The following is a 40,793-nucleotide window of genomic DNA, read 5'->3' as shown; positions in this document are numbered from 1 at the left end:
CGGGGGCCCCGGGGCGCGCGGCCGCGCGCGGGGGGGCCGGGGGCCGGCGGCCCCCCCGCCCCCCCCCCCCCCCCGCGGCCCCACCAGGGGGGCCCCACCCCCCGCGCCGCCGAAGGCGGCGCAAATATACACAGCATTCATGTGCGCGCCCGACAAGATTTTCGCAGCCGTGCCAAATTCTCACTGAACAACGCTAGGGTGTCCGTCACGTGCGCGGTCATCGGTGACGGGTGCCGATGGTGAGCGCCTGCCCTCCGTCGCACGGTGGGATCGGAGCTGTTGATGCGCGACATCGTCGACGACCTGCTGCAGGTGTGGCGTTCCGGCCGGACCGGCGGGCTGGCCACCATCGTGCGCACCGGTGGTCAGGTGGATATCCCGGTGGGTACGGCGATCCTCGTGGACCCGGACGGGATGATCTACGGATCCATGGCGTCCACCGGTATCGAGGACACCGTGTACGAGGCGACCGTGCAGTCGGCACGGACCGGTCAGCGCGCATTACACCGCCTCACCGTGCCCGGTGCCGAATCGGCCGGCGAGGGCGGGATCATCGATGTGTTCACCGAACCGTTCTCCCGCGGCCATTTCCCGGAATTCCCGACCATCGCCACCGAAATAGCCGAGCATCGGCGGGTCACCGTTTTCACCGTCGTCTGGAATCCGGAGCCCGGAATGATCGGGCAGCATCTGATCACCGATAAACGGCACGCCACCGAACTGGTCTCGCTGCCGCAGTCCGATATTTTCGTGGCGTCGTTCGCGCCGCCGCCGCTGCTGGTGATCTTCGGCGCGAATACGACCACCGCCGCGTTGTCGGCGCAGGCCCAGCTGCTCGGCTACCGGGTGGCCATCTGTGATCCCCGGCCCGCTTTCGCCGTCCCCGAATCGTTTCCCGGCGCGGAGGTCGTCTGCGATTGGCCGCACCGGTATCTGAACGTGCTGGTCGGCGAGGGCGAGGTGGATTCGACCACCGGTATCGTGCTGGCCACCCACGACCCGCAGTTCGAGATCCCGCTGCTCACGGTGGCGCTGCGACTACCCGAGGTGGGTTATATCGGGGCGGTGGGCTCGGCTGTCGGCTGCGCCCGCCGTATCGACGATCTGCGCGCCAGCGGATTCGACGAGGCCTCGCTGGCGCGGCTGCACGCACCCGCGGGTATGGATATCGGTGCCGCGACCGCCACCGAAACCGCGCTCGCGGTCGCGGCGGAAATGGTGGCGGCCCGCAACGGCCGGCTCGGGCGGATCACCGTCGCCTTTCCCGCGGAGGCGGCGATCTGAATACGGCACACCCCCAGCGGGCCCGGCCCGGCCCGCAACGGAAATCGCCCCCGCACGCCGCCGGCCCGGATTTGCGGTGTGCCGACTCTCGTGGACAGTGGTTCTCGTGATCCTCACCGTAACAATGAATCCCGCCTACGATGTGACCTACCGGGTCGAGAATTTCGCCCGCGGCCGGACGCATCGGGTGCGCTCGGTGGAGCAGCGCCTGGGCGGTAAGGGCATCAATGTGGCCCGCGTACTCAACCAGCTGGGCCGCTACGCCCGGGCGACGGGATTCGCCGATCACGCCTTCGCCGCCGCCGCGGAAGCGGAGTTGCCGGTGGATTTCGTCCACGCGCTGCCGTGGGTCCGGCGCACCGTCGTGATCAGCGAATCGGATACCGGCACCGCGACCGCCTTGCGCGAACCCGGTGCGCGAGTGGCGAATCCGCATGCCTCCGAACAGCTCGAGGTGCGGGTTTCGGGGAACCTGGCGCATATCTCGGGGCTGGTGATCGCCGGCTCGCTCCCCGACGGTATCGATCCCGGCCTACCCGCCCGGATCGCCCAGTCCGCGCTCGAGGCGGGTGTGCCCACGGTCTGCGACCTGGACGGACCCGCACTCCGGATGGCCTCGCGGGTGCCGGGAGTGGTGTTGCTGCCGGGAATCACCGAATTCGAATCGCTCACCAAATCCAGTGCCGATACGCCGGCCGCGCTGCTGGCCACGGCCCGGCCGCTGGTCGATCGCGGGGTCGGGGCGGTGATCGTCACCCGAGGGTCGCTGGGCATGGTGGCCGTGACACCCGACGGCGCATGGAACGCCTACCTTCCCGAACCGCTCACCGGAAACCCCACGGGCGCGGGCGATCCCGTTTCCGCGGCCGTGATCAACGCGTTGTCGCGTACGGATTCCCCGGATTGGCCGGAGATCCTGACGGACGCGGTCGCGACCTCGGCCGCCTCGGTGGTCATCCCGATCGCGGGCGAGATCGACCGGCGGCTGCGCGGCCATCTCGCACCGACCGTAGTGGTCGAGGAATTGGATACGCCCGTATCGAATTCCGAATCGGCCTGAACCGCCTATTTCAGGACGTACGGCGAGACCGAACTGCGGTGTTCGCTGATATCGAGGGTTTTACCCAGCGGCGGGAAGGCACGCTGCGGGCAATTGGCCCGATCGCAGACCCGGCAGCCCGCGCCGATCGGTGTGGCGTTGACTTCCCGCAGGTCGATCCCGTCCGCGTACACCACCCGCGGGGCATGCCGGATCTCGCAACCCAATCCGATGGCGAAGGTTTTACTGGGCTGGCCGTAACGGGTCGCGCGGCGTTCGACGGTGCGGGCCACCCACAGGTATTTGCGGCCGTCCGGCATCTGCGCGATCTGCGTCATGATCTTGCCGGGGTAGGCGAAGGTCTCGTACACATTCCACAGCGGGCAGGTGCCACCGCTGGATGAGAAATGAAAACCGGTGGCGGACTGCCGTTTCGACATATTCCCGGCGCGATCCACCCGGACGAACGAGAACGGGACCCCGCGCAGTTCGGGACGCTGCAGGGTGGACAGCCGATGGCAGATCGTCTCGTAACTCTGCGCGAAGAACGCCGAGAGCCGTTCGATGTCGTAGCGAAAATCCTCGGCGACCTCGTGGAAATAGGTATAGGGCAGTACCGTCGCCGCCGCGAAATAGTTCGCCAGGCCCAGCAGCGCCAGCCGGCGCGCGTCCGGACCGGAGAAATTCCCTTCGTCGACGAGCTTCTCCAACAGCGGTCCGCATTCGAAATAGGCCAGTTCCGCCGCCAGTTTGAACAGCCGCTGCCCACCGGAGAGGTGTGGGGCGATTTCGAGGACCCGGTGTTCCGGGTCGTAGCGGTGCAGGACGCCTTCGCCCAGGTCGATCCGTTCCATGATCCGCACCCCGTGGCTGCGCAGCACCTTGGGGATTTCGCTGTGCGCGTCACCGCCGTGGAAGCGGATGCGGTTGGCCAGTTCCTCGGCGGCGGTATCGAGCGGGTGAATATAGTTCTGCCGCTGATAGAAGTAGTCCCGCACTTCTTCGTGCGGTTTGCTGATGGTGGCACTGCCCGCGCCGTCGGCGAATCGGTCCTCGGTCGCGGCGGCCAGTTGGGCACTGGTGTTGCGGTAGCGGTTGTGCATATTGACCAGGGCGCGGGCCATGCTCGGATGGGCGGACACCATTTCCGCGATCTCCCGGGCGTCGGCCTCGATACCGAGCTCCTGGTCCATCACCACTTCCTGGAGTTCGGCGATGAGCCGGGTATCGTCCTGCGGCGAGAAGAAGGTCGCCTCGACGCCGAACACCTCGCTGATCCGCAGCAGCACCGGTACGGTGAGCGGCCGGACATCGTGTTCGATCTGGTTGAGGTAGCTCGCCGATATCTCCAGTTGCTGAGCCAGCGCCACCTGGCTGAGCCCGCGTTCGGTCCGCAGTTGCCGGAGCCGGGCGCCGACATATGTCTTGGCCATATGTCCAGCTTAGAACTTATTCGCAAGCTGCCATAACGGGGTTAGCAAACAATGTCGAGGGCGGGCGGCCGGGGTCAGTCCGGCCAGTGTGGCGGGTCCAGCCGGGAGAGCACCCGCCCGACGTCGGTTTCGGACGGCAATTCATCGGTGACCTTCGTGATCATCACCCGGATATCGGTGCGGTCCACGGGATGCCCCGGCGAATCGAGCACCGCCGTCGCGATCTGCTCGACCTCTTCGTCGGTGAGCCGCCGCCGCAGCAGTGCGACCAGCGGAATGTAGTCCGACTCCGGCACACCGTCGGGGTATCCGCGGCGCAGCCAGTCGATCACGGCGGACAGCATGCGCGGCATCACGACAGGTCCCCGGGCAGCGGTGCCAGCGGCCAGCCCCCGGCGGCCAGATGCGAGGCGACCCGCGCGATATCCTCGCGGCCGGCCTTTTCCCTGGCCACCCGTTTCACTGCCGCCTCGATCTCGGCATGGGTGATCTCGGCCCGGTCGACACGATCACGCAACACCTCCTCGGCCACCAGCACGACCTCGGTCTCGGTCAGGTCCCGGTGCAGGACCGCGAACAGCGCCACGTAGTCGGTCCGGGGCACACCCTGCGGATAGCCCGCCCGTAGCCAGGCGATCACTCGCGCGAGCAGCCCCGCTCGCTGCGGCGGCATCCGGTCGGCGGCCATGTCAGGACTCCCCGAAGAGGTGGATACCGGCCCGGTCGGCGAGGAAACCCTTGGCGACGAACAGCACCCCGGTGACGACGACGGTGAGCACGATCAGCAGGCAGGCCACGGCACCGGCCAGCGCGACCGGATTGCGCCGGACGGTGCCGTCCGGGCCGGTCACCTCGGCCGCCGACCACCACCGCACTCCCAGCGCGAAGAGCATGGGCACCCCGGCGCCCAGGATCAGCGCGGCGAGCAGTACATCCCACAGGGCCCGCAGATGGGTCAGCAGTGTGGACATCAGGAGTCCTCCTCGGCAGTGGGCCGGGCTTTCGCCGGCGAGCCGGCAACGGGCTGTTGCGGCGAGCCGGCAACGGCTCGTTGCGACGGGTCCGCAACGGGCCGGTGCGGCGTGCCCGCGATGGGCTGTTGTGTCGAGGCGCCCGTCGGATCCTGCGGCACGCCGGGCGGCGACCCTGATGCGTCCGCCGCGATGCCCGCCGCGGGCGGCTCCGGATCGTTGACATTATGGCTGGACACCTTGTCGCGCAGCGACCGTCGGTAGATCAGCCCGGCCAGCACCACCAGCAGCGCGAAAACGATCAGGATCCCGGCGAGTCCGCCGATGAAGTACGCCAGCGCCCAGCAGACGGCGCCCACGATTCCCGCGGCCGGCAGGGTCAGCAGCCAGGCGACCGCCATCCGGCCCATCACCCCCCAGCGGACCTCCGCACCACGGCCGACCCCGGTGCCGAGGATCGCGCCGGTGACGGTCTGGGTGGTCGACAGTGGCAGCCCGAAATGCGCGGACGTCAGGATGATGGCCGCCGAGGCCGATTCGGCCGAGAACCCCTGCGGGGATTCGATCTCGACCAAACCCTTGCCCAGCGTCCGGATGATCCGCCAGCCGCCCAGGTAGGTCCCGGCGGCGATGGCCAGCGCGCAGGCGGCCATCACCCAGAACGGCATCGGGTCGTCCGGCGTGATCTCGCCGTACGCGACCAGTGCCAGAAAGATCACGCCCATGGTTTTCTGGGCGTCGTTGGTGCCGTGCGACAACGAGACCAGGGAGGCGGACCCGATCTGCCCCCAGCGGAAACCGGTGGTCACCTTGTCTTCTTCGGAAGAGCGGGTGATCCGGTACACCGACCAGGTCCCGATGGTCGTCACCACCCCGGCGATCATCGGTGCCAGCACCGCGGGTAGCACGATCTTGTAGAGCACGCCGCCTTGTTCGCCGCCCCAGATCACCCCGCTCCAGCCGAGCGCGGCCATGGTGGCGCCGATGAGTCCGCCGAAGAGCGCGTGGGAGGAACTGGACGGCAACCCGAACAGCCACGTCAGCAGGTTCCAGAGGATGCCGCCGACGAGCCCCGCGTAGACGATGACGAGCAGGTCGTGCCCGGAGACCTCGTCGAGCCGGATGATTCCCTCGGCCACGGTGGCGGCCACGGCGACCGACAGGAACGCGCCGACCAGGTTGAGCGAAGCGGAAAGACCCACGGCGACCTTGGGACGTAACGCCCCCGTGGCGATGGAGGTGGCCATGGCGTTGGCGGTGTCGTGGAAGCCGTTGGTGAAGTCGAAAGCCAGCGCGGTGACAATGACGACCAGCAGAATCAGCAGCTCAACTGTCACACCTGGCATTGTGCACGGCGCCCCGCACCGCATCGGGGACCGATACGGCAGCGTTGCCGAAGTGTTCCGCCGAACCCCTGGTACCGCCGGTGCGGGTAGCCGGATCGTGATGACTCACCACACCCGGGAGCCCCGATCACACGTCGGCGAGCCGGTGTTCGGGAACCGGGCCGGCCGTACGCGCGATCAGCCGGGCGAGCGTACCGAGGGCGACGGCCACCACGATCGATACGGCCATCGGGATTCCGGTACCCGGACCGCCGAGCCCGACGATCGGCGAAACGAGGGCACCCAGCGCGAATTGCAGCGCCCCCATCAGCGCCGAGGCGCTCCCCGCGGTGCGCCGGGCCCGGCCGATCGCCAGTGCGCTCGCGGTTCCCATCACCATCGGCGCGGAGATCACGGTGAGGAAGAGCACCGGCAGCACCGCCGCCGCGGGAGCGCCGGCCGCCAGCAGTGCCAAGAGGACGAGTCCGCCCGCCAGGGTGACGGTCTGCCCGGTCCGCAGAATCGGCTCAGGCCCGAACCTGCCCACGAGCCGGGAACTGACCGTCCCCACGGCCACCATCCCGGCGGCATTGACCGCGAAGACCAGCGTGTACATCCGGTTCGACATACCCAGCACATTCTCGACCACGAACGGCGAGGCCGAGATATACGACATCAGCGCGGCGAACCCGAAGGCGAACGCGAAGATGTACCCGAGGTACCCGCGATCGGCCGTCAGCCGCCCGATCGCGCGCAGCGTGCCGGCGAATCCGGCCGCCTGCCGATGCTCCGGCGGCAGCGATTCCGGGACCACCAGCACCGCGCCCAGGAACATCAGCGCGAAGATCACGCTCAGCGCCCAGAACTCGGCCTGCCAGCCGTAGGACACCAGAACGCCGCCGAGCAGCGGCGCGATCACCGGAGCGATCCCGCCGATCGCGGAGAACAGGGTGAACAGTTTCGCGGTGGCCGGGCCCTCGGTCCGGTCGGCGCCCACCGCACGCCCGATCACCAGGCCGGCGGACGCCGAGAGTCCCTGGACGAATCGCATCGCGATCAGCAACCAGATACTCGGGGCCAGCGCGCAGATCACCGTCACGACGACGGTGATCGCGGTGGCCAGGACGAGCGGTCTACGCCGGCCGTAGCGGTCCGACAGCGGGCCGATGAACAACTGCCCCACGGCCAGCCCGATCAGGAACGTGGTGAGCGTGAGCTGCACACTCGCCGCGTTGGTGCCCAGATCGCCGGCCAGATCGGTGAAGGCCGGCAGGTACATGTCGACGGCGAACGGCGCCGCGGCCGACAGCAGCGCCAGCACCACCAGCAGCAGTCCGGACACCCCGGGTCGGGCCGGGATCGGCATAGCGGCACACCTCCTCCAGATAGTTACTTATGGAAACATAAGTTACCTGGGTGGGTGTCACCGCCCGCACCGGCGTCAGAAAGCCTCCTCCGGCAGCGACATGATGTCGGTATCGAGCGATTCGATAACGGCTCTGGTCGACGCCAGGGTGGGCAGGACGTTCTTCGCGAAGAAACTCGCCACCCCGACCTTGCCCGTATAGAACGGCCGATCACGGTCCGCCGCGTCACCGGCCAGCGCGGCAGCGGCCACTTCCGCCTGCCGCAGCAGCAGCCAGCCGATCAGCAGATCACCGACGGCGAGCAGGAAGCGCACCGACCCCAGGCCCACCTTGTACAACTCCCGCGGCTCGGACTGGGCCGCCATCGCGTACCCGGTGAGCGCCGCCGCCATACCCTGCACATCACCGAGGGCGGTCCGCAGCAACGCCCGTTCGGCTTCCAGCCGGCCGCTGGGGGCATCGAGGAATTCGCTGATCTCGGTGAAGAGCCGCCCCGCCGCGACCCCCTCGTCCCGGAGGATCTTGCGGAAGAAGAAGTCCTGGGCCTGGATGGCGGTGGTGCCCTCGTACAGGGAGTCGATCTTGGCGTCGCGGATGTACTGCTCGATCGGGTAGTCCTGCAGATATCCGGAGCCGCCCAGGGTCTGCAGCGATTCGGTCAGGTACTGGTAGGCCCGTTCGGAACCCACACCCTTCACGATCGGCAGCAGGAAATCGTCCATCCGGTGTGCGGTCTCGGCGTCCGCACCCGTCACCAGTTCCGCGACGTCGGCATCCTGGTGCACGGCGGTGTACAGGTACACCGCGCGCAGCCCTTCGGCGTAGGCCTTCTGGGTGGCCAGGCTGCGGCGCACATCGGGATGGTGGGTGATGGTGACCCGCGGCGCTGCCTTGTCCGACATCTGGGTCAGGTCGGCACCCTGCACGCGCTGTTTCGCGTATTCGAGCGCGTTGAGGTAGCCGGTGGACAGAGTGCCACTGGACTTTACGCCCACCGTCATCCGCGCGTTCTCGATCACCTTGAACATCTGGGCGATCCCGTTGTGGGTATCACCGACCAGCCAGCCGATCGCGGGCTTGTCGCCGCCGAAGGTGAGTTCACAGGTCGGCGAGGATTTGAGGCCCATCTTGTGCTCGACATTGGTGACGTACACGCCGTTGCGCTCGCCGAGTTCCAACGTTTGCGGATCGAAGAGGTATTTCGGCACGTAGAACAGCGACAGCCCCTTGGTGCCGGGCCCCGCGCCCTCGGGCCGGGCGAGGACGAGATGGAAGACATTCTCGGCGGTTTCGCCCACATCGGCGCCGGAGATGAACCGCTTCACACCCTCGATATGCCAGGTTCCGTCGGGCTGTTCGATCGCCTTGGCCCGGCCGGCACCGACATCGGAGCCCGCGTCCGGCTCGGTGAGCACCATGGTGCCCTGCCAGTGCCGTTCGAAGCCCGCCGCCGCCCAGTGCTTCTGCTGCTCGTTACCGATCCCGTACAGCACCTGCGCCATCGCCGCACCCATATCGAAGAACACCGCCGCCGGGTTGGCACTGATGATCATCTCGCTCACCGCCCAGATGAGCGCGGCGGGCGCGGGCATACCGCCCATTTCCTCGGGTTTACCGAGCCGGTTCCAGCCCGCCTCACGGATGGCCATGATCGATCGGGTGAGCGGTTCACCGACGGCGATCGAATGCGTTTCCGGCCGGAATTCCACCGGCTCCCGGTCGGCCGCGGCAAAGGATTCCGCGACCGGGCCCTCCGCCAGCCGTTTCACCTCGGCCAGGATCTCGCGCGCGGTATCGGTATCGAGATCGCCGTAGGCGCCGGTGTCCAGAATTTTGCCGAGTTCGAACACCTCGAACAGGTTGAATTCGATATCACGCAGATTCGCCCGATAGTGGCCCACGGCCGCCCTCCTGGTCGATTCCCCGGCGGCCGGTCCGACCGCTGGTAACAGGCTTTTGGACATCGTACGAACGCAGCCTGCCGGACCGCGCGGCGGCTACGCAACCGTAGCCTGCGCACTCGCCACAGACCCCGTCGCACGCGACCCCGGGCCCCGGAATCAGCAGCCGGATTGCAGCGGCCAGCACTCCACGGCACCGGCGGAGGTCGGGGCGACGGTCGGCTCGATACTGCTGGTCGGCGCGGCCGGCTCGGCAGCGGGGCCGTCGGACAGCAGCGAACCGGCGATCGCGGCCAGCACCATGAGCATGCCGAGCACCGCGACCGACAGCACCGCCCAGCCGATGACATCGTGGGTGCGCCGGGTGTCCGGGCGACGCATGGCCTGCCATACCCGCGGCCGCTTCGGTGGTTCCGGCAGTTTGTCCTCGAACCCGGCGGCGATCAGCTCGCTCCGTTCGGGCGCCCAGCCGGTGAGTGCGCGGGTTGCGGCACAGACCCGTCCCAGCGTCCAGCGCGGCGGGCCCGGCGCGAAATTCTCCAGGAAGATACGCAGTTCGGTGGGCTCGGCGGTATTACCCACCACCACATCCAGGCCGGGTCGCAGGGTTTCGCGCGCGGGGCGCAGCACCGCGCCCCGCCGCGGGATCAGCGCGACCGCACCGCACAACTGGCCGGGGTCGTAGGAGGCGCGTTCGAAGGTGAGCTGCACCTCCCGTACCGCGCTTTCCAGCCGGCGCACCGGATCGGCGCCCAGGTCCAGTTCCAGATCGGCGACGGCGTCGCCGACCCGCCAGGGCCGCTCCAGGGAAACCGTCAGGATTCCGCTCTGCATACTGCGGAAGCCGATGACCTCGGTGACGAGTACGCCCTGCGGCGTCCAGATCACCGCGCCGATCCGCCGGGTCCCGCGCTGGGTGGCTATGCGCAGGTCCACGATAGCCAGCCCGGTCGAGGGCAGCTGCCGCAGGCATTCCACGAATTCCCGCTCGGTGGCGGACAGTTCCGCCCGATCGTCGACCTTCACCAGCATCGTGCTCTACCTCTGCCGTGTGTCGTTGCGCCCGCTGCCACTGTTCACCCCCGGAGTCGATCATCACCCACCGGCTCCTTTCGTACCATCCATATGGTCTGCGGCTCAGGTGAATCGGATTTCGGCGCGCGCATCCGGCAGCGGCGGTTACCCCGGCGGCTGCTCGACCCACTGCACGAGTTGATAGACGATGCCGTTGGGATCGGTTGTCTGGAAGTAACGTTCGCCCCATTCCTCGGTCTCGATCGGCGTGACGATCGGCGCGCCGGCCGCTTGCAGACGCGCGTATTCGGCATCGATATCGGTCACCACGAAGACGACCAGCAAACCCGTACCGGCCGCACCGGCGATCCGCGCGGGCTTGAAGGTGGGCAACCCGGTGCGCAGGTAGATGAGGTTCATCCCGGCATCGGGGTGCGCGAGGGATACGAAACCTTCGGCCGACATCTGCTCGGTGAAACCGAAGTGGGTGGATACGAAATCGGCCGAGGCAGCGGGGTCGGCGACATTCAGCGAGATGGCGGATTCGGTAGTACGCAACAGGCCTCCACGATCGGCTCCAACAACTTCGTACACCATACGTAGTTTCACCGGCGTAGCGCACCGTGATCTGCTTCACATTTTCGGCGGCGGGTGCGGCCCCTGCCCACGACCCCGGCCGAAGCGACAAACCGAGCGCCCCAGCCGCCTGTTGGCTAGCCTGCTGCCATGCCCGACGCCGTGCCGCACCGAGACACCACGATCGCTCTCGTCCTGGGAGGTGGTGGTCCCGTCGGAATAGCCTGGCTCGCGGGCCTGGCCCAGGGCTTACGGACCGCCGGTATCGACCTGGCCCGCGCCGACCGCATCATCGGCACGTCCGCCGGCGCCGTGGTGGGTACCGCGATCGCGGCCGGGTCCGACCTGTCCACCCTGCTCACTCCGCGTCCCACCGCGGCCGTGGCGCCGGCGCACGATTTCGGCCCGCTCCTGGAGATCGCCGCGTTGCTGCGCGCCGTCGACCAGGACCGCGCACTGGTGCTGCAACGGGTGGGCGAACTCGCTCTCGGCGCGAAAACCGGCGACCCGGCCACCCACCTCGAACGAATCGGTGCCCTGGTGGATTTCGCCGACTGGCCCGACCACGACCTGGTGGTCACCTCCATCGATATCGGTTCCGGCGCGCTGACCGCCTGGACCCGGGACGATCCGGCCACTCTCGTGCAGGCGCTGGCCGCCAGCACCTCGGTGCCGGGCGTGTTCCCGCCGATCGAAATCGGTGGCCGGCACTACATCGACGGCGGTGTGCGCTCGACCATCAACGCCGATCTCGCCGCCGGTTACGACGCGGTGGTGATCCTGGAACCGCTCGCGCACGTCTATCCCCGCACCCGGGCGGACCGCGAACTGTCCGCCGCGCGGCAGGTTTCGATCACCCCGGACGAAGCCGCCGTCGCCGCCTTCGGTCCCGACCTCTTCGCCGGGGCCGCACTCGGCCCCTCCTACGAATCGGGTCTGCGGCAGGCGGATGCGGCCGCCGGTGAACTGCGGGAGTTCTGGCCGGCGGGATAACCGGTTCGCCCCACCGGCCTCAGCGGGTCCGCGGACCGCGCGCGGCACGCAATCCGCCGCGCGGCGCCCCCGGCCGGCCGGCGGGTAGCGGCATATAGGGCAACTCGACCCCGATGCGCTGCGCGAATTCTTCGAGACCGAACGTGCCCTGGTCGATACTGAGGAGGTCCGCGGTGGTCGAACGCACCACCCGCTGCCGGTACAGGTATTCCGGCGCAAGGGTTTCGGCCTCGAGCAGGAGGGCCAGCGCACGGGAGGGGTTGCGGCGCTGCGCCCAGGCGCGGGCGGTATCCACGAGCAGCCGGGCACGATGGAAATCCGTGAGGCTCACCGGGTCGACCTTGGCCGCCAGCCGGATCGCGGTCCCGGCGTCCCCGAGTTCGACCGCGACGGCGACCTCGTGCAGTACTACGGCGCGCGGCCCGAACTCGACGCGATATTCCTCGCGATCCGCGCCGAGTGCGCTCGCCGCTTTACGGGCCCGCCCGAGCATCTCCAGTGCCCGTTCGGCGTCTTCGGTACGCGCGGCGATGATCGCCGACTGCAGGGTCAGCGCGCCGTAGACGATCAAGGCCCGCGGTTCGGGCTGATCCAGTAGCGCCTCCAGTGCCGCCCGCGCGCTGTCGGCGGCCTGCCGGGCGAGATCGAGTTGTTGCGCGCGCTGGAAAACGATCGTCCGCCGGAACACACACGCCGACAGAAGAACCGGGTCGGCACAGCGCTGCGCCGCGCCCGCGGCGCGCTCGCCGGCCGCCCAGGCGGCATCGAATTGGTCGAGCTCCGCCAGGGCGACCGACCACACCTGATAGATATCGGCCAGTAGCGCGGCGGCCCGCGCGGAACCCGCGGCGGCCCAGGCCAGTTCGGGCAGCACCGCGCGCAGCAGGGCATGCAGATCGGCGTAGCGGGCCTGCCGGGTACAGGTCCACGCGGACTCGGCCTGTTCGGCAAGCCGGTCCAGGTCCGGTTCGGGACGCGTATCGGTCACGGCAGCGGTCAGGGCGTGGTCGGTGGCCAGCAGCAGGCGCAGGGCACGCGCGTCGGCGGGGATCGGTTCGGCCTGCGCCGCGGGCGCGCTCGGCGCCAGCTCGGCGACCGGAATTTCGAGAACCTCCGCGATCCGCTCCAGCACATCGAGTGCCTTCACCGGACGGACCCCGCGTTCGACCTGCGATACCCACGCCTCGGAACGTTTGATCAACGGTGCGAAATCACGTTGGGACAATCCTTTGCGGGCGCGGTAATACGCAATCTTCCGCCCGATCCCGGATTCGTGATCTGTCATCTGTGGGACGCGCCTTTCGCCGCGACCGGATGCACCTCCGGCCCTCGGCCGATAGTAGAACCACAACCCCGCACTCGCACCGGTCGGCGGTATTCGGTTACGGAACCGAAAAGCGGTCGCGGCCGCGCGATGGGCAATGGAAGCCGCGGCAGCCTGATCCGATCGGCCCGGTAGCGCACGCGCTCCGGCCGGTCTAATATAAGTTTACACTTATCATAGGAGGTAGACATGACTTTGCCCAGTGATCCCACCGCCCTCGCGGGACTGGTGTCGCGGCAGGTTCGCACCGGCGAACGCCAGGGGATGCCGACCAAGATCGCTATTGCCGAGCGCACCTACGCCACCGATCCGGATGATCTGTGGAACGCGCTCACCGATGCCGGGCGGATACCGCGCTGGTTCCTGCCGATCAGCGGGGAACTGTCCGTCGGCGGCCGGTATCAGCTCGAAGGAAATGCGGGCGGTGTCGTCGAGGAATGCGAACCGCCGAAACGATTCGCCGTCACCTGGGAAATGGGCCCGATGATTTCCTGGCTCGAAGTCCGGCTCGATCCGGCGGCCGAGGGCACCACCCTGGAATTGGTGCACGAGGCACCGGTGGACCCGGATATGTGGAAGCAATTCGGTCCGGGCGCGGTGGGGGTCGGCTGGGATCTCGGGCTCATGGGCTTGGGCCTGCACCTGGACAGCGGCGCGGCGGTCGACCCGGCGGCCGCCCTGGAATTCCCGACCACCCCGGAAGGCATGATGTTCGTGCGCGCCGCGGCCACCGGCTGGGCGGAAGCGGCGATCGCCGACGGCGACGATCCGGCTCTCGCCCGCCCGGCAGCCGAGGCAACCCTCGCGTTCTACACCGTCATCCCCGAGGAGGGCACACAGTCCTGATGTCGCCCACCGCTCCGGCGAAAGTATTCGAGGCACTCGCCGATCCCGTCCGCCGCACCATCCTGCGCCTGGTCGCCGCCGGCGAACAGCCGGCCGGCGCCCTGGTGGCCGGGGTGCGGGCGCAGACGCCGATCTCCCAGCCCGCGGTCTCCCAGCATCTCAAGGTGCTGCGCGAGGCCGGGCTGGTGCGGGTGCGGTCGGTGGGGGTCCAGCGGATCTACACCCTCGACCCGGACGGTATCGGCATCGCCCGGGAATGGCTGACCGCGCTGCTGGATCCGATGGCGCAGTTCGCCCAGCCGCTGGACGCACTCGCCACCGAGGTCGCGCGCGGGAAACGCGAGCGGCGGCAGCGCCCGGATGGCCGGGAGACAACCCGCGACACCCGGCCCGCTTGAACCGCCCGGACCGGCGGGCGGCGCACCGCCGGCATGCCGGTCGAATCGCCGATTGATGTGGCCGGTCGCAGAACGGCCCCCAGGTAAGGCGACCGGCCACTTCACCTGGGGCGGCAGGGCGCGCCGGTTCCGATAGTCCTGGTATACAGCTGGGATGCGGCGGTGGATGGTCGGTTCGGCACTCGGGCTGGTAGCGGTGCTCCTGGTGGTGACCGGCGGCTATTTCCTGATGAATTCCCGCACCTACCAGCTCGCGGGCCGGTTGGTGGATCGAGTGGAAACCGGTGAGAAGGTCGTGGCGCTGACGCTGGACGACGGTCCGAGCGACCGCGCCGGCGAAGTCCTCGAGCTGCTCGCCGCCGCGGACATACCCGCGACCTTCTACCTCAACGGCCGTGATCTCGCCGCCCGCCCCGAACTCGGCCGCGCGATCGCCGAAGCCGGCCACGAGATCGGTAACCACACCTACAACCATCGCCGCATGGTGCTGGTCTCGCCCGCGACGGTGGCCGACGAGGTGGAACGCACCGATGCCGAGATCCGCCGCACCGGCTACCGGGGTGAGATCACCTTCCGGCCGCCGTACGGCAAGAAACTGTGGACCCTGCCGCACTATCTGGCCGACCACGACCGGACGACGATCACCTGGGATGTGGAACCGGAAGCGGGGAATACCTCGGCCGATGCGATCGTCGCCGCCACGGTCGAGCAGGTCCGGCCGGGATCGATCATCCTGTTGCACACCATGTTCGGCGGCGGGGCGGCCTCCCGCGAAGCCATCGGGCCCCTCGTCGCGACACTGCGCGCCGAGGGTTACCGCTTCGTCACGGTGTCCGAGCTGATCGGCCACGGCGAGACCGCACGGTCTTGATCGCGGCGAACGGAGCGCGCGGCGGGTAGGTTCGCAGACAGCCGTGCGCTCCCGAGGCCGCGGCAGCACAAGGTTTCCACCCGAGAGGGGCAGATTGATGGTTTCGGCGTCGCAACCCCGGATCGCCCCCGGCCGCCTGCGCGAGCTGGGACCGGTCAACTGGGCGGCCTGGCAGGTCCTCTCCCGCGCCTCCGGCACCGCGGACGCCCAGCTGTTCAGCACACTCGGCCGCACGGGCCGGTTGTTCCGCGGCTGGCTGCATTTCTCCGGCATGCTCATGCCCGCCGGCCGGTTACGCCGCCACGACAGCGAACTGGTGATCCTGCGTGTCGCCCACCTGCGTGACTGCGCCTACGAAACCGATCACCACATCCGCCTGGGCCGCCGCGCCGGGGTGACCCCGGAAATCCTGGACCGGATCCGCCGAGGCGCGGGCGCCGACGGCTGGACCGATAAATACCGCGCCCTGCTGACCGCGGTGGACCAACTGGTGCAGACCCGCGATATCGACGACGACACCTGGAACCATCTGGCCACCTACTACGACGACAAACGCCTGATCGAAATCGTCCTTCTGGTCAACCAATACGAGGGTTTGGCCGCCACCATCCACACCCTCCGCATCCGCCGCGACGAATTCTGACGGCTGCCGTTCCCGGCAACCCGGTCGGGTACGCAGCCGGGGCATAGACCTCCTGCGGAAGTCACGGTCACCGATGACCGGTTCGATCAATTCAGCGGCGCCGAGATTTCCGCCAGCCGAGTCAGCTCCGGCTCGGTGAGGCGCAAGTCCATTACGGCGCCGAGTTCGGTGGCCTGGTGAGGTTTGGAGGCGCCCGGGATGGCGACCACGGTGTCGCCGTAGTAGGTGATCAACCAGGCCAGTGCGATCTGCGCCGGTGTGACGCCGTACGCGGCGGCCAGTTTCCGGAGTTCGTCGATCAGTGGTGCGGTGCGGGCCATGGTGCGCTGGTTGAATCGGCCCAACGCCCTGCGGATGGGACGGACATCGCCCAGCAGATCCGGCGATTCGTGGAATTTGCCGGTGAGCAGCCCGGATTTCAGGGGTGAATAGGCGATCAGGGTGATCCCGAGCCGGCGGGCGGTTTCCAGTACTCCGTTGTCCTCGATCTTGCGGTGCAGCAAGCTGATCTGCACCTGATTGGCGACCAGCCGCAACCCCTGTTCCCGCAGAATCCCGTCGGCGCGTTCCATCTGGCGGGCGGAGAAATTGCTGACGCCGATATGCGCGATCTTGCCCGCTTGCTGGAGCCGAGCCATCGCCTCGACCTGCCGGGCCTGCGAGGAGAAACTGCCGAACGGCTGGTGTATTTGGTGCAATGTGATCGGGAAGCCCTGTAGAGCCGAAATTCTCGCGTCGATGGTGGCGGCGATATTCCCTGCGGTGCGGCCCAGCGGAGTCCATTTGGTGGCGATCGAGATTTCGGAGGGGCCGGTTCCGCTCGCCCGCAGCGCCGTGGTCAGCGCGCGTTCGGAATGTCCACCGCCGTACATCTCGGCCGTATCGAACCAGTTGATACCGCTGTCCAGCGCGGATTTCACCACGCTGCCGATCGTTGTGCCATCCAGTTCCGGGTAGAACTGGGCCCCCAGGCCGGGCCCCGCGAATTGCATACACCCCAGCCCGATCGGCGTGACCTCGATATTTGTGGATCCCAGAACTCGTTTCGTAGGCATGATCTTCTCCCATCTCATGGTGAGACATTAATGTCTCATGACGAGATTCCGCTGTCAACGAATGGGACCGAACTATATGCTCGGGCCATGACCGAACGTCCCGCTCTCCGCGATCACATCGAAGCCGCGATCCTCACCGCGGCCGCCGACGTGCTGGCCGTACGGGGCACCGCGAGCATGGCCGAAATCGCCGCGGCCGCCGGAATCGGCCGCGCGACCCTCTACCGCTACTTCCCCAATCGGGAAGCCCTGTTGAGCGGACTCACCGCGGCGGCAGCACGGGACCTGATCGCTCGTATCACCGACGCCGATCTCGACTCGGTCCCGGTACCCACCGCGCTCGCCCGCCTGACCCGCGGTTTCCTGACCGCCGGTAGCAAGTACGCCGCCCTGCTACAACCGGAAACGCAGCTTCCCGAGAAGGACGCCGACCTGAAACAGCGCCTGGGTGATCCGGTCCGCGGCGTTCTGGCCCGCGGCGCCGGCTCCGGCGCGCTGCGCACCGACCTGAGCGTCGACACGCTGTTCGAAATGTTCACCGGGCTACTGGAAAAAGCGCTGCTCATGGTGTTGCGCGGCGAGTCCGGAGTGGAGCAGGCCAGCGCCGCGGTACTCGCGATCTTTCTCGACGGCGCGCGTACATCCGGGAATCGCGACGCCCCCTAGCAGGATTCCTACCGGTCTCCCGGCCCTGGAACGTAAAAACCCGGCGCGGAAGTACCGCGCCGGGTCCCGCCGGGCCGAACCGCGGCGAAAACGATCAGAAGTTGATCATATGACCGGCCAGGCCGTGGATCGCCTCCTGCAACGCCTCGCTCAGCGTCGGGTGCGTATGCACATTGCGGGCCAGTTCGTTCACCGTGAGATCCCACTTCTGCGCCAGAGTGAGTTCCGGCAGCAGTTCGGAGACATCCGGGCCGATCAGATGCCCGCCGATGAGCTCCCCGTACTTGTTGTCCGAGATCAGCTTCACGAATCCGGTGGCATCGCCGAGGCCGTGCGCCTTGCCGTTGGCGGTGAACGGGAAGGTCGCGACCTTCACGTCGTAGCCCTCGTCGCGCGCCTGCTGTTCGGTGAGCCCGAAGCTGGCGACCTGCGGCTGGCAGAAGGTGGCCCGCGGCATCATCCGGTAATCGCCCAGCGTGAGGGTTTCCGCACCGCCGATGGTCTCGGCCGCGACCACACCCTGCGCCTCCGCGACATGCGCGAGCTGCAGTTTCGCGGTCACGTCACCGATGGCGTAGATATGCGGCACATTGGTGCGCATGTTGTCGTCGATGGCGATGGCACCGCGCTCGGTGAGTGCGACCCCGGTGTTCTCCAGCCCGTAGCCCTCGACGCGGGGCGCGAACCCGACGGCCTGCAGCACCTTGTCGACCGTGACCGTTTCCACGGAGCCGGACTTGTTGTCCTTGATCGCCACGGTGACCTTGGACCCGTCGTCGTCGATCGACTGCACGGCGGCGCCGGTGGTGATGGTGATCCCCAGCTTCTTGTACGCCTTGGTGATCTCCTTGGACACATCGGCGTCCTCGTTGGGCAGCGCGCGGTCCAGGAATTCCACGATCCGCACGTCCACGCCGTAGTTGCGCAGGACGTAGCCGAACTCCATCCCGATGGCGCCGGCGCCGACGATCAGGATCGAACCGGGCAGGTCGCGGGTGAGGATCTGCTCCTCGTAGGTGACCACATTCTTGCTCAGCGAGGTACCCGGCAGCAGTTTGGTGGTGGTGCCGGTGGCGATGATGACGTTGTCGAAGGTGATCGACTCCGTGCCGCCCTTGCTGAGTTCGACCGAAATGGTGTTGGGGTCGGTGAACGATCCCTTGCCGTCGTACTCGGTGATCTTGTTCTTCTTCATCAGGAAGTGGACACCCTTGACCCGGCCGTCCGCGACCTTACGGCTCCGGTCGAACGCCGCCCCGAAATCGAACGACGCCTCCCCGGAGATACCGAAGGTTTTCGCTTCCTTGGTGAAGATATGGGCCAGCTCCGCATTGCGCAGCAGCGCCTTGGACGGGATGCAGCCCACGTTCAGGCATACGCCACCCCAGTATTTCTGCTCGACGATCGCTGTTCGCAGGCCGAGTTGAGCGGCGCGGATCGCGGCGACGTAACCGCCGGGACCAGCACCGAGAACGACGACATCGTAGTGGGAAGTCACGGTGTCGAGCCTAACTCTCGCCGCCTGCCGCGGCCCACCCCACCCGTCCCCACTGGTGAGCCGGATCACCGGCACCGTCGCGGCACCGCGGGCGACTAACGTTGGTATCCGTGGTGACCGCTCGACCTCCCGGCCTCGGCCCGACCGGTGCCCACCGCCCGGACCGCCCGTCACCGGCCGCGGCCGGCCGAAACGATCCGGCGCCCGCCTTCCTCGATCCACTTGCCGGGACCGCCTCCACCCAGTTGATCCGCCTCGTCCGGGACGCCGCGGTGCGGGCGGGCGCCGGCCCCGACCGGATCGGCGCGATCCACGGCGCGGACGAGCGCGAATCGCGCGGCGAACTCGACCGCGTACCGCTGCGGTCACTGGTCGAACTGTGGGAACTGCTCGCGGGCGCCGGACCGGGCGCGGGGCTCGCGGTGGCCGCGGATGCGCCCCTCGGCAGGCTCAGCACCTGGGATTATCTCGTGACGACCGGGACCACGCTGGCTGCCGCGCTCACCGCCGCGCAGCCGTATCACCGGCTGGTCACCGCGGCCACCGAGGGATTCGATCTGCGGTACGACGACGAGCTGACCATCGGCTACCGCACCACCGCCGACGATCCAGCGGTCACCTCGGTGATCAACGAGTACGTCTTGGCCTACTACTTGCGGCGGGCCCGGGAGGGCCTCGGGCGACCGGTCGCGCCGGCGCGAGTCACGTTCAGCCATCCCGCTCCCCGCGACCACCGTGCGCTGACCGAAGGGTTCGGCACCCACCGGATCGACTTCGACGCGCCCGCCGACACCATCACATTCGCCGCGGCCGATGCGGCGGCTCCGCTGCAACGGGCCGACCCCGCGCTCGCCGAACTGCTGCGCGGTCACGCCGACCTGGTCCTCGCCTCGGCCCGTCCGATCCCCGGACCCCTGGAGGATTTCCGCACCGCGCTGGCCGCCGCGATCGATACCGGCGACCCCACCCTGGCCACCGTCGCCGCCCGGCTGGCGCTGAGCCCGCGCAGCCTGCAACGGCGCCTCGCCGAACACGACACCACCTGGCGGCACGAACTCGACCTCCTCCGCTATCGGCGCGCCGAAGCGCTGCTGTCCGCCGGCGCCACGACAGCCACGGTGGCGGCCCGGCTCGGCTTCACCGATGACCGCGCCCTGCGCAAAGCCTTTCGCCGCTGGAACGGGTCGCCGCCGAGTGCCCTGCGCACCCGCTGATCGGCTCGCCCCGGGCCGCGCCGATCAGCACACCGCCTCGTCGGGCGCAGCAACGCCGGCAGTCGAGCCTTGTCCCGCAGGCCCACGAGCGGCACTCACAAGGCCGAGGTGGCGCGCGGTTTCCGACCGTGTACCCGGTGGCCGCAGCCGGATCGGTCCGCACCACCGGCGAGCGCGGTGCAGGCGCACAGGACCCGAGTTGGCGCGTACGGACCGGTAGGCGGCACGCGCGGACCTGGGACGCGGCCGGGGACCGCCATAGCGTCGTGGGTATCCGGACGAACCGTCCACGAAACGAGATAAGGCGCAACCATGCAGGCAGATCCACAGAGCCGAGCCACCCGCGAGTTCGCCGGCGAGCAGGCACATCCGGCGCTCCCCGCCACGACGCGCGAGATCCATTTGGCCGCACGGCCGGCGGGCGCGGCGACAGCGGCCGACTTCTCCCTGGTCACAACCTCGATTCCAGAACTCGCCGACGGCCAGATCCTGGTTCACAACACCTGGATGTCGGTCGACCCGTACATGCGCGGGCGGATGGACGACAAACCTTCCTACATCCCCCCGTTCCAGCTGGGGCAGGCGCTGGAAGGCTCGGCCGTGGGCGAAGTGATCGCCTCCTGCTCCGCCGATATCCCGGTCGGGGCGACCGTCACCCATTTCGCCGGCTGGCGCGAGCATGCGGTGCTCGACGCCGCGCAGGCCACACCGATCGATCCAGTTCTGGCCGCCGCGCACCACTACCTCGGCGCACTCGGCACCACCGGGCTCACCGCCTACGCCGCTCTCACCGATGTGGCGCCGGTCCGGCCGGGTGACACCGTGTTCATCTCGGCGGCGGCGGGCGCGGTCGGCAGTGTCGCGGGGCAGCTGGCGCGCGTGCTCGGGGCGGGCCGGGTGATCGGCTCGGCGGGCGGTCCGGCGAAAACCGAACTGCTGACGGGCGAATTCGGCTTCGATGCGGCGATCGACTATCGGGCCGGCAACCTGCCCGGGCAGCTCGCACAGGCCGCACCCGACGGTATCGACGTCTACCTCGACAGTGTCGGCGGCGAGCAGCTGCGGGCCGCGGTGGCGGCGATGCGCCCTCGTGGGCGCATCGCCCTGGTCGGCGCCATCAGCGGCTACGACGGCGAGACCGCCCAGCCGGGCCCGGATCTGTACCTGGCCGCCACCAAGGAGATCACCCTGCGCGGCATGCTCGTCAACAGCTACTTCCCGCTTTTCGGCGAGTACATCGCGAAGGCGGCCGGCTGGCTCGCCGACGGAACACTGCGGACGCGGGAGACGGTCTACCACGGGCTCGAACAGGCGCCGGCCGCCTTTCTCGGTGTTCTCACCGGAGCCAACTCGGGCAAGATGCTGGTCCGGCTGGATCAGCCGAGCAGGAAGGCGACCAGGAAACCCGCCGCGGTCGCGATACCCACCCACCAGCCGCCCTCGCGGTAGGCCTCCGGCATGAGCGAATCGGCGAGGACCGCGACGGTGGCGCCACCGGCGAAGGCTTGTACGCCACTGATCGCGGTCGCGTCGATATGCTCGGAGAGCACCTGCCCGCCCACGGTGACCGCGACGAGCACCGAGCCCGTCAATACCCACAGACCGAAAGCCCGGCCGCCGGCAACATCCTTTTCGCGGTGCAGTAGCGCGGAGCCGCCGATCGCCTCCGGGACATTGCCGGCCGCGATGGCCACCAGCAGCACCAGGCCGCCCCCGGAACTCAGCGTGACCCCCAGCGCCGTGTTCTCCGGGACCCCGTCGAGGACGGTACCCAGCATGAGAGCCCAGCCGACGGCGGCACCGCCGCCGCGTCGTTCGAGGAATCGGTTGGCCACCACGTAGACGATGGCTCCGAGGAACAGTGCGGCACCGGCGGTGAAAGCCCCGGCCTGGACGAAAGCCGGTTCGAACAACTCGTTGGAAACCGCGGCGATCATGGTGCCCGCACCGAAGGCCATCAACGAGGCGAGCAATGGCCGAGGCAATGTGTAACGCAAACCGATAGCGGCACCGATCACCAATGGAATGGCCGTACCGAGTCCATACAGCAGTGCGGTTCCCATACGGTGAACACTATGTGTTGCCGCGTAATTGCCTCGACCCCGCGCGGCCGAAAGAAATTATTCTAGAATTTCCCTCTAAAATCGCGCATACCGTGCCGCGACCGGGTACTGTCCGATTTGGCAGTTTCACCGGCGACCAGGCTTGCGGGCAGCCAACTTTCGGCAAACCCGCAGGGTGCTACCGGTGCGCTACGAAAGGCCCGATCGATGACGAGGGGATCGGGCTTTTCGGTATTGTTCTGCGCGATGTCACAGGAAGCGAATTCGGGACGAAGGTATGCCGGCCAGCCCGTAGAAGATCGGCAACGCGAGCGGCGCGCTCGTTTTCTCGAATCCGGCCTGACGGTTTTCGCCCGCGACGGGTACGCCAATAGCTCGGTCGGTGCCATTTGCAAAGACGCGGGGCTCTCCTCGCGTCAGTTCTACGAGGAGTTCACCGGCCGCGAATCCTTACTCGTCGAACTCTTCGCTCTCATCGACCGCGAATCGCGCGACGCGGTACTGGCATCGCTGGACCACAGCGCCGACCAGAGCCCACTGCACCGTATCGACGCGGCGGTGCGCGCCTACGTGCAATCCATCGGCTCCGATCCGCGACGAGCCCGGGTCGTGCTCGTCGAAGTGGTCGGCGCGGGGACCAAAGTCGAGAAGCTGCGCACCGAATCCCGGCGCTCCTGGAGTGCCGTACTGGCCCGGGCCGCCGAGGATGCCGCCTTACACGGCGAGATCCCGACCGGCGATTACGACCTGCGGATGCTCGCGATCATCGGCGCGGTCAACTACGTCGTCGAAGAATGGAGCGGGATCGAACCCCAGCGGCCGCTCGACGAGGTGATCCGGGTGCTGAGCCGGATCATCATCGGCGCCATCCGCGCCTGACGCCGCGGCGCACGGGCAGCACGACGGGTAGGCGCATAGGCTTCCCACCGTGGAAACCGTTGCCATCCAGATGCCGGACGGGAGCACCGTGCCGGTGCGGCTGCTCCCGGCTACCGGCCCGCATCGGCACCCGATCACCCTCGACCGGCCGCGGCCGGTGATCGTGATGATCCCCGGGCTCGGGGTGCCCGGGGAGTTCTACGTGTACTTCGCCCGGGAACTCACCCGCCGCGGGTTCGATGTGGCGGTCGGCGAACTGCGCGGCAACGGCGACAGCACCCCGAAACCCAGCGCTGCCAGCACATACGGTTACCACGAACTGGCCGCGGTGGATTTTCCGGCGATCTTCGAGGCGGTGCGCACCCGCTTCCCGGACAGCACCCCGTACCTGCTGGGTCACAGTATGGGCGGGCATCTGTCGATGCTCTACGCCGCCCGGGTGCGGGGACGGCTCGGCGGGTTGATTCTCGTCGCCTCCGGCACTCCCTACTACCGCGGTTTCGGCGGCATCCGGGGCCCGGGCCTGCTGCTGGGCACCGCCGCCATATCGCTCACCGCCAACCTCGCCGGTGTCTGGCCCGGCGACAAACTCGGCCCCAACGGGTTCGGCCGCCAGTCCAAGGTGCTGATCTCGGATTGGGCCCGGCTCGCCCGCACCGGAAAATTCGCCCCGGCCGGTGCGGATATCGACTACGAGGAACGAATAGCCCGGCTGAAACTGCCGGTCCTGTCGATAACCTTGGCCGGCGACGAGCTGACGCCGCCGGCCACGGCGAACCACCTGCTGGACAAACTGCCCGCCGCGGACAGAACCCGATGGCACGAACCGCGGCGGCTGGGCCACAACGGCTGGATCTCCGATCCCGGCCCGGTGGTGGACCGGATCGAGAATTGGCTGCACGACCGCTGAACGTTATTTCGCGGTACGTCCCTCGATCAGCATCTGAGTGAAGAATTCGTAGATCAGGGCCGCTTGGAATGCCGACTGCTTGTTGTCCGCGGCCCCGCCGTGCCCGCCCTCGATGTTCTCGTGGTACCAGATGCGATGCCCTTGTTGCTCGAGCAGCGCCGCCATTTTCCGCGCATGCCCGGGATGTACGCGGTCGTCACGGGTGGAGGTGGTGAGCAGAATCGGCGGATAGGCCGCGCCCGCGCCGGTTTCCATCGCTTTCTGATAGGGCGAATAGCGGCTGATGTAGGCCCATTCCTCGGGAATATCGGGGTCACCGTATTCCGCCATCCACGACGCCCCGGCCAGCAGCCGGTGATACCGGCGCATATCGAGCAGGGGCACCTGGCAGACGAGGGCGCCGAACAATTCCGGATACCGGGTGAGCATCACGCCCATCAGCAGGCCGCCGTTGCTACCGCCCACCGCACCCAGTTGCGGCGCGGTGGTGATACCCCGGTCCACCAGGTCGCGGGCGATCGAGGAGAAATCCTCGTACACCTTGTACCGGTTCGCTTTCTGCACCGAGGTATGCCATTCGGGTCCGTATTCCCCGCCGCCGCGGATATTCGTCATCACCCAGGTGCCGCCCTGTTCGAGCCAGCCCATACCGGACGCGCCGCTGTATGCGGGGGTGCGGGAAACCTCGAACCCGCCGTAACCGGACATGACCGTCGGCCCCGGGCGGCCGCGATTCTCGCGATGACGGATGACGAAATACGGGATCATCGTGCCGTCGTCGGAGCGGGCGAAGAATTGTTCGGTATCGATCCCGGCCGCGTCGAAGAATGCGGGTTCCTGCTTCAGTTCGGTCGCCGGGGCACCGACCGCACTCGCCAGCAAGGTGGTGGGAGTGGTGAAACCGCTGGTCATCAGCATGAATTCATCGCCACTTTCGAGCGGGTCGAGATTCATGATGCTGGTGGTGGCCATGGGTGGAGTGTCGGCGAGCGGTTCGGTGCGCCACCCTTCGGCGTCCGGTGTGAGGACATACAGTTTGGTCTGCACATCCTCCAGGGTCACCAGGAGCAGATGGTTCTCGGTCCAGCCGTAACCGTGTAGCGAAGTGTGCGCGTCGGGTTCGAACAGGACCTCGAATTCCCGGTGCCCGGCCAGGAAACGGTCGAAATTCGTGGCGATCAGCGAACCCGCGCCGTAGGTTCGCCCACCGACCTCCCACGGCGACTTCAACCGCACCAGCAGCCACTCCTTGTACCACGACTCATCGGCATCCGAGGGCGTCTCGAGGTGGATCCGCGAACCGCCGGCGTCGAGCAGGTACACCTCCTCGTTGAAGAAATCGGTGGCCTGGGCGACGTAATGACGCTCGTATCCCGGCGTGCGGTCGTAACCGGCGGAAACAGCGACATCCGTTGCGGTGCCTACGAATACGGTCTCGGCGCTGTCGAGTGCCGTACCGCGCCGCCAGCGCTTCGCGATCCGCGGATAACCGGAATCGGTCAGTGATCCCGGGCCGAAATCGGTGCCCACGTAGACGGTGTCGATATCGATCCAGCTCAGCCGGGATTTCGCCTCCGGCAGGAAGAATCCGCCGTCCTCCGGCGCGATGAATTGCCTTGTCTCCAGGTCGAATTCACGAACGACCTTGGCGTCCGCGCCGCCCCGCGACAGACTGATCAGCGCCCGGGTCTGTTCGGGCCGAAGGACCCCCGCCCCGCCCCACACCCAGTTCTCGTCCTCGGCCGCGGCCACCGCGTCGAGGTCGATGAGCACATCCCATTCCGGTTCCGGCTTCATGTATTCGCCGAACGTGGTCCGCCGCCACAGCCCCCGCGGATGTTGCGCATCGCGCCAGAAGTTGTACAACCACTTCCCGCGCCGGCCCGGGAACGCGATCTTGGCGTCGGTATCGAGCATGTCCAGGATCCGGGCCCGCAGCACCTCGAACCGGTCGGCCGCGGCGAACCGCTCCATGACCACCTCGTTGTGCGCCCGGGCGAAATCCAGGGCCCGTTCGCCGGTGACCTCTTCCAGCCAGAGAAAGGGATCGGATCCGCTGTCCGGTGCATCGCTCATCCGACCATTCTGACCCAGCGACAGCGAATGCGGTGACGCCGGTCAGCCTGGTCCGGCAGCGGGGGCAGCGGCCCGATTGGGCCGACCGGCGCAGCGGGCCGTGGATCCGGCGGCCGGTACCGGGCCGCTATTTCCCCTTCGCCGCCGGCACCATCTACCGAGCTACCCCCGGCAGACCGATTCCTCAACGACGCCCTGGGCACCCCGACCACCCTGGCCCACGTATCGGAGACGACCCTGGTGGTCTCCTCGCAATTCGACAAAGGCGGCCCGCTCGGACAGGGCAGTCCCACCACCCCGTTCCAGGTGTCGGCGGTATCCGGATTCTGAAGCGCGGCCGTGGTGTCGGTCTCGGTGACCGGCACCACAGTGAGCAGCCGCTACCGCCCGGCTACCGGCGGCAGGGGGTGCCCGGGGTCCAGCGCGGGCAGGCCGTCGATGCTGCGCCCGTTGTCTCCGGAGATCCGCGCGGCGTACTTCTCCGCCGGCTGCCGGGCGTGATGGGCGTCGAGCACCGGGCGTTCACCGACGAGGTCGTAGTAGGGCACCGAGTATCCACATGAGTCCGCGATCCGATCCACGCTGATCACGATGGCCATCCGGACGCCCGGATGATCGCTCCCGAAATGCTCCCGGAGATTCTCGAATTCGGCCTCGTCGGGCCGGACGACCCGGCCGGTACCGAACAAGCGCAGGATTCGCGAGTTGCGGGTGAACGAGCAGAACATGATGGTGATGCGCCCGTTGTCCCGCAAATGCGCGATGGTCTCCACACCACTGCCGAACAGATCGAGGTACGCCACGGTGTGCTCGTCGAGCACGGCAAAGGTGTCGCGGTATCCCTTCGGCGACAGGTTCACCCGTCCCCCGTCGGACGGTGCGGTCGCGACGAAGAACATCGCCTGCTTTCCGATGAACTCCCGCAACGACTCATCGATCTGCGAAAACACCTTGGCCACCGCGCTCGCCCTTCCCTCGCCCTCCCGGTACGGGATCACTCCCGAGCCTAACCACACCCGGCCGGCAAGTGCTGCCACCCCGGTCTCCGGCCCCTTCCGGCACCGAGGCCGGAGCGCCGCAGGGTTGGCCGCCGTGCCTACCACTCGCCGGCGAACGGGCGGGGGCATCACTCCCCCGTTGTCACGGGCAGTAACCGCTGCAGGACATCGGTGATGGTGATGAGACCGATCAGCTCCCCGGTGCCCGGGCCGGTGACGGTGGCGAGGTGGCTCCGGGTTTCGCGCATCGTGCGCAGCGCCTCGTAGACGGGGAGTTCGGCGGGCAGGGTCAGCACCGGGCGCATGAGCTGGCGGGCGGTGGCTCCCGGTCGCGCCTGAAGACTGTCGCGGACGTGCAGAAAGCCTTCGATCCGGGCGCCGTCACGGACCAGTAACCGCAGGTGGCCGCTCCGGCGGGAGACGTCTTGGACGGTGTCGGGTCCCGCATCCGGGGTTACCGAGCTGGGTGTGGCGTTCGGTCGCACGATATCGCCGACAGTGAGTTGCTCCAGTTCCAGCGCACTGGTGAGATTGCCGTGATAACGCTCGTCGAGGGTGCCGGCGGTGGCGGAATGCTCGACGAGGTGACGGAGCGCGGCGGGATCCTGACCGGCCTCGACTTCGTCGACCGGGGTCACACCGACCTTGACCAGGCACCAGTTGGCGGCCTGGTTCAGCGTGGTCAGCAGCGGCCTGGTCAGCCACATGAAGGCGCGCATAGGGATGGCCAGGATCGTGGCCGACTTCTCCGGGTGAGCAATCGCCCAGGATTTGGGCGCCATCTCGCCGACGACCAGGTGCAGGAACGTCACGATGATGAGGGCCAGCACGAATCCGCCGACGTCGGCGGCCCACGCGGGTGCACCGACGTCCTCGAAGAGCGGCGTGAGCCAATGATGCACAGCGGGTTTGGTGGTCGCGCCCAGCGCGAGGGTGCAGACGGTGATGCCGAGCTGAGAGCCGGCCAGCAGCACCGAGAGTTCCGAGGCACTGCGCAACGCCGCCCGGGCGGCCCGGCTGTCGGGGGCGGCGTCTTCCAGACGGTGGCGGCGGGCGGCGATGAGCGCGAACTCGACCGCGACGAAGAACGCGCTGGCGGCGATCAATCCAACGGTGACCGCCACGACGACCCCGGGGTTACTCATCGCCGACATCCTCCGGTTCGGCGCACACGGTGACGAATACCGAGGCGGGAACATGTTTTTCGACGGCTCGCACGTGCGCGATCAGGGTGGTTCGCGGCTCGGGCCGATCGATTGCGGTGGGCGGCAGTGGAATACCGACCCGCTCACCGACCTCGGGCAACCCGTTGAAGGCGGAGATGACCAGCCCGGCGATGGTTTCGTAGTCGCCGGCGGGCAATTGCCGGTCCAGCAGACGTTCGACCTCGTCCAGGTGCACATCGCCGGCCAGCAGCCAGCCGTCGTCTTCGGCGACCATATCGGCCGCGGCACCGGGGTCGTGTTCGTCGGCGATCTCACCGACCAGTTCTTCGGCGATATCCTCGACGGTGACGATCCCGGCGAATCCGCCGTATTCGTCGACAACGAGGGCCATTTCCTCGCGCTGCCCGCCGAGGCGGGTCACGACCTCCGGAAGCGGCAAGGTTTCGGGTACGAGAACGGCCGGACGAAGCCGGTCGGCTACGGTGCCGCTGGTCTGCGCGCCGAGGAGATCGTGCAGACGGATCACCCCGCGCAGGTCGTCACTGGATGTGCCGACGACCGGGTAGCGCGTATGGCCGGTGCGCATCCGGGCGAGTACATCGGCCAGCGGATCGTCGATATGGACGGTGTCGACCCGGCCGCGCGGAATCATGGCGTGTTCGGCGGTGCTGGTCGGAAAGTCCAGCATGCGGTCGAGCAGAGTGGACAACTCGGGCGGCAACTCCCCGGCCGCGCGCGATGCGGCAACGATATGTTCGAGGTCGCGTGGGGTGGCCGAATGCTCGACATCGTGGACGGGTTCGATACGCAGGGCACGCAGCAGCAGGTTCGACGACTGGTCGAACAGACGGATCAGCCATCCGAAAGCCTTCAGATACACGGTGGTCGAGGCCGCCAGCCGACGGGAGACCGGTTCGGGGCGGGCGATGGCGAGATTCTTGGGCACCAGTTCCCCGAACAGCATCTGCACCAGTGTGGAGAACGCGATTGCCAGAACCGCGCCGACACCGACCCCGACAGCCGTGGGGACACCGACCCCGCCGAGCAGTTCGCCCAGACCGCGGCCGATCAGCGGTTCGGCGACATAGCCGACCAGCAGCCCCGTCACGGTGATCCCCAGTTGAGCACCGGACAGCATGAACGACGTCCGGCGAGTAACCCGGAGGGCGCGGCCGGCGGCCTTGTCCCCGGCACCGGCGCGGGCTTTGAGCCGGGACCGGTCCACGGCCATGTACGCGAATTCCTGGGCCACGAAATAGCCGGTCAACGCGGTGATCAGCAGGACAACGACGACACCGAGCGCGATGCCGAGCACACTCGTCACGACGTCACCGCCCGACGGTTTCGGAGAGGCCGCTCCTCACGGGGCGGCCCGGGTTGTCGGTATTTGCGCGATGCGCGTCTCATGAGCTCGTGCCGGATTCGGGCATAGCTCCGACACTAGCTGATCAGCGCGCGTATCCACTCCCTCATCACGGTCGCCCTGCGACTACCACATGGCCGGCTCCACAATCGGCGCGCCCCGCGGGCTCTTTCGTCGGCAAGGAACCGATTCTCGGTTACGTCGACGGCGTGACCACGACGGGCGACGCCGGCCAGGTAGCGCCGTCATCCGTAGGCGCGGATGATGCGGCCGGTGCCGCCGCCGTGGACGCAGTGCAGGTAGTGCTCGACGAGTTCGTCCATCGGCACCGGACGCATACCGGGGAACTCCGCGGCGAACGCATCGACTGAATCACCGATCAGGGTGGGGCTCACTACATTGATCCGCATACGCCGTGGTAGCTCGATCGCGGCCGATAGGACGAAGCTGTGCAGAGCACCGCTGATAACGCCGCCGCCGGTGACATGCGGCCACGGTTCGTCGGCGAAAATACCCGACGTGAGGGTGAACGAGGCACCGTCGGAACAATGATGCTGCCCGGTGAGGACCAGATCGACCTGCCCGAAGAACTTGGCTCGCATGTTGCCGTACAGCGCATCCGGAGTCAGCGTGCCGAACTAGTCGAGGGCACCGTGCGCCGCGATGCACACGACACCGTCGACAGCACCGGCCTCGCGATACATGGTCTCGATGGTTTCGTGGGAGGCAAGGTCGACATGTACGTCACCCGTCGTGCGCCCGGCCACGATGATGTCGTGGCCGTGTTCGCGAAGTGCGGGAACCAATCGGCGTCCGATGGTGCCGGCGCCACCGACAACGATGATTCTCACCGAGCGGTCTCCCTCCGAGTGCCGGTCGGCGCCGGTGCCAGACCTTGCGTCAGCAAGGTGAGCGCGTCGGCGTCGGAGGTACCGGGACGCGGGTAGAACAGGCCGAGCTGCTGGTCGTCGTCGGTCAAAGTGACCGTCTCGTTCGCCAGGGTCACCCGCCCGACGACCGGATGATCGAGCTCACGCACATAGTACGAACAGGTTCGGACGGGGCGACGCGCCCACATCCGCGCGAACTCCGGGCTGTCGACGGCGAGCCGGCCGACGATCCGTTCGAGGATATGGTCGGCCGGATGCCGCGCCACCGCTTGATGCAGGGCCGCGACCGTGACCTGCGCTTTGGACTGCCAATCGCAATACAACGCGCGGTGATGGGGGTCGAGGAACAGCAACCCCGGCACGCGCCGACGGGAGTAGCCGGGTTCGATGCCCGCTTCTTCCGGAGTCAGCCGTTCGCGGCGACTGCGCAGGAACCCGCCGAGATCATTCGCTCGTGTATTTGCCACCGATCCATCATCATGCCGGTCACCGAGCGTCCGCCTGCCCCGAACAGGGATACCTTCGTCGGCCTTCCGCGCTCCGGACCACTCGGTGACAAGCCGGCCCACGGGGACGCGCAGCCGCAGAAAGGCCGAGGGCCGGCCCACTCGTAGGTGGACCGGCCTTCGGTTCGAAAGGGTTGCCGGGTGGCGGGACTCAGAAGTCCATGCCGCCCATGCCGCCGGTCGGATCGGCCGGCGCGGCGGCCGCCTTCTCCGGCTTGTCGGCGACAACGGCCTCGGTGGTGAGGAACAGGGCCGCGATGGAGGCCGCGTTCTGCAGGGCCGAGCGGGTGACCTTGACCGGGTCGGCAACGCCGGCGGCCAGCAGGTCCTCGTACTCGTTGGTGGCGGCGTTGAGGCCCTGGCCGGCGGGCAGGCCGGAAACCTTCTCCGCCACCACGCCGGGCTCGAGGCCGGCGTTGAAGGCGATCTGCTTCAGCGGAGCCGACAGCGCGACGCGGACGATGTTCGCGCCGGTGGCCTCGTCACCCTCGAGCTTCAGATCGTCCAGAGCCGGGGCCGACTGCAGCAGGGCGACGCCACCACCGGCGACGATGCCCTCTTCGACGGCGGCCTTGGCGTTGCGCACGGCATCTTCGATGCGGTGCTTGCGCTCCTTGAGCTCGACCTCGGTCGCGGCACCGGCCTTGATCACCGCAACACCGCCGGCCAGCTTGGCCAGGCGCTCCTGCAGCTTCTCGCGGTCGTAGTCGGAATCCGAGTTCTCGATCTCGGTGCGAATCTGCGCGACCCGGCCCTTGATGGCCTCGGCGTCGCCGGAGCCCTCGACGATGGTGGTCTCGTCCTTGGTGACGACGACCTTGCGGGCCTGGCCGAGCAGCTCGATGCCGGCGGTCTCCAGGGAGAGGCCGACCTCTTCGCTGATGACCTCGCCACCGGTGAGGATGGCGATATCGGCGAGCTGGGCCTTGCGGCGGTCACCGAAGCCGGGGGCCTTGACGGCGACGGACTTGAAGGTGCCGCGGATCTTGTTCACGACCAGGGTCGACAGGGCTTCGCCCTCGACGTCCTCGGCGATGATCAGCAGCGGCTTACCGGCCTGGATGACCTTCTCCAGCAGCGGCAGCAGGTCCTTGACAGTGGAGACCTTCGAGCCGACCAGCAGGATGTAGGGATCCTCGAGGACCGCTTCCTGACGCTCGGGGTCGGTGACGAAGTAGCCCGAGATGTAGCCCTTGTCGAAGCGCATACCCTCGGTGAGCTCCAGCGACAGACCGAACGTCTGCGCCTCTTCGACGGTGATGACGCCTTCTTTGCCGACCTTGTCCATGGCCTCGGCGATCAGTTCACCGATGGACGGGTCGCCCGCGGAGATACCGGCGGTGGCGGCGATCTGCTCCTTGGTCTCGACTTCCTTGGCGGTGTCGAGCAGCTTGGTGGTGACGGCCTCGACGGCCTTCTCGATACCGCGCTTCAGACCCAGCGGGTTCGCACCGGCCGCGACGTTGCGCAGGCCCTCGCGCACCAGCGCCTGGGCGAGCACGGTGGCGGTGGTGGTGCCGTCGCCGGCGACATCATCGGTCTTCTTGGCGACTTCCTTGACCAGCTCGGCGCCGATCTTCTCGTACGGGTCCTCCAGCTCGATCTCCTTGGCGATGGACACACCATCGTTGGTGATCGTGGGGGCACCCCACTTCTTCTCCAGAACGACGTTGCGGCCCTTCGGCCCCAGCGTCACCTTGACCGCGTCGGCGAGGCTGTTGAGGCCCCGCTCGAGGCCGCGACGGGCCTCTTCGTCGTACGCAATTGTCTTGGCCATTGCGGTGAGATCCTCCAAGTAATGAGGCTGACACACAGGATGACCGCCTTGTCGGGTCACCCTTAGCTACGCTTGGCCAGGCTCGGTGCCCGCGACGGACGACCAGGGGTGTCGTGTACCCGATCTCACCGTCCCGACCTAGCACTCTCCGATCGAGAGTGCCAAAGCCATTTTTAGCACTCGGGGATAGGGAGTGCAAGGTCGACCGGCTCCGATATCGGCAAAACAACGCCCCGGCGCCGCGCACCGGGTGGTGCCGTACCTCCGACACTGCCGGGTCGCCCCGTTCCCGCGGCCGGGAGATCAGTAGAGTTATCCCATGCGCTACAAAGCTTCTACGAGCCGTTGGGCCCGGCCATGTGCGCGGCTGAGAACGATTCGCCGGTGACCGCACGCCCCTCTCGCCGGACCATCCTGCGCGCGGCCGCGACCGGGCTCGCGGCGGCGGCACTCGGCGTACCGCCCGTGACGGCACGACCGGGACCGCTCTCGACGCCCGGCGGACTCGGTACGACGGACCCGGCGCTACTGTCCGCGCTGGACGCCGCCCGGCTGCTGCAGGCCAAGCAATTGCACCCGCGGGAACTGCTCGACGCCTGCCTGCGCCGCAGCGCCGCCTTCGACGGCCCGATCAACTCCTGGATACGCACCTATCCCGAGGAGGCGTACCAGCAAGCGGAAGAGGCCGGCCGGCGCTTGGCCGCCGGGGACGCGCCGCTGCTGTGCGGACTGCCGATCGCGCTCAAGGACCTGATCGCGGTCGCGGGTCTACCGGTCACCGCGTGCAGCCGGGTTCTCCAGGGCAATATCGCCGCGGGTGACGCCACCGTGTGGCGCCGGATGCGCGAGCAGGGCGCGGTCCTGATCGGGCATACCCAGAACGACGAGTTCGCCTTCGACGGCGCCTGCCCCCAAACCGGTAATCCATGGGATATCGGTGCCTCGGTGGGCGGTTCCTCCGGCGGTAATGCCGCGGTGCTGGCGGCCGGTTTCGCTCCGCTGGCCATCGGCACCGATACCGGCGGTTCGCTCCGCCTGCCGAGTTCGCGCGCGGGCACCAGCGCGATCAAACCCACCTATGGCCAGGTGAGCCGCTACGGCGTCATCCCGACCACACCGTCACGCGACCATATCGGGCCGATGGCACGCAGTATCGCCGACGCCGCGTTGCTGCTCTCGGCATTGACGGGCGTGGACGCGCGCGATCCGGCCACCGGTTCCGCGGCCGCTGTTCCCGCCGGCGGGTATCCGCTGACCGCGGCGGGCGGCACGGCTCCGCTGGCCGGCCGGGTCTTCGGGGTCGACCGGCCTTCCGTGGACCAACTCCCCGGCCCCTTGGGCGTGCTCATGTCCGGCTTCCTGGACCTCATCACCCGGCTCGGCGGCCGGCTACGCGATATCGCCTTGCCGCCGCCGCCCCAGAGCATCTTCGGTGATGCCTTGGAAGTAGGCCGCTACCACCAGCAGTGGGCGGACCGGCTGGCGCTCTACTCCCCCGCGGCCGCGGCGACGGTCGGTTCCGGACTGGCCGCCCTGGTCGCGCCGATCGAGGAGTACCTGACCTTCGAGCACGAACGCCGGCGGTTCCAGCACGACTACAACCGGGTGCTCACCGATAACGGGCTGACCGCCATCGTGCTGCCCACGGTGGTCAACGACCGCCGGGATCGCGCCGATATCCGTCCCGATACCAGCGCACCGCTGATCTGGGGCAACTACTCCGGCGCCCCGGTGCTCGCCTTACCGGCCGGCCGCTCCGCGGCGACGGGACTGCCGTTCGGGGTACAGCTGGCCGGGCTGCCCTGGTCGGAGCCGGAACTGATCGCCATCGGCCTGGAGTTGCAGGCGGCCGAGCCGGTCTGGACGGAGTTGCCCGAGTTGCGGGAAGGCCCCCGGGCGCTTCCGGATGTCGTTCGCTCGGCCCCGGGGCCGGGGCCCGACCCGACCGATACGATCGTCCGGCCCGCACCGGCTCGATTCGTTCCGACCAGGGCCACGTCCTGAGCGACGGCCGGCCGTCGGCGCGCAACCGGGCGATCCACGGTCCGCGCGCACGGTATCGGCCCCGCCGGTAGCACGCGTGGCACCGGCTGCCGCGCGGCCGGTCGCTTACAGACTGTCGGTGACTCGCAGCGCGAGCGCGAGGAACGCGTCCGCTCGCCGTTCCTCCGGGGTCCGGGGTTCGCCCTCGTCGACAGTGACGAATTCGGCATCGTGCAGTAGCAGCTCCGCCTCCACTCGCATGATCGCGCGGATGAACGGCGGCGCGACTTCCGGCGGCAGATCACCGTTGACCACGTAACTGCCGTCGGACAGCGATTCGGTGGATACATAGGTCAACGCGCGCAGCAGATCGTCCCGGTGTTCCCCGGCGACCATATCGGGGTCCGTTTCATCCGCCATTGCTATAGATTACCGGGCCGACCGCCCGCGCCGGGAGCACCGAAGGCCATTGCGGGCGAGGTATCCGCGGAATCCGCGGACACCCGATCGACCGGCCGCGGTCGCGATTTCCGGCCGGGTCCGGAGCGCGGGTTACTGTTTTCCGCCCACGATCTGCTGGAGCAGTTCGATCAGGCGGGTTTCGAGGGCGTCTTTGCGCAGGCCCGCCTCGGACAGGATGCCCGTTCCGTTCTCCTGTTCCAGCATCGCCAGCAGGACGTGTTCGGTACCGATGTAGTTGTGACCGAGGCGCAGCGCCTCGCGGAACGTCAGTTCCAGCGCCTTCTTGGTTTCGGCGTCGAAGGGGACGAGTCCGCTCATCTTGCCCGCCGCGGTGGCGGCCTTCAGATCCGCGGGCGCGATGGCCGCGCCGGGTTCGGCCCCGGCGGCCGCGATGGCGGCGGTGGCGATATCGGCCGGCGAAGAGCCCAGGTCGGCGATCAGCCGGACGGCGAGGCTATCGGATTCACTGAGCAAGCCCAGCACCAGATGCGGCATGGCGATCTGCGCGGCGCCCGCGGTATGGGCCGCTTCCTGCGCCGCCACCACCATGGCGCGAGCGCGTTCGGTGAATTTGGCGAAACCGGCGTTGGGGTCCATTTCGGCGGACGGGTCGCCGGGGCCTTTGGGCACGAAGCGCTTCTGGGCGGCCTGTTTGCTGACGCCCATACTCGCGCCGATCTCGGTCCAGGAGGCGCCCGAGCGCCGGGCCTGGTCGACGAAATGGCCGATCAGATGGTCGGCCACATCGCCGAGGTGGCCGGCGGCGACCACCGCGTCGGAGAGTTGTTCCAAGGCATTGTCGGGGCGGGCCTTCTTGATGACCTCGATGAGGTCGTCCAAACGCACTGGAGAAGTCATGCGTCAACTATAGGTTGACGCATGACTTGGCGTCAACCAAAAGTTGACGCACTATCTCCTCAGTTCCGTCCGCCCGGACGCCGCAGCCGCAGCCGCGAATCCCCGCGCAGAGCCGGCCGGCGGATATCCGGGCGCCGCAGCACCGGCAGCCGCCGATCGGCCCGGCGCTGGGCCCGGCGTTCCGCGGGTTTGTACTGCCAGGTCTCGGGGCGGGCCGCCACCCAGCGCTGCGAATACCAGGCGAACGGGATATGCCCCAGGTAGAGCACGATCAGCACCAGCAGCAGCACGATCGGATAGGTGATCAGCGCGGCACCGGCCAGCGCCACCAGCACGAGCAGCCCCGCGGCCGCCTGCGGCGCCACCGAGACCGATTTCATCGCCAAAGTGGGGATGGTGCTCACGCACAGGGCGGCAGTGAAAACGGTCCAGGCCGCCACGAGCGGAAAACTGGTCCACCAGCCGTCGCCGAATTGGACGAAGAGCGCGATGGGCGCCATCGCGATCAGCGCCCCCGCGGGCGCGGGTACGCCCACGAAGTACTCCCGGGCCCAATCGGGGCGGGTGTCGTCGTCCATCAGGGTGTTGAAACGCGCCAGCCGCAGCACGACGCTCACCGCGAACAGCAGCGCGATGATCCAGCCGGCGCTGCTGCTCTCCCCGTCGAACAGCACCACGTAGAGCACGAGCGCCGGCGCCACGCCGAACGAGATGGCATCGGAGAGCGAATCCAGTTCCGCGCCGATCTTGGTGGTGGCCGAGAGCAGCCGGGCCAGCCGGCCGTCCAGCGTATCGAGCACCGCGGCCGCGCCGATCATGGCCAGCGCGATCTCCAGTTCGCCCTCCAGGCCGAACTTCACCGCGGACAGCCCGGAGCACAGCGCGAGGATCGTGACGATACTGGGCAGCAGCCGGATGGATCGGCGCCGCCTGCCTTCGATGACCTGCTCCATCACGATCCCGCCGACGGCAGAACCGCCAGCACCGTCTCCCCTCCGATCGTCCGCTGCCCGATATTCACGAGCAGTTCGGTACCGGCCGGGAAATAGGTATCGACCCGGGAGCCGAACCGGATCAGGCCGTAGGTGTCGCCGATGGTGACCCGGTCACCGGCTGCGGCATCGCAGACGATGCGCCGCGCCAGCAGCCCGGCGATCTGGACAACCACCACCTGCTCCCCGGACTCGGTATCGATGACCATGCTGTTGCGCTCGTTGACCGCGCTCGCCTCGGGCAGATCGGCAGACTTGAAGCTGCCCCGCCGATAGCGCACATCGCGCACCACACCCGATACCGGCGTGCGCTGGACGTGCACGTCCAGAACCGACAGGAAGATGCTCACCCGGGGCAGCGGCTGATCACCGAGACCGAGCTCGGCGGGCGGGGCGGCGGTATCGACGAGGGCGACCTCACCGTCCGCCGCGGCCACGACCACCCCGGGCCGGTTCGGCGGTACCCGGTGCGGATGCCGGAAGAACGTGGCACTCGCCGCGGCCGCAGCGAGCCCGGCCCGGCGCAACCAGCGGCGACGCCGGCCCAGCAGGGCCACGGCCAGCGGTGCGGCCACGAAGGGCAATCCTGCCGGATGCAGCGGCGGGACGGTATTGCGCACCAGATCGGCCAGATGGCCCGGCCCGGTCCGTTGCGGGGTACCGGGCGGGGTGGGACGGCGTGCCACTTATTCCTCTTTCACACTCGACTCGGTCCGTTCGGACCGACGGTACGGTCGGACGCCCGCGCCGACCCGGTACGAACCCGTCGGCGCAAGCGTTCACACCTTACGCCCAGCCGCGGTGTTCGTGCCGGGTGTCGCTCGCGGGATCACCTCCTGACGACCAACCTCACCAGGAACAACAGGATGACGGCACCGAGCAGGCAGGTGAAGAAACTGAACCACCAACCGGCCGATTCGACATCGACACCGAAGACCGAGAGCAGGAAGCCGCCGATCAAGCCGCCGACGACACCTACCACGATATTGAGCAGGATCCCTTGTTGGGCATCGGTTTTCATGATCTTACTGGCAATCCAGCCGGCGATACCGCCGATGATGATCCAGCCGATGATGCCGAGACCGAGCATGAGTGTCCCTCGCTTTTCTCTCCGGTTGCACGCTCGCGGTAGCGAACGTCCGCGGCGGAGCCCCGCTCGCCCGCATACGGCTCGGGCGGACGGCGGCGCTACGCCCATCCGGGCGATACCCGGGCTCCGTCCGGATAACCACTCCGGGGAAAATCGGATACGAGCTGCCGGCACGCGAACATCGAGCTAATATGAGGGTGCCTCATGTCTTCGGATTGCCCGGCGGACGTCAGCCACCGACGCCGGGCGAGGAATCCACACACCGAATCGGGTCCACCCCGCGGCAACGCAGTCGCAGGTACATAGGAGAAGCAGTATGGCTACTCAGCTCGCCCAGACGACCGGGGCGCAGTTCACCGCGATCCTGGGACTGGGTGTCTACCGTCCGGCGCGCGTCGTCACCAACGACGAGGTGGCCGGGCCGATCGATTCCAGCGACGAGTGGATCCGCACCCGGTCCGGTATCCGCACGCGCCGGTTCGCCGACGATTCGGAGACCATCCACTCCATGAGCGTGGCGGCCGCCCGGGGCGCACTCGAATCGGCCAAGGTCGCCGCCGACCAGGTCGACTGCGTGATCGTGGCCACCTCGACCCACCTACTCCTGACCCCCGCCGCCGCGCCGCGGATCGCCACCTAACGCGGGGGGGGCGGCGCGGCGGCGTTCGATATCTCCGCCGGCTGCGCCGGTTTCTGCCACGGCCTGGCGATGGCCTCGGATCTCGTGCGCGCCGGCACCTCGTCGCGGGTGCTGGTGATCGGGGTGGAGAAACTCACCGACACGATCAACCCGGCCGACCGCGGGACCGCGTTCCTGTTCGCCGACGGCGCCGGCGCCGTGGTGGTGGGCCCCGCCGACGAACCGGGTATCGGCCCGACGGTCTGGGGTTCCGACGGCACCCAGCACCAGGCGATCCGCCAGGACAAGGACTGGATCGAATTCTTCACCGAGATCGAGGAGAAGGGCCTCGACGCCGTCCGCCCCTACCTGGCGATGGAGGGCACCGCGGTGTTCCGCTGGGCGGCGCATTCGCTGGAGAAGGTCTGCCGCGACGCGGTCGACCGGGCCGGGCTGGCGATGGACGACCTGGACGCCATGATCCCGCATCAGGCCAACGGCCGGATCATCGAGATCATGGCGCGGGTGCTCAAACTGCCCGAGAACTGCGCGCTGGCCAACGATATCGAGGAAGCCGGCAACACTTCGGCAGCCTCGATTCCGCTGGCGATGGAGACCCTGCTGCGCACCGGACAGTCGAAGCCGGGCGATACCGCCTTGCTCATCGCCTTCGGCGCCGGCCTGTCCTACGCCGCCCAGGTGGTGAAGCTGCCGGAGTTCAGCTCGCCTCAACCGCTTTCTTGATCTTGGCGAGGGATTCGTTCATCCCGCGTACCAGGTTCTCCTCGAAGGCCTCCTCGCCGCCGAGCATCGCGTTCACCAGCGTGCGCGAGACCCAGGTGGTGCCGTTGGGAACGTCCCGGCGCTCGATCAGCCGGGTCCCGTTCCCGGACGGCTCGAGGGTGTAGGTCCACACGGTGCGGTTCTGGCTCACCCGGAACGCCAAGGCGCTGTTCTTCTCGTAGCGCAGAATGCGCGAGGTGGTGGGCCAGAACTTCCAGCCGTCCCGGTTCAGGTTGACGGTGAGCACGCCCGCTTTCGGCTTGCCGATCGGGATCATCCGCACACATTGCGGGCTGAATTCCGGCATGCGGCGCGGGTCGGCGAGTACCTCCCAGACCCGCTCCGGCGCGGCGTCGATATCGATGCTGGCTTCCAAGTTCTTCGGCACCATGGCCTCCAGGTAGATGAAACTCCAAGTATCGGGAAGAGTAGCGATTGGCTTCGGCTCGGTCACGTTTTCCCGGGCCGAGTATCGATATCGCCGATCCAGAAGCAGAATCGAGGGGGTAGACAAGCCGGTTCCGCATACGCCACCGCAAGCAAGACACGACGCCAGCAAACACTCAGCTACGGTAAGGTGATGGGCCGTGAACCTTCGCTCGCTCTTGCGCCGCCAGAACTCCGCGGGGCTACCCCAGCTACCAGCCCTCGAACCGGATGACACCGGCGACGACCGCGTCGACGAACGCCTGGAACGTCTGCTCACCCCCACCGAACTCGATCTGGTCCGCAAGCACCGCGTCTGATTCCCGATCCGCCCGACCGTAGAAGCACCCCTCCTGTCGACCGCGCACCCGAATGTTCCGGCCCTACTCGCATCGACGCCCGACCGCGCCGTGGGGCACACCGCAGCTAACCTCCTATCGGTCTACCTCCATGGTTCGGGGCCCGTCTCGTTCTGGAGCGACAGAGCGGGGGAGCGAAGCGGAGGAGCGGCGGAGTGAAGAACGAGACTTCGGG

Annotated in this window: 41 protein-coding genes and 1 pseudogene; 15 read left to right on the top strand and 27 right to left on the bottom strand. The window is 68.0% G+C overall.

Going from position 1 to position 40,793, the window contains the following annotated elements; translation table 11 throughout:
• Window positions 1–282 precede the first annotated feature (282 nt).
• Together QH276_RS18430 and QH276_RS18425 are read left to right on the top strand one after the other, a co-directional pair.
• Window positions 283–1,284 carry an XdhC family protein gene (locus tag QH276_RS18430; RefSeq protein WP_280402564.1) on the top strand — a complete coding sequence of 334 codons (1,002 nt, stop codon included), beginning with the start codon at window positions 283–285 and terminating at the stop codon, window positions 1,282–1,284.
• A gap of 106 nt (window positions 1,285–1,390) precedes the next feature.
• Window positions 1,391–2,344, top strand: a complete 954-nt coding sequence (locus QH276_RS18425) for a hexose kinase (RefSeq protein WP_280402563.1) — start codon at window positions 1,391–1,393, stop codon at window positions 2,342–2,344.
• Window positions 2,345–2,349: 5 nt separating this feature from the next.
• Here the strand turns inward: QH276_RS18425 and ramB are convergent, their stop codons facing one another.
• The 9 genes from ramB to QH276_RS18380 form a co-directional block, all read right to left on the bottom strand.
• Window positions 2,350–3,756, bottom strand: a complete 1,407-nt coding sequence (gene ramB, locus QH276_RS18420) for an acetate metabolism transcriptional regulator RamB (protein WP_280402562.1) — start codon at window positions 3,754–3,756, stop codon at window positions 2,350–2,352.
• A 74-nt stretch (window positions 3,757–3,830) separates the two neighbouring features.
• Window positions 3,831–4,109 carry a DUF3349 domain-containing protein gene (locus tag QH276_RS18415; protein WP_280402566.1) on the bottom strand — a complete coding sequence of 93 codons (279 nt, stop codon included), beginning with the start codon at window positions 4,107–4,109 and terminating at the stop codon, window positions 3,831–3,833.
• Window positions 4,109–4,444 (bottom strand): DUF3349 domain-containing protein, encoded by a 336-nt coding sequence (locus QH276_RS18410; protein ID WP_280402561.1) that lies wholly within the window; start codon window positions 4,442–4,444, stop codon window positions 4,109–4,111. Before QH276_RS18410 ends, QH276_RS18415 begins: the two co-directional genes overlap by 1 nt.
• A gap of 1 nt (window position 4,445) precedes the next feature.
• A complete protein-coding gene (locus tag QH276_RS18405) occupies window positions 4,446–4,727 on the bottom strand; it encodes a hypothetical protein (RefSeq protein WP_280402560.1) in 282 nt (93 codons plus the stop codon).
• Complete coding sequence (locus tag QH276_RS18400; RefSeq protein WP_280402559.1) at window positions 4,727–6,064, bottom strand: inorganic phosphate transporter; 1,338 nt, start codon at window positions 6,062–6,064, stop codon at window positions 4,727–4,729. The genes QH276_RS18405 and QH276_RS18400 overlap by 1 nt, the downstream gene beginning before the upstream one ends.
• Before the next feature lie 136 nt (window positions 6,065–6,200).
• Window positions 6,201–7,418, bottom strand: coding sequence for a multidrug effflux MFS transporter (locus tag QH276_RS18395; protein WP_280402558.1), 1,218 nt, complete (start codon window positions 7,416–7,418; stop codon window positions 6,201–6,203).
• Window positions 7,419–7,493: 75 nt separating this feature from the next.
• The gene (locus tag QH276_RS18390) at window positions 7,494–9,320 is read right to left on the bottom strand and encodes an acyl-CoA dehydrogenase (RefSeq protein WP_280402557.1); all 1,827 of its coding nucleotides are present in this window, start codon (window positions 9,318–9,320) and stop codon (window positions 7,494–7,496) included.
• Window positions 9,321–9,479: 159 nt separating this feature from the next.
• Entirely contained in the window at window positions 9,480–10,352 is an 873-nt protein-coding gene (locus QH276_RS18385) for an NERD domain-containing protein (RefSeq protein WP_280402556.1), read from the bottom strand.
• A 147-nt stretch (window positions 10,353–10,499) separates the two neighbouring features.
• Complete coding sequence (locus tag QH276_RS18380) at window positions 10,500–10,892, bottom strand: VOC family protein (RefSeq protein WP_280402555.1); 393 nt, start codon at window positions 10,890–10,892, stop codon at window positions 10,500–10,502.
• A 168-nt stretch (window positions 10,893–11,060) separates the two neighbouring features.
• Here QH276_RS18380 and QH276_RS18375 point away from each other — a divergent pair, with 168 nt between their 5' ends.
• On the top strand, window positions 11,061–11,903 hold the full coding sequence (locus QH276_RS18375) for a patatin-like phospholipase family protein (protein ID WP_280402554.1): 843 nt from the start codon (window positions 11,061–11,063) through the stop codon (window positions 11,901–11,903).
• Between the two features lie 19 nt (window positions 11,904–11,922).
• On the opposite strand, the gene QH276_RS18370 is transcribed toward QH276_RS18375, so the two are convergent.
• Window positions 11,923–13,188, bottom strand: coding sequence for a helix-turn-helix domain-containing protein (locus QH276_RS18370; RefSeq protein WP_280402553.1), 1,266 nt, complete (start codon window positions 13,186–13,188; stop codon window positions 11,923–11,925).
• 228 nt (window positions 13,189–13,416) lie between these two features.
• Between QH276_RS18370 and QH276_RS18365 the strand changes: the two genes are divergently transcribed.
• The 4 genes from QH276_RS18365 (at window position 13,417) to QH276_RS18350 (ending at window position 15,985) form a co-directional block, all read left to right on the top strand.
• A complete protein-coding gene (locus QH276_RS18365; protein ID WP_280402552.1) occupies window positions 13,417–14,073 on the top strand; it encodes an SRPBCC family protein in 657 nt (218 codons plus the stop codon).
• Window positions 14,073–14,471 carry an ArsR/SmtB family transcription factor gene (locus QH276_RS18360; protein WP_280402551.1) on the top strand — a complete coding sequence of 133 codons (399 nt, stop codon included), beginning with the start codon at window positions 14,073–14,075 and terminating at the stop codon, window positions 14,469–14,471. The genes QH276_RS18365 and QH276_RS18360 overlap by 1 nt, the downstream gene beginning before the upstream one ends.
• Window positions 14,472–14,625: 154 nt before the next feature.
• Window positions 14,626–15,342 (top strand): polysaccharide deacetylase family protein, encoded by a 717-nt coding sequence (locus tag QH276_RS18355; RefSeq protein WP_280402550.1) that lies wholly within the window; start codon window positions 14,626–14,628, stop codon window positions 15,340–15,342.
• Window positions 15,343–15,439: 97 nt separating this feature from the next.
• Complete coding sequence (locus tag QH276_RS18350) at window positions 15,440–15,985, top strand: carboxymuconolactone decarboxylase family protein (RefSeq protein WP_280402549.1); 546 nt, start codon at window positions 15,440–15,442, stop codon at window positions 15,983–15,985.
• Between the two features lie 86 nt (window positions 15,986–16,071).
• Here QH276_RS18350 and QH276_RS18345 read toward each other — a convergent pair whose 3' ends face one another.
• A complete protein-coding gene (locus QH276_RS18345) occupies window positions 16,072–17,058 on the bottom strand; it encodes an aldo/keto reductase (protein WP_280402548.1) in 987 nt (328 codons plus the stop codon).
• A 69-nt stretch (window positions 17,059–17,127) separates the two neighbouring features.
• Here QH276_RS18345 and QH276_RS18340 point away from each other — a divergent pair, with 69 nt between their 5' ends.
• A complete protein-coding gene (locus tag QH276_RS18340) occupies window positions 17,128–17,706 on the top strand; it encodes a TetR family transcriptional regulator (RefSeq protein WP_280402547.1) in 579 nt (192 codons plus the stop codon).
• Window positions 17,707–17,800: 94 nt separating this feature from the next.
• Here QH276_RS18340 and lpdA read toward each other — a convergent pair whose 3' ends face one another.
• Window positions 17,801–19,204, bottom strand: a complete 1,404-nt coding sequence (gene lpdA, locus QH276_RS18335; protein WP_280402546.1) for a dihydrolipoyl dehydrogenase — start codon at window positions 19,202–19,204, stop codon at window positions 17,801–17,803.
• A gap of 113 nt (window positions 19,205–19,317) precedes the next feature.
• Here lpdA and QH276_RS18330 point away from each other — a divergent pair, with 113 nt between their 5' ends.
• Window positions 19,318–20,418, top strand: a complete 1,101-nt coding sequence (locus QH276_RS18330) for an AraC family transcriptional regulator (protein WP_280402545.1) — start codon at window positions 19,318–19,320, stop codon at window positions 20,416–20,418.
• 312 nt (window positions 20,419–20,730) lie between these two features.
• Entirely contained in the window at window positions 20,731–21,867 is a 1,137-nt protein-coding gene (locus tag QH276_RS18325; RefSeq protein WP_280402544.1) for an NADP-dependent oxidoreductase, read from the top strand.
• Here the strand turns inward: QH276_RS18325 and QH276_RS18320 are convergent.
• On the bottom strand, window positions 21,795–22,481 hold the full coding sequence (locus tag QH276_RS18320; RefSeq protein WP_280402543.1) for a ZIP family metal transporter: 687 nt from the start codon (window positions 22,479–22,481) through the stop codon (window positions 21,795–21,797). The genes QH276_RS18325 and QH276_RS18320 overlap by 73 nt on opposite strands.
• Before the next feature lie 246 nt (window positions 22,482–22,727).
• On the opposite strand from QH276_RS18320, the gene QH276_RS18315 reads away from it, so the two are divergent.
• A complete protein-coding gene (locus tag QH276_RS18315; RefSeq protein ID WP_280402542.1) occupies window positions 22,728–23,360 on the top strand; it encodes a TetR/AcrR family transcriptional regulator in 633 nt (210 codons plus the stop codon).
• A 49-nt stretch (window positions 23,361–23,409) separates the two neighbouring features.
• Window positions 23,410–24,270, top strand: coding sequence for an alpha/beta hydrolase family protein (locus QH276_RS18310; protein WP_280402541.1), 861 nt, complete (start codon window positions 23,410–23,412; stop codon window positions 24,268–24,270).
• A gap of 3 nt (window positions 24,271–24,273) precedes the next feature.
• Here QH276_RS18310 and QH276_RS18305 read toward each other — a convergent pair whose 3' ends face one another.
• The 8 genes from QH276_RS18305 to groL all read right to left on the bottom strand — a co-directional run bounded on the left by QH276_RS18305 (window position 24,274) and on the right by groL (window position 33,046).
• Entirely contained in the window at window positions 24,274–26,346 is a 2,073-nt protein-coding gene (locus QH276_RS18305; RefSeq protein ID WP_280402540.1) for a prolyl oligopeptidase family serine peptidase, read from the bottom strand.
• Window positions 26,347–26,726: 380 nt separating this feature from the next.
• Window positions 26,727–27,305, bottom strand: a complete 579-nt coding sequence (locus QH276_RS18300) for a pyridoxamine 5'-phosphate oxidase family protein (RefSeq protein ID WP_280402539.1) — start codon at window positions 27,303–27,305, stop codon at window positions 26,727–26,729.
• Between the two features lie 167 nt (window positions 27,306–27,472).
• Window positions 27,473–28,489: a hemolysin family protein gene (locus tag QH276_RS18295; protein ID WP_280402538.1), complete on the bottom strand. Its 1,017-nt coding sequence runs from the start codon at window positions 28,487–28,489 to the stop codon at window positions 27,473–27,475.
• The gene (locus QH276_RS18290) at window positions 28,482–29,834 is read right to left on the bottom strand and encodes a hemolysin family protein (protein ID WP_280402537.1); all 1,353 of its coding nucleotides are present in this window, start codon (window positions 29,832–29,834) and stop codon (window positions 28,482–28,484) included. The genes QH276_RS18295 and QH276_RS18290 overlap by 8 nt, the downstream gene beginning before the upstream one ends.
• A gap of 284 nt (window positions 29,835–30,118) precedes the next feature.
• The gene (locus QH276_RS18285; protein WP_280402536.1) at window positions 30,119–30,475 is read right to left on the bottom strand and encodes a hypothetical protein; all 357 of its coding nucleotides are present in this window, start codon (window positions 30,473–30,475) and stop codon (window positions 30,119–30,121) included.
• A gap of 36 nt (window positions 30,476–30,511) precedes the next feature.
• A complete protein-coding gene (locus tag QH276_RS18280) occupies window positions 30,512–30,724 on the bottom strand; it encodes an NAD-dependent epimerase/dehydratase family protein (protein ID WP_280402535.1) in 213 nt (70 codons plus the stop codon).
• The gene (locus QH276_RS18275) at window positions 30,721–31,230 is read right to left on the bottom strand and encodes a hypothetical protein (protein WP_280402534.1); all 510 of its coding nucleotides are present in this window, start codon (window positions 31,228–31,230) and stop codon (window positions 30,721–30,723) included. Before QH276_RS18275 ends, QH276_RS18280 begins: the two co-directional genes overlap by 4 nt.
• Window positions 31,231–31,420: 190 nt before the next feature.
• A complete protein-coding gene (groL, locus tag QH276_RS18270) occupies window positions 31,421–33,046 on the bottom strand; it encodes a chaperonin GroEL (RefSeq protein WP_280402565.1) in 1,626 nt (541 codons plus the stop codon).
• Window positions 33,047–33,430: 384 nt separating this feature from the next.
• Here groL and QH276_RS18265 point away from each other — a divergent pair, with 384 nt between their 5' ends.
• Complete coding sequence (locus QH276_RS18265; RefSeq protein ID WP_280402533.1) at window positions 33,431–35,050, top strand: amidase; 1,620 nt, start codon at window positions 33,431–33,433, stop codon at window positions 35,048–35,050.
• A gap of 105 nt (window positions 35,051–35,155) precedes the next feature.
• On the opposite strand, the gene QH276_RS18260 is transcribed toward QH276_RS18265, so the two are convergent.
• The 5 genes from QH276_RS18260 to QH276_RS18240 all read right to left on the bottom strand — a co-directional run bounded on the left by QH276_RS18260 (window position 35,156) and on the right by QH276_RS18240 (window position 38,431).
• Entirely contained in the window at window positions 35,156–35,449 is a 294-nt protein-coding gene (locus QH276_RS18260; protein WP_280402532.1) for a hypothetical protein, read from the bottom strand.
• Between the two features lie 132 nt (window positions 35,450–35,581).
• On the bottom strand, window positions 35,582–36,349 hold the full coding sequence (locus QH276_RS18255) for a Clp protease N-terminal domain-containing protein (RefSeq protein WP_280406826.1): 768 nt from the start codon (window positions 36,347–36,349) through the stop codon (window positions 35,582–35,584).
• A 59-nt stretch (window positions 36,350–36,408) separates the two neighbouring features.
• Entirely contained in the window at window positions 36,409–37,302 is an 894-nt protein-coding gene (locus QH276_RS18250) for a CDP-alcohol phosphatidyltransferase family protein (protein WP_280399264.1), read from the bottom strand.
• A complete protein-coding gene (locus QH276_RS18245; RefSeq protein WP_280399262.1) occupies window positions 37,302–38,027 on the bottom strand; it encodes a phosphatidylserine decarboxylase in 726 nt (241 codons plus the stop codon). The genes QH276_RS18250 and QH276_RS18245 overlap by 1 nt, the downstream gene beginning before the upstream one ends.
• Before the next feature lie 143 nt (window positions 38,028–38,170).
• Entirely contained in the window at window positions 38,171–38,431 is a 261-nt protein-coding gene (locus QH276_RS18240) for a GlsB/YeaQ/YmgE family stress response membrane protein (RefSeq protein WP_280399261.1), read from the bottom strand.
• A 316-nt stretch (window positions 38,432–38,747) separates the two neighbouring features.
• Between QH276_RS18240 and QH276_RS18235 the strand changes: the two are divergent.
• Window positions 38,748–39,794, top strand: a pseudogene (locus QH276_RS18235) (beta-ketoacyl-ACP synthase III).
• On the opposite strand, the gene QH276_RS18230 reads toward QH276_RS18235, so the two are convergent.
• Window positions 39,769–40,287, bottom strand: a complete 519-nt coding sequence (locus tag QH276_RS18230) for an SRPBCC family protein (protein ID WP_348536629.1) — start codon at window positions 40,285–40,287, stop codon at window positions 39,769–39,771. The pseudogene QH276_RS18235 and the gene QH276_RS18230 overlap by 26 nt on opposite strands.
• A gap of 133 nt (window positions 40,288–40,420) precedes the next feature.
• Here QH276_RS18230 and QH276_RS18225 point away from each other — a divergent pair, with 133 nt between their 5' ends.
• Window positions 40,421–40,579, top strand: coding sequence for a hypothetical protein (locus QH276_RS18225; RefSeq protein ID WP_280399260.1), 159 nt, complete (start codon window positions 40,421–40,423; stop codon window positions 40,577–40,579).
• Window positions 40,580–40,793 lie beyond the last annotated feature (214 nt).

The organism is Nocardia carnea (genome assembly GCF_029869215.1).
Taxonomy (GTDB): Bacteria; Actinomycetota; Actinomycetes; order Mycobacteriales; family Mycobacteriaceae; genus Nocardia; species Nocardia carnea_B.
This window is presented reverse-complemented; position numbering and strand designations above follow the sequence as displayed.

Bases quoted from the DNA above. Each gene is read 5' to 3' on its own strand.
- QH276_RS18365 (WP_280402552.1), top strand. From the start codon at position 13,417: ATGACTTTGCCCAGTGATCCCACCGCCCTCGCGGGACTGGTGTCGCGG.
- QH276_RS18350 (WP_280402549.1), top strand. From the start codon at position 15,440: ATGGTTTCGGCGTCGCAACCCCGGATCGCCCCCGGCCGCCTGCGCGAG.
- QH276_RS18240 (WP_280399261.1), bottom strand. From the start codon at position 38,431: ATGCTCGGTCTCGGCATCATCGGCTGGATCATCATCGGCGGTATCGCC.
- QH276_RS18325 (WP_280402544.1), top strand. From the start codon at position 20,731: ATGCAGGCAGATCCACAGAGCCGAGCCACCCGCGAGTTCGCCGGCGAG.
- QH276_RS18405 (WP_280402560.1), bottom strand. From the start codon at position 4,727: ATGTCCACACTGCTGACCCATCTGCGGGCCCTGTGGGATGTACTGCTC.
- QH276_RS18305 (WP_280402540.1), bottom strand. From the start codon at position 26,346: ATGAGCGATGCACCGGACAGCGGATCCGATCCCTTTCTCTGGCTGGAA.
- QH276_RS18430 (WP_280402564.1), top strand. From the start codon at position 283: ATGCGCGACATCGTCGACGACCTGCTGCAGGTGTGGCGTTCCGGCCGG.
- QH276_RS18385 (WP_280402556.1), bottom strand. From the start codon at position 10,352: ATGCTGGTGAAGGTCGACGATCGGGCGGAACTGTCCGCCACCGAGCGG.
- QH276_RS18360 (WP_280402551.1), top strand. From the start codon at position 14,073: ATGTCGCCCACCGCTCCGGCGAAAGTATTCGAGGCACTCGCCGATCCC.
- QH276_RS18410 (WP_280402561.1), bottom strand. From the start codon at position 4,444: ATGGCCGCCGACCGGATGCCGCCGCAGCGAGCGGGGCTGCTCGCGCGA.
- QH276_RS18395 (WP_280402558.1), bottom strand. From the start codon at position 7,418: ATGCCGATCCCGGCCCGACCCGGGGTGTCCGGACTGCTGCTGGTGGTG.
- QH276_RS18415 (WP_280402566.1), bottom strand. From the start codon at position 4,109: ATGCCGCGCATGCTGTCCGCCGTGATCGACTGGCTGCGCCGCGGATAC.
- QH276_RS18340 (WP_280402547.1), top strand. From the start codon at position 17,128: ATGACCGAACGTCCCGCTCTCCGCGATCACATCGAAGCCGCGATCCTC.
- QH276_RS18320 (WP_280402543.1), bottom strand. From the start codon at position 22,481: ATGGGAACCGCACTGCTGTATGGACTCGGTACGGCCATTCCATTGGTG.
- QH276_RS18255 (WP_280406826.1), bottom strand. From the start codon at position 36,349: ATGACTTCTCCAGTGCGTTTGGACGACCTCATCGAGGTCATCAAGAAG.
- QH276_RS18295 (WP_280402538.1), bottom strand. From the start codon at position 28,489: ATGAGTAACCCCGGGGTCGTCGTGGCGGTCACCGTTGGATTGATCGCC.
- QH276_RS18355 (WP_280402550.1), top strand. From the start codon at position 14,626: ATGCGGCGGTGGATGGTCGGTTCGGCACTCGGGCTGGTAGCGGTGCTC.
- QH276_RS18260 (WP_280402532.1), bottom strand. From the start codon at position 35,449: ATGGCGGATGAAACGGACCCCGATATGGTCGCCGGGGAACACCGGGAC.
- QH276_RS18370 (WP_280402553.1), bottom strand. From the start codon at position 13,188: ATGACAGATCACGAATCCGGGATCGGGCGGAAGATTGCGTATTACCGC.
- QH276_RS18285 (WP_280402536.1), bottom strand. From the start codon at position 30,475: ATGCGAGCCAAGTTCTTCGGGCAGGTCGATCTGGTCCTCACCGGGCAG.
- ramB (WP_280402562.1), bottom strand. From the start codon at position 3,756: ATGGCCAAGACATATGTCGGCGCCCGGCTCCGGCAACTGCGGACCGAA.
- QH276_RS18250 (WP_280399264.1), bottom strand. From the start codon at position 37,302: ATGGAGCAGGTCATCGAAGGCAGGCGGCGCCGATCCATCCGGCTGCTG.
- groL (WP_280402565.1), bottom strand. From the start codon at position 33,046: ATGGCCAAGACAATTGCGTACGACGAAGAGGCCCGTCGCGGCCTCGAG.
- QH276_RS18315 (WP_280402542.1), top strand. From the start codon at position 22,728: ATGTCACAGGAAGCGAATTCGGGACGAAGGTATGCCGGCCAGCCCGTA.
- QH276_RS18345 (WP_280402548.1), bottom strand. From the start codon at position 17,058: ATGAGATGGGAGAAGATCATGCCTACGAAACGAGTTCTGGGATCCACA.
- QH276_RS18375 (WP_280402554.1), top strand. From the start codon at position 11,061: ATGCCCGACGCCGTGCCGCACCGAGACACCACGATCGCTCTCGTCCTG.